This window comes from Sedimenticola hydrogenitrophicus, assembly GCF_029017505.1.
GTDB classification, from domain to species: domain Bacteria; phylum Pseudomonadota; class Gammaproteobacteria; order Chromatiales; family Chromatiaceae; genus Sedimenticola; species Sedimenticola hydrogenitrophicus_A.
In genome coordinates, this window is sequence record NZ_JAQGEI010000003.1 from 1 (window position 1) to 56,068 (window position 56,068).

General features: G+C 60.0%; 57 protein-coding genes (1 of these 57 cut by a window edge). 47 read left to right on the top strand and 10 right to left on the bottom strand.

All coding sequences use genetic code 11. The features are described from left to right. Window positions 1–31: 31 nt before the first annotated feature. Both rnhA and dnaQ read left to right on the top strand, forming a co-directional pair. Window positions 32–472 carry a ribonuclease HI gene (gene rnhA, locus O9K64_RS02325; protein ID WP_275096468.1) on the top strand — a complete coding sequence of 147 codons (441 nt, stop codon included), beginning with the start codon at window positions 32–34 and terminating at the stop codon, window positions 470–472. A 4-nt stretch (window positions 473–476) separates the two neighbouring features. After that, entirely contained in the window at window positions 477–1,208 is a 732-nt protein-coding gene (dnaQ, locus tag O9K64_RS02330; RefSeq protein ID WP_275096469.1) for a DNA polymerase III subunit epsilon, read from the top strand. A 13-nt stretch (window positions 1,209–1,221) separates the two neighbouring features. Here dnaQ and fnr read toward each other — a convergent pair whose 3' ends face one another. Next, entirely contained in the window at window positions 1,222–1,983 is a 762-nt protein-coding gene (fnr, locus tag O9K64_RS02335; protein WP_275096470.1) for a fumarate/nitrate reduction transcriptional regulator Fnr, read from the bottom strand. 362 nt (window positions 1,984–2,345) lie between these two features. Here fnr and O9K64_RS02340 point away from each other — a divergent pair, with 362 nt between their 5' ends. The 5 genes from O9K64_RS02340 (at window position 2,346) to ispD (ending at window position 7,490) form a co-directional block, all read left to right on the top strand. Then, window positions 2,346–3,995: a CTP synthase gene (locus O9K64_RS02340; RefSeq protein ID WP_275096471.1), complete on the top strand. Its 1,650-nt coding sequence runs from the start codon at window positions 2,346–2,348 to the stop codon at window positions 3,993–3,995. Beyond that, the gene (gene kdsA / locus O9K64_RS02345; RefSeq protein WP_275096472.1) at window positions 3,992–4,825 is read left to right on the top strand and encodes a 3-deoxy-8-phosphooctulonate synthase; all 834 of its coding nucleotides are present in this window, start codon (window positions 3,992–3,994) and stop codon (window positions 4,823–4,825) included. Before O9K64_RS02340 ends, kdsA begins: the two co-directional genes overlap by 4 nt. A gap of 238 nt (window positions 4,826–5,063) precedes the next feature. Continuing rightward, the gene (gene eno, locus O9K64_RS02350; protein WP_275096473.1) at window positions 5,064–6,341 is read left to right on the top strand and encodes a phosphopyruvate hydratase; all 1,278 of its coding nucleotides are present in this window, start codon (window positions 5,064–5,066) and stop codon (window positions 6,339–6,341) included. A 148-nt stretch (window positions 6,342–6,489) separates the two neighbouring features. Then, window positions 6,490–6,783 carry a cell division protein FtsB gene (ftsB, locus tag O9K64_RS02355; protein WP_335342217.1) on the top strand — a complete coding sequence of 98 codons (294 nt, stop codon included), beginning with the start codon at window positions 6,490–6,492 and terminating at the stop codon, window positions 6,781–6,783. A 5-nt stretch (window positions 6,784–6,788) separates the two neighbouring features. Next, on the top strand, window positions 6,789–7,490 hold the full coding sequence (gene ispD, locus O9K64_RS02360) for a 2-C-methyl-D-erythritol 4-phosphate cytidylyltransferase (protein WP_275096660.1): 702 nt from the start codon (window positions 6,789–6,791) through the stop codon (window positions 7,488–7,490). Between the two features lie 17 nt (window positions 7,491–7,507). Here the strand turns inward: ispD and O9K64_RS02365 are convergent, their stop codons facing one another. Next, complete coding sequence (locus O9K64_RS02365; RefSeq protein ID WP_275096474.1) at window positions 7,508–7,852, bottom strand: TusE/DsrC/DsvC family sulfur relay protein; 345 nt, start codon at window positions 7,850–7,852, stop codon at window positions 7,508–7,510. 156 nt (window positions 7,853–8,008) lie between these two features. On the opposite strand from O9K64_RS02365, the gene ispF reads away from it, so the two are divergent. From ispF to truD, 3 genes are all read left to right on the top strand, one after another. Next, the gene (ispF, locus tag O9K64_RS02370; RefSeq protein WP_275096475.1) at window positions 8,009–8,500 is read left to right on the top strand and encodes a 2-C-methyl-D-erythritol 2,4-cyclodiphosphate synthase; all 492 of its coding nucleotides are present in this window, start codon (window positions 8,009–8,011) and stop codon (window positions 8,498–8,500) included. A 140-nt stretch (window positions 8,501–8,640) separates the two neighbouring features. Next, the gene (locus O9K64_RS02375; RefSeq protein ID WP_275096476.1) at window positions 8,641–10,539 is read left to right on the top strand and encodes an ATP-binding protein; all 1,899 of its coding nucleotides are present in this window, start codon (window positions 8,641–8,643) and stop codon (window positions 10,537–10,539) included. A 74-nt stretch (window positions 10,540–10,613) separates the two neighbouring features. Further along, window positions 10,614–11,681: a tRNA pseudouridine(13) synthase TruD gene (gene truD, locus O9K64_RS02380; RefSeq protein WP_275096477.1), complete on the top strand. Its 1,068-nt coding sequence runs from the start codon at window positions 10,614–10,616 to the stop codon at window positions 11,679–11,681. On the opposite strand, the gene O9K64_RS02385 is transcribed toward truD, so the two are convergent. Continuing rightward, window positions 11,639–12,193 carry a Smr/MutS family protein gene (locus O9K64_RS02385; protein ID WP_275096478.1) on the bottom strand — a complete coding sequence of 185 codons (555 nt, stop codon included), beginning with the start codon at window positions 12,191–12,193 and terminating at the stop codon, window positions 11,639–11,641. The two genes, truD and O9K64_RS02385, sit on opposite strands and share 43 nt — an antisense overlap. Before the next feature lie 157 nt (window positions 12,194–12,350). Between O9K64_RS02385 and surE the strand changes: the two genes are divergently transcribed. From surE to O9K64_RS02415, 6 genes are all read left to right on the top strand, one after another. Beyond that, window positions 12,351–13,103 carry a 5'/3'-nucleotidase SurE gene (surE, locus tag O9K64_RS02390; protein ID WP_275096479.1) on the top strand — a complete coding sequence of 251 codons (753 nt, stop codon included), beginning with the start codon at window positions 12,351–12,353 and terminating at the stop codon, window positions 13,101–13,103. Further along, a complete protein-coding gene (locus tag O9K64_RS02395) occupies window positions 13,100–13,762 on the top strand; it encodes a protein-L-isoaspartate(D-aspartate) O-methyltransferase (protein WP_275096480.1) in 663 nt (220 codons plus the stop codon). The genes surE and O9K64_RS02395 overlap by 4 nt, the downstream gene beginning before the upstream one ends. Beyond that, on the top strand, window positions 13,762–14,346 hold the full coding sequence (locus O9K64_RS02400; RefSeq protein ID WP_275096481.1) for a YqaA family protein: 585 nt from the start codon (window positions 13,762–13,764) through the stop codon (window positions 14,344–14,346). The genes O9K64_RS02395 and O9K64_RS02400 overlap by 1 nt, the downstream gene beginning before the upstream one ends. A 67-nt stretch (window positions 14,347–14,413) precedes the next feature. After that, the gene (locus O9K64_RS02405) at window positions 14,414–15,289 is read left to right on the top strand and encodes a peptidoglycan DD-metalloendopeptidase family protein (protein ID WP_275096482.1); all 876 of its coding nucleotides are present in this window, start codon (window positions 14,414–14,416) and stop codon (window positions 15,287–15,289) included. Between the two features lie 44 nt (window positions 15,290–15,333). After that, window positions 15,334–16,308 carry an RNA polymerase sigma factor RpoS gene (gene rpoS / locus O9K64_RS02410; protein WP_335342218.1) on the top strand — a complete coding sequence of 325 codons (975 nt, stop codon included), beginning with the start codon at window positions 15,334–15,336 and terminating at the stop codon, window positions 16,306–16,308. A 219-nt stretch (window positions 16,309–16,527) separates the two neighbouring features. Then, a complete protein-coding gene (locus O9K64_RS02415) occupies window positions 16,528–17,286 on the top strand; it encodes a helix-turn-helix domain-containing protein (RefSeq protein WP_275096484.1) in 759 nt (252 codons plus the stop codon). 19 nt (window positions 17,287–17,305) lie between these two features. On the opposite strand, the gene O9K64_RS02420 is transcribed toward O9K64_RS02415, so the two are convergent. Beyond that, entirely contained in the window at window positions 17,306–17,734 is a 429-nt protein-coding gene (locus O9K64_RS02420; RefSeq protein ID WP_275096485.1) for a SirB2 family protein, read from the bottom strand. A gap of 468 nt (window positions 17,735–18,202) precedes the next feature. Between O9K64_RS02420 and ubiU the strand changes: the two genes are divergently transcribed. Next, complete coding sequence (gene ubiU / locus O9K64_RS02425; protein WP_275096486.1) at window positions 18,203–19,198, top strand: ubiquinone anaerobic biosynthesis protein UbiU; 996 nt, start codon at window positions 18,203–18,205, stop codon at window positions 19,196–19,198. A gap of 14 nt (window positions 19,199–19,212) precedes the next feature. Beyond that, the gene (ubiV, locus tag O9K64_RS02430) at window positions 19,213–20,133 is read left to right on the top strand and encodes a ubiquinone anaerobic biosynthesis protein UbiV (RefSeq protein ID WP_275096487.1); all 921 of its coding nucleotides are present in this window, start codon (window positions 19,213–19,215) and stop codon (window positions 20,131–20,133) included. A 194-nt stretch (window positions 20,134–20,327) separates the two neighbouring features. Here ubiV and ubiT read toward each other — a convergent pair whose 3' ends face one another. Next, window positions 20,328–20,876 (bottom strand): ubiquinone anaerobic biosynthesis accessory factor UbiT, encoded by a 549-nt coding sequence (gene ubiT, locus O9K64_RS02435; RefSeq protein WP_275096488.1) that lies wholly within the window; start codon window positions 20,874–20,876, stop codon window positions 20,328–20,330. A 58-nt stretch (window positions 20,877–20,934) separates the two neighbouring features. Continuing rightward, a complete protein-coding gene (cysG, locus tag O9K64_RS02440; protein WP_275096489.1) occupies window positions 20,935–22,368 on the bottom strand; it encodes a siroheme synthase CysG in 1,434 nt (477 codons plus the stop codon). A gap of 175 nt (window positions 22,369–22,543) precedes the next feature. Between cysG and O9K64_RS02445 the strand changes: the two genes are divergently transcribed. The 3 genes from O9K64_RS02445 (at window position 22,544) to dsrE2 (ending at window position 23,780) form a co-directional block, all read left to right on the top strand. After that, window positions 22,544–22,864, top strand: coding sequence for a rhodanese-like domain-containing protein (locus O9K64_RS02445; RefSeq protein ID WP_260293521.1), 321 nt, complete (start codon window positions 22,544–22,546; stop codon window positions 22,862–22,864). Between the two features lie 162 nt (window positions 22,865–23,026). Beyond that, a complete protein-coding gene (locus O9K64_RS02450) occupies window positions 23,027–23,257 on the top strand; it encodes a sulfurtransferase TusA family protein (RefSeq protein WP_260293520.1) in 231 nt (76 codons plus the stop codon). Window positions 23,258–23,300: 43 nt separating this feature from the next. Next, window positions 23,301–23,780 (top strand): sulfur carrier protein DsrE2, encoded by a 480-nt coding sequence (gene dsrE2 / locus O9K64_RS02455; protein WP_275096490.1) that lies wholly within the window; start codon window positions 23,301–23,303, stop codon window positions 23,778–23,780. A 288-nt stretch (window positions 23,781–24,068) separates the two neighbouring features. On the opposite strand, the gene O9K64_RS02460 is transcribed toward dsrE2, so the two are convergent. Further along, window positions 24,069–25,298 carry an OmpP1/FadL family transporter gene (locus O9K64_RS02460; RefSeq protein ID WP_275096491.1) on the bottom strand — a complete coding sequence of 410 codons (1,230 nt, stop codon included), beginning with the start codon at window positions 25,296–25,298 and terminating at the stop codon, window positions 24,069–24,071. A 386-nt stretch (window positions 25,299–25,684) separates the two neighbouring features. Between O9K64_RS02460 and O9K64_RS02465 the strand changes: the two genes are divergently transcribed. The 4 genes from O9K64_RS02465 (at window position 25,685) to O9K64_RS02480 (ending at window position 29,081) form a co-directional block, all read left to right on the top strand. Continuing rightward, window positions 25,685–26,512, top strand: a complete 828-nt coding sequence (locus tag O9K64_RS02465) for a hypothetical protein (protein WP_275096492.1) — start codon at window positions 25,685–25,687, stop codon at window positions 26,510–26,512. 177 nt (window positions 26,513–26,689) lie between these two features. After that, window positions 26,690–27,604 (top strand): selenium metabolism-associated LysR family transcriptional regulator, encoded by a 915-nt coding sequence (locus O9K64_RS02470; RefSeq protein ID WP_275096493.1) that lies wholly within the window; start codon window positions 26,690–26,692, stop codon window positions 27,602–27,604. A 2-nt stretch (window positions 27,605–27,606) separates the two neighbouring features. After that, on the top strand, window positions 27,607–27,996 hold the full coding sequence (locus O9K64_RS02475) for a hypothetical protein (protein WP_275096494.1): 390 nt from the start codon (window positions 27,607–27,609) through the stop codon (window positions 27,994–27,996). Between the two features lie 26 nt (window positions 27,997–28,022). Next, window positions 28,023–29,081 carry an AI-2E family transporter gene (locus tag O9K64_RS02480; protein ID WP_275096495.1) on the top strand — a complete coding sequence of 353 codons (1,059 nt, stop codon included), beginning with the start codon at window positions 28,023–28,025 and terminating at the stop codon, window positions 29,079–29,081. 25 nt (window positions 29,082–29,106) lie between these two features. Here the strand turns inward: O9K64_RS02480 and O9K64_RS02485 are convergent, their stop codons facing one another. From O9K64_RS02485 to O9K64_RS02495, 3 genes are all read right to left on the bottom strand, one after another. Further along, window positions 29,107–29,295, bottom strand: a complete 189-nt coding sequence (locus O9K64_RS02485) for a YgaP family membrane protein (protein WP_275096496.1) — start codon at window positions 29,293–29,295, stop codon at window positions 29,107–29,109. Between the two features lie 290 nt (window positions 29,296–29,585). Next, on the bottom strand, window positions 29,586–30,269 hold the full coding sequence (locus O9K64_RS02490) for a Crp/Fnr family transcriptional regulator (protein ID WP_275096497.1): 684 nt from the start codon (window positions 30,267–30,269) through the stop codon (window positions 29,586–29,588). Between the two features lie 15 nt (window positions 30,270–30,284). Continuing rightward, complete coding sequence (locus O9K64_RS02495; protein WP_275096498.1) at window positions 30,285–32,603, bottom strand: response regulator; 2,319 nt, start codon at window positions 32,601–32,603, stop codon at window positions 30,285–30,287. Between the two features lie 259 nt (window positions 32,604–32,862). Here O9K64_RS02495 and O9K64_RS02500 point away from each other — a divergent pair, with 259 nt between their 5' ends. The 22 genes from O9K64_RS02500 to O9K64_RS02605 all read left to right on the top strand — a co-directional run. Continuing rightward, window positions 32,863–35,670 carry a hybrid sensor histidine kinase/response regulator gene (locus O9K64_RS02500; protein ID WP_275096499.1) on the top strand — a complete coding sequence of 936 codons (2,808 nt, stop codon included), beginning with the start codon at window positions 32,863–32,865 and terminating at the stop codon, window positions 35,668–35,670. Window positions 35,671–35,726: 56 nt separating this feature from the next. Further along, window positions 35,727–37,019 (top strand): MFS transporter, encoded by a 1,293-nt coding sequence (locus tag O9K64_RS02505; RefSeq protein ID WP_275096500.1) that lies wholly within the window; start codon window positions 35,727–35,729, stop codon window positions 37,017–37,019. A 3-nt stretch (window positions 37,020–37,022) separates the two neighbouring features. After that, window positions 37,023–37,709 carry a zinc metallopeptidase gene (locus tag O9K64_RS02510; protein WP_275096501.1) on the top strand — a complete coding sequence of 229 codons (687 nt, stop codon included), beginning with the start codon at window positions 37,023–37,025 and terminating at the stop codon, window positions 37,707–37,709. Window positions 37,710–38,483: 774 nt separating this feature from the next. Then, window positions 38,484–38,993 carry a flagellar basal body-associated FliL family protein gene (locus O9K64_RS23595; RefSeq protein WP_275096502.1) on the top strand — a complete coding sequence of 170 codons (510 nt, stop codon included), beginning with the start codon at window positions 38,484–38,486 and terminating at the stop codon, window positions 38,991–38,993. Window positions 38,994–38,997: 4 nt separating this feature from the next. Continuing rightward, window positions 38,998–40,008, top strand: a complete 1,011-nt coding sequence (gene fliM, locus O9K64_RS02520; RefSeq protein WP_275096503.1) for a flagellar motor switch protein FliM — start codon at window positions 38,998–39,000, stop codon at window positions 40,006–40,008. Window positions 40,009–40,035: 27 nt separating this feature from the next. After that, window positions 40,036–40,458, top strand: a complete 423-nt coding sequence (fliN, locus tag O9K64_RS02525; RefSeq protein WP_275096504.1) for a flagellar motor switch protein FliN — start codon at window positions 40,036–40,038, stop codon at window positions 40,456–40,458. Beyond that, window positions 40,455–40,880, top strand: a complete 426-nt coding sequence (gene fliO / locus O9K64_RS02530; protein WP_275096505.1) for a flagellar biosynthetic protein FliO — start codon at window positions 40,455–40,457, stop codon at window positions 40,878–40,880. The genes fliN and fliO overlap by 4 nt, the downstream gene beginning before the upstream one ends. After that, entirely contained in the window at window positions 40,880–41,623 is a 744-nt protein-coding gene (gene fliP, locus O9K64_RS02535) for a flagellar type III secretion system pore protein FliP (RefSeq protein ID WP_335342222.1), read from the top strand. The genes fliO and fliP overlap by 1 nt, the downstream gene beginning before the upstream one ends. A 12-nt stretch (window positions 41,624–41,635) precedes the next feature. Further along, the gene (gene fliQ, locus O9K64_RS02540) at window positions 41,636–41,905 is read left to right on the top strand and encodes a flagellar biosynthesis protein FliQ (protein WP_275096507.1); all 270 of its coding nucleotides are present in this window, start codon (window positions 41,636–41,638) and stop codon (window positions 41,903–41,905) included. Between the two features lie 14 nt (window positions 41,906–41,919). After that, entirely contained in the window at window positions 41,920–42,699 is a 780-nt protein-coding gene (fliR, locus tag O9K64_RS02545; protein WP_275096508.1) for a flagellar biosynthetic protein FliR, read from the top strand. A gap of 3 nt (window positions 42,700–42,702) precedes the next feature. Next, window positions 42,703–43,839 carry a flagellar biosynthesis protein FlhB gene (flhB, locus tag O9K64_RS02550; protein ID WP_275096509.1) on the top strand — a complete coding sequence of 379 codons (1,137 nt, stop codon included), beginning with the start codon at window positions 42,703–42,705 and terminating at the stop codon, window positions 43,837–43,839. 19 nt (window positions 43,840–43,858) lie between these two features. Next, window positions 43,859–45,961: a flagellar biosynthesis protein FlhA gene (gene flhA / locus O9K64_RS02555; RefSeq protein WP_275096510.1), complete on the top strand. Its 2,103-nt coding sequence runs from the start codon at window positions 43,859–43,861 to the stop codon at window positions 45,959–45,961. A 352-nt stretch (window positions 45,962–46,313) separates the two neighbouring features. After that, window positions 46,314–47,561, top strand: coding sequence for a flagellar biosynthesis protein FlhF (gene flhF / locus O9K64_RS02560; protein ID WP_275096511.1), 1,248 nt, complete (start codon window positions 46,314–46,316; stop codon window positions 47,559–47,561). Between the two features lie 34 nt (window positions 47,562–47,595). Continuing rightward, on the top strand, window positions 47,596–48,435 hold the full coding sequence (locus O9K64_RS02565; RefSeq protein WP_260293496.1) for a MinD/ParA family protein: 840 nt from the start codon (window positions 47,596–47,598) through the stop codon (window positions 48,433–48,435). Continuing rightward, window positions 48,432–49,172 carry an RNA polymerase sigma factor FliA gene (locus O9K64_RS02570; RefSeq protein ID WP_275096512.1) on the top strand — a complete coding sequence of 247 codons (741 nt, stop codon included), beginning with the start codon at window positions 48,432–48,434 and terminating at the stop codon, window positions 49,170–49,172. Before O9K64_RS02565 ends, O9K64_RS02570 begins: the two co-directional genes overlap by 4 nt. Before the next feature lie 44 nt (window positions 49,173–49,216). After that, window positions 49,217–49,603 (top strand): chemotaxis response regulator CheY, encoded by a 387-nt coding sequence (gene cheY / locus O9K64_RS02575; RefSeq protein WP_260293494.1) that lies wholly within the window; start codon window positions 49,217–49,219, stop codon window positions 49,601–49,603. 32 nt (window positions 49,604–49,635) lie between these two features. Continuing rightward, window positions 49,636–50,361: a protein phosphatase CheZ gene (locus O9K64_RS02580; protein WP_275096513.1), complete on the top strand. Its 726-nt coding sequence runs from the start codon at window positions 49,636–49,638 to the stop codon at window positions 50,359–50,361. 12 nt (window positions 50,362–50,373) lie between these two features. After that, the gene (locus O9K64_RS02585) at window positions 50,374–52,569 is read left to right on the top strand and encodes a chemotaxis protein CheA (RefSeq protein WP_275096514.1); all 2,196 of its coding nucleotides are present in this window, start codon (window positions 50,374–50,376) and stop codon (window positions 52,567–52,569) included. A gap of 84 nt (window positions 52,570–52,653) precedes the next feature. Beyond that, window positions 52,654–53,703 carry a protein-glutamate methylesterase/protein-glutamine glutaminase gene (locus O9K64_RS02590; protein WP_275096515.1) on the top strand — a complete coding sequence of 350 codons (1,050 nt, stop codon included), beginning with the start codon at window positions 52,654–52,656 and terminating at the stop codon, window positions 53,701–53,703. Between the two features lies 1 nt (window position 53,704). Further along, the gene (locus tag O9K64_RS02595) at window positions 53,705–54,445 is read left to right on the top strand and encodes a flagellar motor protein (protein WP_275096517.1); all 741 of its coding nucleotides are present in this window, start codon (window positions 53,705–53,707) and stop codon (window positions 54,443–54,445) included. Further along, window positions 54,445–55,275 carry a flagellar motor protein MotD gene (motD, locus tag O9K64_RS02600; protein ID WP_275096518.1) on the top strand — a complete coding sequence of 277 codons (831 nt, stop codon included), beginning with the start codon at window positions 54,445–54,447 and terminating at the stop codon, window positions 55,273–55,275. Before O9K64_RS02595 ends, motD begins: the two co-directional genes overlap by 1 nt. Then, window positions 55,272–56,068, top strand: partial view of a ParA family protein gene (locus tag O9K64_RS02605; protein ID WP_275096519.1) — the 5' portion only. It continues 4 nt past the right edge of the window; only the first 797 of its 801 coding nucleotides appear in the window; its start codon is at window positions 55,272–55,274; its stop codon lies off the right edge, out of view. The genes motD and O9K64_RS02605 overlap by 4 nt, the downstream gene beginning before the upstream one ends.

Here is a 56,068-nt window from a genome sequence, read left to right on the forward strand (position 1 = left end):
TAACATAAGACATACCAGGAGAGGCGATTAAGTGAGTGGACGGGTGGAGATATTTACCGATGGCGCCTGCAAGGGCAATCCCGGTCCGGGCGGCTGGGGCGCGGTGATGCGCTATAACGGCAAGGAGCGGCAGTTATATGGTGGCGAGCAGCAGACCACCAATAACCGGATGGAGCTGATGGCCGTAATCAGTGCCCTGGAGGCGCTGACCCGTCCGGCCAGCGTGCGGGTGACGACCGATTCGAAATATGTGCAAAACGGCATTACCGAATGGATCGGCAACTGGAAGCGGAACGGCTGGAAAACCGCGGCCAGAAAGCCGGTCAAGAACAGTGATCTCTGGCAGCGCCTGGATCAGTTGGTGACGACGCATGATGTGAACTGGGCCTGGGTCAAAGGGCATAGCGGGCATCCGGAAAATGAGCTGGCCGACCAGTTGGCCAACAGGGGAGTAGCGGAGTTGGGGGTATGAGGATATGAGTCCGCGGCAGATTGTACTGGATACGGAAACCACCGGTCTGGAACCGGCGCAGGGGCACCGAATCATCGAGATCGGTTGTGTGGAGATGGTCGACCGGCGCTTGACCGGGAATAACTTCCATCAATATCTGCAGCCCGACCGGGAGATCGACCAGGCGGCGATCGAGGTGCATGGCATCACCAATGAATTTCTCGCCGACAAACCCCGGTTTGCCGATGTGGTGGAGGATTTTATCGCCTATATTCGGGGTGCCGAGCTGATCATTCACAACGCGCCGTTCGATGTGGGGTTCCTCAACCACGAGTTGAGGTTGTTGCCGGGGGAGCAGCCGCCGCTGGACACCGTCTGCCGTGTGCTGGACACCCTGGTGATGGCGAAAAAGATGCACCCGGGGCAGCGCAACAGCCTGGACGCCCTGTGCAAGCGCTATGACATCAACAACAGCCACCGGGAGCTGCACGGCGCGCTGCTCGATGCGGAGATCCTGGCCGACGTCTATCTGATGATGACCGGTGGTCAGGGTGCCCTGTCACTGGACACGGGCGGCGGCGAGGGGGAGTCCGCCGGGGAGCGGATTCAGCGCCTGGATGCGAACCGGCCGCGGTTGCAGGTGGTCCGGGCCAGCGTCGACGAGTTGACCATTCACCAGCAGCGGCTCGATCTGATCGAGAAGGGGGCTGGCGGTGGATGTGTGTGGCGACGTCTGGAGCAGCCGGACCGGGAGTGATCGGGTGGGGGAATCAGGGGATCTGCCGCTCGCGAACACCGCCACCCTGATCGTTGTGCAGAATCTGTTTCAGCCGCTCGATATCCATCAGCTGGATGTGCTTGCGTTCCACCTTCAGCAGCCCCTCGTCCTGGAAGCGGGTGAACAGGCGGCTGACGGTCTCCACCGCCAGGCCCAGGTAGTTGCCGATTTCGTGCCGGGACATGCTGAGGTAGAAGTCGGAGGGTGAGAAGCCGCGTCGCTGGAAGCGACCGGAGAGACTCAGCAGGAAGGAGGCCAGCCGCTCCTCGGCATTGCGCTTGCCCAGCAGGGTCAGCATATCCTCGTCATGACCGATCTCCCGGCTAAGCAGCCGGTACATCTGGTGCTGCAGGCTGGGGATGGTGCTGCTCAGCTCCTCCAGCCGGGTGAAGGGAATCTCGCACACCGCGGTGGTCTCCAGAATCTTGGCGGAGCAGTGGTGATAACCGGTCTCGATCGCATCCAACCCGATCATCTCTCCCGGCAGGTGGAAACCCAGGACCTGCTCGCTGCCGTCCTCGCCCGGGTCGAAGCTCTTGACCGTGCCGGTCTTGACCACATAGATGCACTGGAATTCGTCGCCCTGGCGGAACAGGTGGTCGCCGCGATGCAGCGGCCGGCTGCGCCTGACGATAGTGTCAAGCTGATCCACATCCTCCGGGGTCAGGCCCATGGGCAGGCAGAGGGAAGTAAGGCTACAGTTCCTGCAGGCAACCTTGATATTGTCAAAAGAGATGACCTTGTGTTCGCTCATGGCAATACCTTACTTCTCCATCGGAAAGGATATTTTGCAGATTGCTTTGCCCTGGATCAAGTAACTTTTCCTGTCGCAACCGGCAGAAGGCGCCGGGCGGTGCCGTATGGCGGGTGTTTTTTTACCCCGAATGGCGTGTGTAGGGAGCCATTCTCAGCGCTTCGGCACGGTTTATTCCGCTCCGCCGGCCGGTATAAGGGGGGGGCGGCATCTGTTCACCCGTCTCCGTCCGGGGAGTCTTGTGAGGCGGTTCCCGGAGACAATAAATAAGCGGCCTTTCGATTGAGGCTGCTGCCGCTTTCGCGTACTATTAAACCCCGTCCTGAATGATTTCTTTCCTCCACCACAAGACATTAGAGTCTATGACCAAATTCGTATTTATCACGGGCGGTGTTGTTTCCTCACTGGGCAAGGGTATTGCCTCCGCTTCACTGGCCGCCCTGCTGGAAGCGCGTGGTCTCAAAGTCACCATGATCAAGCTGGATCCCTATATCAACGTGGATCCCGGTACCATGAGTCCGTTCCAGCACGGCGAGGTGTTCGTTACCGAGGACGGCGCGGAAACCGACCTCGATCTGGGTCACTATGAGCGTTTCATCCGCGCCACCATGGGCCGCAACAACAATTTCACCACCGGCCAGATCTATGAAAGCGTTATCCGCAAGGAGCGGCGCGGTGACTACCTGGGCGGCACCGTGCAGGTGATTCCCCATATCACCAATGAGATGAAGGACAGTATCCGGCTGGGCGCCGGCGACGCCGATATCGCCCTGGTGGAGATCGGCGGCACCGTGGGTGATATCGAATCCCTGCCGTTCCTGGAGGCGATTCGCCAAATGGGCGTGGAGCTGGGAAAACATAACGCCCTGTTCCTGCACCTGACCCTGGTGCCCTATATTCGCACTTCGGGTGAGATCAAGACCAAACCGACCCAGCACTCGGTCAAGGAGCTGCGCTCCATCGGCATCCAGCCCGATGTGCTGCTGTGTCGTTGCGAGAGCCCGCTGCCGGAGGGCGAGCGCCAGAAGATCGCCCTGTTCACCAATGTCCCCGAGGAGGCGGTGATCACCGGGGTGGACGCGGATAACATCTACCGGATTCCGCTACTGCTGCACGAACAGAAGATGGATGAGATCGTGGTACGCCAGCTGGGACTCAATGTGCCGGCGGCGGATCTGTCCGAATGGCGGGCGGTGATCGACGGTCTGGAGAACACCGACGGCAGCGTCACGGTGGCCATGGTCGGCAAGTACATGAATCTGACCGAGGCCTACAAGTCCCTCTCCGAGGCGCTGATCCATGCCGGGATTCATACCCACACCAAGATCAATATTAAATACATAGACTCCGAACAGGTGGAGAAAGAGGGCACCGACTGCCTGACGGGCGTGGATGCGATCCTGGTCCCCGGCGGCTTCGGTGAGCGGGGCGTGGAGGGCAAGATCGCGACCGTGCGCTATGCCCGCGAACTGCGCATCCCCTACCTGGGTATCTGCCTGGGCATGCAGGTGGCGGTCATCGAATATGCCCGTCACATGGCGGGCATGGCCGATGCCCACAGTACCGAATTCAATCGCGAGACGCCCTATCCGGTGATCGCGCTGATCACCGAGTGGCTCAACGCAGATGGCGAGCTGGAGGTGCGCAACGAAAACTCCGATCTCGGCGGCAGCATGCGGCTGGGCGGACAGGAGTGCCGGCTGGCCGAGGATAGCCTGACCCGCAAACTGTATGCCAGCGATACCATTATCGAGCGCCATCGGCATCGCTATGAGTTCAATAACCAGTATCTGCCGGTGCTGGAGAAGGCGGGGCTGAAGATCGCCGGCCGCTCGATGGATGGCAAGCTGGTCGAGATTGTCGAGATCAGGGATCATCCCTGGTTTGTCGCCTGCCAGTTCCATCCGGAGTTCACCTCCACCCCGCGGGACGGCCATCCGCTGTTCACCGGTTTTGTCCAGGCGGCACGGAAGCATAAATACGAGATGAGCAGGGAGAGTGTGCAGGCATGAAACTATGTGAATTCGAGGCGGGTCTTGAGCACCCGCTGTTCCTGATCGCCGGTCCCTGTGTGGTGGAGAGCGAGCAGCTGGCGCTGGATACCGCCGGAGCGTTGAAGGCGCTGACCGATCGGCTGGGTATCCCCTTTATCTACAAATCCTCCTTCGACAAGGCCAACCGCTCCTCCGGGGAGAGCTATCGCGGACCCGGAATGGAAGCGGGGCTGAAGATCCTGGAGAAGGTGAAACGGGAGATCGGCGTCCCGCTGCTGACCGATGTGCACGAAGACACCCCGTTGCATGAGGTGGCCGCAGTGGTGGATGTGCTGCAGACACCGGCCTTCCTCTGTCGCCAGACCAACTTTATCAAGGCGGTGGCCAGCCAGGGGCTTCCGGTCAACTTGAAAAAGGGGCAGTTCCTGGCGCCCTGGGACATGAAACACGTGGTGGAGAAGGCACGCAGTACCGGTAACCCGCAGATCATGGTGTGCGAGCGTGGTGCCTCCTTCGGCTACAACAACCTGGTCTCCGATATGCGTTCGCTGGCGGTGATGCGTGAGTCCCGTGTCCCGGTGGTGTTTGACGCCACCCACTCGGTGCAGCTGCCGGGCGGACAGGGCAATGTCTCGGGCGGGCAGCGCGAGTTCGTGCCGGTGCTGGCTCGCGCCGCCGTGGCGGCGGGGGTGGCCGGGCTGTTCATGGAGACCCATCCGAACCCGGAACAGGCCTTGAGCGACGGCCCCAACTCCTGGCCGCTACAGCGGATGGAGGAGCTGCTGGAGACCCTGATGGAGCTGGACCGGGCGGTCAAGCGGCGCGGGTTTATCGAGGACACGCTTTGAGATAACCACGTGTTGAGATAAAAAAAGTGTCCCGGATCGGGGTATTCGGGGATTAAGTTATGTATGGCACCGCGGCGGCATGTAAGCGCCCTGCCATAATAACAGCGTATGGTTTGATCCGGTCGAAAACTGAATTATTTATACTTTTATCTTATCCGCGAGTCTGTCGGGCGGGTCCTTAATAGATAGATCCGCGTTAAATCCGACAGGCTTTTGGAGCCAATAAACTGGAGTGACAATGTCTGAGATTGTTGATGTTCGAGGTCGTGAAATCCTGGACTCCCGTGGCAACCCCACCGTAGAGGCGGATATCATCACCGCCGATGGCGCGATCGGCCGGGCCGTGGCCCCGTCGGGGGCCTCCACCGGATCGCGCGAGGCGCTGGAGCTGCGTGACGGCGACCCGCGGCGCTACCTGGGCAAGGGCGTGCTGAAGGCGGTCGGCAACATCACCGGCGAGCTGAAACAGGCATTACTGGGTTTGGATGTGCAGAATCAGGTCGGGCTGGACCGCAAGATCATCCAACTGGACGGTACCGAGAACAAGGACCGGCTGGGCGCCAACGCCCTGCTGGCCGTCTCCCTGGCGGCGGCCCATGCAGCGGCCCAGGAGCGGGCGCTGCCCCTCTATCGCGCCCTCTCGGAGGGGCCGTTCCGCATGCCGGTGCCGATGATGAACATCATCAACGGCGGCTCCCATGCCGACAACAGCGTGGATATCCAGGAGTTCATGATCCTGCCGGTGGGCGCCGGCTCCATCCGCGAGGCGGTCCGCTACGGCGCCGAGGTGTTCCATGCCCTGAAGGCGGTGCTGAAGGCCCGCGGCCTCAATACCAACGTGGGTGACGAGGGAGGCTTTGCCCCGAATCTGTCCTCCAATGTGGCGGCGATCGAAGTGATTCTGGAGGCGATCGAGAAGAGCGGCTTCAAGGTGGGCAGTGACATCTACCTGGGCCTGGATGTGGCCAGTTCCGAGTTCTACAGGGACGGGGTGTATGACCTCGCCTCGGAAGGCCGCCAATTCAATGCGGCGGAGTTTGTCGACTATCTGGCCGGTATCGTCGACCAGTATCCGATCATCTCTGTCGAGGACGGCATGGACGAGAGCGACTGGGACGGCTGGAAACTGCTGACCGAGCGGCTCGGCAGTCGGGTGCAGCTGGTGGGCGACGATCTGTTCGTCACCAATACCAAGATCCTCGCCCGCGGTATCGAGCAGGGTATCGCCAACTCCATCCTGATCAAGTTCAACCAGATCGGCACCCTGACCGAGACCCTGGAAGCGATCAATATGGCCAGGGATGCCGGCTACACCGCGGTGGTCTCCCACCGCTCCGGCGAGACCGAGGACACCACCATCGCCGACCTGGTGGTGGCGGCCGATACCGGGCAGATCAAGACCGGCTCACTGAGCCGCACCGACCGGGTGGCGAAGTATAACCAGTTGATGCGCATCGAGGACCAGCTGGGCAGCGAGGCGGTTTATGCGGGTAAAGGGGCATTTAACTGCCTCTGAACGGCGAGTATCCATCGCCGAATCGTTAAGGTAGATGATGTGTAACTACTCACCCGGTTTGTAAGTGATTGGCCTGCCTTGTTGGCCTCACACGATGGCTGGACCAAGATCGGCCAACAAGGCAGGCCAATCACCCGTGAGTAGTTAGATGATGCTACGTATCCTGATGCTGCTGCTTTTTGCCATGCTGGTGGTGCTCCAGTACCGCCTCTGGGTGGGCGAGGGGAGCCTGGCGGAGCTGCATCTGCTGAAACAGGAGATCGAACAGCAGAAGGGCGAGTTGCGGCAGATGCGTCGGCGCAATCAGGCGCTTCAGGCCGAGGTGGACGACCTGAAGAAGGGACTGGAGGCGATCGAGGAGCGGGCGCGGAATGATCTCGGCATGATTCGCCAGGGTGAGACCTTTTACCAGATCATCGAACCCCGGGAGGGCAAACGGTGACCCGGCTGGCCAGGCGCCACTGGGCGGTGGTGCCGGCGGCGGGGGTCGGCCGGCGCATGGGGGGGGCGGTACCGAAACAGTATCTGAACCTGCATGGCCGCCCGGTCATCGACCACACCCTGCGGACCCTGGTGGCGCATCCGCGGATTGCCCGGGTGATCGTGGCTGTCTCGGCGACGGACGCCTGGTGGAGCGGGACGGCCTATGCGGAACATCCCCGGATACAGCGGGTAGCGGGCGGCAGGGAACGAGCCGATTCGGTGCTGAACGGCCTGTTGGCGCTGCAGGGCGAGGCCGATGCCATGGACTGGGTACTGGTGCATGATGCGGCGAGACCCTGCCTGCACCGGAGCGACCTGGACAGGCTGCTGCAAGCCCTGGCCGGGCACCCGGTGGGCGGGTTGCTGGCGATACCGTTCAGCGACACCATCAAACGGGCGGACCCCGCGGGCAGGGTGCTGGAGACCGTCCCCCGGGAACAACTCTGGCGGGCGTTCACCCCGCAGATGTTTCGTTATGCCGCCTTGCGTGAGGCACTGGAACGGGCTCGTGAAGACGGACTGCTGGTCACCGATGAGTCGAGCGCCATGGAGCGCTCAGGCGCGGCCCCGCTACTGATTGCGGGGCGCAGCGACAATATCAAGATCACCTCTCCCGAAGACCTGGTGCTGGCCGGTTTCTTTCTCGAACGGCAGGGCGGCGGTTGACCCGCCGGTGGCATGGTTCAATGGACGCTGCCGAAGGAGAGATCCAGGGCGTATTGCGGCAGCGGGATGCCGGAAATCTTGCAGGCCTGCACCACGGGTCCGCGCGGGAACAGGGTGTAGAGATAGCGTTTGCCGCCCTCCTTGCCGAATCGCCGGCTGAGGATCTTGAGCAGCAGTCGCGCGCTGCAGCCGGTTCCATGGGAATCGCAGTGGTCGCGCAGAAAGTGAATGACCTGCCAGTGCTTGTCGGTCAGCTCGATATGCTCCTCCGCCGCCAGTAACTCGGCCAGGGTCGGATTCCATTGGTAGAAGCTGTCGGGTAGCTGGCGCTGTTCGATGGATAACGGGTCCATTTTTGGCATCTTCCTCTCCTCCCGGTTGATTGAGGAACGCTACGGTCACTTTCTTCTTATTAGCTGTTATAAAAGAGTAGTTCATGGTAGCCGAGGCTGCCTGTCGCCCGAAGGCGGTTCGGGGCTTGGGAGCGTTTTTACATACTTAACCCGTGAGGTGATGCGATGCGCATAGGCCAGGGCTATGATGCCCACCGGTTTGCCCCCGGCAGACCCCTGATCCTGGGGGGGGTGAGGATCGATCACCCGTTCGGCCTGGAGGCGCATTCCGATGGCGATGTGCTGATCCATGCGCTCTGTGACGGGCTGCTCGGCGCCGCGGGGTTGCGGGATATCGGTTTTCATTTTCCCGACAGCAGCGCCGAGTACAAGGCTATCGATAGTCGCAAACTGCTCGTCCGGGTGGCCGGGTTGCTGGAAGCGGAAGGGTGGACGCTGGGCAATGCCGATATCACTGTGGTGGCACAGGCGCCAAAACTCAGTCCGCACATCGATGCCATGCGTGCGCTCCTGGGCACTGATCTGCGCTGCGATCCAAAAAATATCAACATCAAGGCGACCACTACCGAAGGGATGGGGTTTGCCGGCCGTGGCGAGGGGATCGCCTGCTATGCCGTGGTACTGCTGGTCCGGGGAGACGCAAGGGCTTCGACCTGATTCTATTTTGTCAGATGCTGGTGCTGTGCGGAGAACTACAGGGTGGAAGGCCCAACGTAGCCAACCTGAATCGATCTAACAAAGTAGCGCTAACGCTATCCATTTGAACGGAACATGACCGTCAGCGATCCGGAGACGTGGTGAGGATAAAACGCAGAAACAGCCTTACCTACAAACAGGCATTGATCACCGTGATGACGGTGTTCGTCATTGGTCTGGCCCTATCGCTCTATCAGATACTGATTGATCTGGAGCAGGAAAAACTGCATGTGGATCAGACGGTCAAGCAGGTACTGCGGCTACTGAACTCGGCGGCGGCCCAGGCCGCCTACAGTCTGGACGACACCCTGGCGCGGCAGGTTGTAAATGGCCTGTTTGAATATCCCCCGGTGTTTAAGGCGGAGCTCAGGGATGACCTCGGTGGCGTGCTGGCCACGGCCGAGCGACCACGGGTGGACTCCCCCCTGCGCCACTTAGCGAACCGGCTGGTGGGCGACAGTGAGAGCTACCAGCTCCCGCTGGAGTGGCCCGGGCGGACACGCCCGGTGGGGATGCTGACGCTGTCGGTCGACCCCTATCTGGTGACGGCGGGCTTCTTTGAGCGGGCGGAACTGATCCTGCTGTTCGGCATCGTCCGGATCCTGGTGCTGGCGCTGTTGCTGAGTGTGATTTTCTACTTCACCCTCACCAAACCGCTGATAAGGACCGCCGCATCGTTTGCCGCAATCAATCCCGAGGATAATTCCAACGCCAGGATCGCCATGCCCCCGGGGCATCGGCAGGATGAGATCGGCCTGCTGGTGGATACGGGGAATCGGGTGCTGGACGCGTACCGCCTGCACATCCGCCAGCAGGAGGAGGCGGAGGCCGAGCTCAACCGGCTGCGCAATCTGTTGGGTAATGTGGTGGACTCCATGCCCTCATCACTGATCTGTGTGGATGTGGATTGTCGGGTGATCCAGTGGAACCGGCAGGCGGAGCGGGTTACCGGGGTCACCGCGACACAGGCGGCAGGGCGCCACCTGATCTCCGTGTTTCCCCTGCTGGCACAAGAGATGACGCATATACGGGACGCTATCCGCAAAGGCCTGTCGTCCCACGACCAGCGTCTGAACTCAGTCGAGGGGGAGGCGCTCCGGCTTTATGACGTGACCATCTATCCGCTAACCACCAACGGCATCGACGGCGCGGTGATCCGGGTGGACGATGTCACCGAGCGGGTACGTATTGAAGAGTTGATGATCCAGTCGGAGAAGATGCTCTCGATCGGCGGGCTGGCGGCCGGCATGGCGCACGAGATCAATAATCCGCTGGCGGGCATACTGCAGAATATCCAGGTGATCCAGAACCGGATCCGGGCGGATCTGCCCGCCAACAGAAAGACCGCGGCAGAGTGCGGAACGACGCTGCAGTCGGTCACACGCTATCTCGATGAACGTAAGGTCTATGAGATGATCGAGCGGATCCGGGAGTCCGGAAAGCGGGCCGCGAAGATCGTCGACAATATGCTGAGTTTCAGCCGTAAAAGCAGTCGCCATCTGCAACCCTGCGATATGGTCGAACTGATGGAACTGTCGCTTGAACTGGCGGCCAACGGCTACCGCCTGGAGGAGGGCTTTGATTTCAGACAGATCGGGATCGTCAGGGAATACGACGATGCTCTGCCGCTGGTCTGTTGTGAGTCCAGCCAGATTCAGCAGGTGCTGCTCAACCTGTTGAAGAATGGAGCCCAGGCAATGGCCGAATCCCGCACCCCGGAGGCGGCGCGCTTCATTCTCAGGATACGCGGCGAATCCACCGCCGTCAGGCTGGAGGTCGAGGATAACGGGACGGGTGTTCCGCAAGATCAGGTCAACCGCATTTTTGAACCCTTCTTTACTACCAAGCCGATCGGGGTGGGCACCGGCCTCGGGCTGTCCGTCGCCTACTTCATTATCAGGGAGAATTATGGCGGGGAGCTGTTTGTGGAGTCCCCGCCGGGTGGTGGTGCGCGATTCGTGCTGCGGTTGCCCTGCGACAGTGTGTACCCGACGGCCTGAGATCGCCGCATCGGTTCGGCGTGCAGTCGCGGATTCGGTTAGAATGGTCATTTTTCACCACCTGAACAGATACCGTGACTGAACCTGAGAACAGACTGCTGCCTTTTGCCTATGGGACGCCCCGTTGTCGCGGGGTGATCCGACACACTCCCGAGGACTTCGTGGTGGATGAGATCCCGTTGCTGGAAGCGGACGGTGAAGGGGAGCATCTGCTGCTGCATGTGGAGAAACGTGACAGCAATACCGCCTGGGTAGCCGGCGTGCTGGCCCGCTTTGCCGGCGTCCCGCGCATGGATGTCAGCTATGCCGGATTGAAGGATCGGCACGCCGTGACCCGGCAGTGGTTTTCAATCCGCCTGACCGGCAAACCGGAGCCGGACTGGGACGCCATCGGATCGGGCGAATTCCGGGTGCTGCAAACCGCCAGACACAGCCGGAAGCTGCGCGTCGGCGCATTGAAGGGGAACCGGTTCAGCATTCGGGTGCGGGCGTTTGAAGGGGATGAGGCGGCGCTGGATGCAACCCTGCAGCGTATCGCACACGAGGGGATACCCAACTATTTCGGCGAGCAGCGCTTCGGCACGGATGATGCAAACCTGGCAGCGGCCCGCGCCCTGTTCAGTGGTGAGCTGAAGCGGGTGAAGCGGGAGCAGCGCGGTTTCTATCTCTCCGCGGCCCGCTCGCTGCTGTTCAACAAGGTGCTGGCGGCCCGGGTCGATGCCGGCAACTGGAACCGGCCGCTGGCCGGGGAACGGATGATGCTGAATGGGACGCGCAGCAGTTTCCCGGCCGCTGCGGTCGATGATGAGATAAGCCGGCGCCATCGGGAGATGGATATCCATCCCTCGGGTCCCCTGTGGGGGCGCGGTGAGGCTATGGTCACGGCCGAGGTGGCCGAGCTGGAGTCGGCGGTACTGCTGCCGGAGCGGTTCTGGTGCGAGGGGCTGGAGGGCTTCGGACTGCAGATGGAGCGGCGCGCCCTGCGGGTACCGGTGAGCGATCTGGTCTGGAGCCGGCAGGGTGATCTGCTGGAGTTGGACTTCAGCCTGCCCAAGGGCTGTTTCGCCACCGCGCTACTCAGGGAGTGTGTCGACTACCGTCAATCGCTATCCCTGGATCCCTTGCGCGAGAGCAGCACATAGGCCGCACCGGTGCCCCCGTCAAACCGGGGGGCGGAACAGAAGGCGAGCACTTCATCGCGTTGTCGCAGCCATTGATTGATTTTCTGTTTCAGGACCGGTTGTCGGTCTTCCGAGCGAGAGCCCTTGCCGTGGATGATCTGCACCACCCGCAGCCGGTGGCGGATGGCATGCGCCAGAAAACCGGCCAGCGCCTGGCGCGCCTCCACCACCCGCAGGCCGTGCAGGTCGAGCATATCCTCGGGCGGGATGCTGCCGCGCCGCAGTTCCTGAAACAGGCGGTGTTGGATCCCCGGGCGGACGAACTCCAGCTCCTCGCCGGTCTCGATATTGAGATCGGTAAACTCGTCACTCAGTCCATCCCCCGTCACCTTGGGATTGGGCGGGAGCGGTAGCGGTTTCAACCTGGGCTTGTAGGGCGTCGCCTTGTCGTGCTCATGGCGCACGGCGCCATCCATCTCCTGTTGGAAAAGGAGGTCGACTTCGCCCGGTTTCTGCTGTTCATCGCCATTCATTACGGCAACCAGTATACCATTCCGGGATCAACTGTTAGGCAATCCTGCCGCTATACCGGTAATCCATGCCGCGAACCGTACGCTGCCAGTCGAGTAGTTGTGGCATTTCCAGTATAGTTTGGCCTTTGAACCAGAGCATTTGGTGCCTTGATTTTGTATGAAGATTTTACTGAGTAACGATGACGGCTACCTGGCCCCGGGGCTGAGGATACTGGCGGCCGAGCTGTCGGCCCTGGCCGAGATTACCGTGGTAGCCCCGGAGCGCAACCGCAGCGGGGCCAGCAATTCGCTGACCCTGGAGTATCCGATACGCGCGGAACTGGCGGATAACGGTTTTATCCGGGTGGATGGAACTCCGACCGACTGTGTCCATCTGGCCATCACCGGCCTGCTGGATGAGGAGCCGGACATGGTGATTGCCGGCATCAATGCGGGTGCCAACCTGGGCGATGACGTGCTCTATTCCGGCACCGTGGCGGCTGCCACCGAGGGACGGTTCCTGGGTCTGCCGGCGATCGCCCTCTCCATGAATGCCCATGAACCGAAGCATTTTGCCACCGGGGCGCAGGTCGCCCGGGAACTGGTTCAGCATCTGCAGGCGGAACCCCTGGCCTCGGATACCATTATCAATGTGAATATACCGGATCTCCCCTATGCGGAGCTGAAGGGTTATCAGGTCACCCGGCTCGGCCATCGTCATCGGGCCGAACCGGTAGTGCGCGACACCGACCCGCGGGGGCGCACAATATACTGGGTGGGACCGGCCGGCCTCGAGCAGGATGCCGGTGCGGGCACGGATTTTCATGCCATCAGGGAGGGCTACGTCTCGGTCACGCCGCTCCAGGTGGACCTGACCCGGCATGCCGATATCGATCGCCTGGGTGACTGGCTGAGCAGGCTGGGGCGATGAGCAGTACCATGCACCGCGGCATCGGCATGACCTCACAGCGCACCCGGGAGCGGTTGATACAGCGCCTGCGGGATGAAGGCATCGGCAACCGCGCCGTCCTCGACGCCATCCGCCATACACCGCGTCATATCTTCGTGGATGAGGCGCTCGCCAGTCGGGCCTATGAGGATACCGCACTGCCCATCGGCCAGGGCCAGACCATCTCCCAGCCGTTTATCGTGGCCCGGATGACCGAACTGCTGCTGGAAGTGGCGTCGATGGAGACGGTGCTGGAGATCGGTACCGGTTCCGGATACCAGACGGCGATCCTGTCGCGGCTGGTAAAACGGGTCTATAGCGTGGAGCGGATCAAATCATTGCACCTGCAGGCGAGAAGACGCTTCCAGGAGCTGCATATCCGGAATATCCGTCTGCAGCATCGCGACGGGGGTATGGGGCTACCTGAATATGCGCCATTCGACGGCATACTGGTCACCGCGGCCCCGGAGGGCATTCCCCTGGCGCTGGTGGAACAGCTGCGTGTCGGAGGCTGTATGATCCTGCCCATCGGCAATCGCTCCGAGCAGGTCCTGGTGCGGGTGATCCGCACCCGGACCGGCTATGAGAAGGAGCTGCTCGAACAGGTGGTTTTCGTCCCGCTGCTGGGGGGCACGCTCTGATGAAACTCTTTTCCCGTCTGTATACGCGTGTGCTCCAGTGGTCGCGCCATCGCCATGCCCCGCACTACCTGGCCGGGCTCAGTTTTGCCGAATCCTCGTTTTTCCCCATCCCCCCCGATGTCATGCTGGCGCCGATGACCCTGGCCAATCCCGACAAGGCGTGGAACTTCGCCGCTTTGACCACGGTGGCATCCGTCCTGGGGGGGCTGCTGGGCTATCTGATCGGCCTGTTCGCCTTTGAGCTGATCGAACCCCTGCTTCGGGGAGCGGGCTATTTTCCCAAATATCTGCAGGTGCGGGAGTGGTTTGGCGAGTGGGGCTTTTGGGCGATCTTCCTGGCCGGATTCTCGCCCATTCCCTACAAACTGTTCACCATCTCTGCCGGGGTCATCTCGATGGCGTTGTTGCCCTTTATCCTGGCGTCTTTTATCGGGCGCGGCGCACGCTTCTTCCTGGTGGCCGGCCTGATGGCCTGGGGCGGTGAACGTATGGAGGGTACACTGCATAAATATATTGATAGGATTGGCTGGACTTCGGTGCTGCTGATCGGCCTGGCCGTCACCTGGGTCAAGCTATCCCAGTAGTCTTTGGCAGGAGCAGCGCGGCAAACCAGGAGCAGGCGTAATATTGACAGGTAAGGCGTATGGCAAAATGATCGGTCTCCGGATCGGCTGCAACGACATCCGGTTTATTGCGCCGGGTCCGCGGGCAAAGGCCGCCAGGAGGGTTCGTGACTGCCTGATCGTATTGCTGTTGACCGGAAGTCTGGGCGGGTGCGGCGCCCCGGTGAGGGCGCCGGTGGTTTCCCGTGACCACCCGCCACCGCAGCACGTCGGCGCCAGACCCGCGGCCTACCGGGTAGCGCAAGGCGACACCCTATACTCCATCGCCTGGCGTTTCGGCATCGATTACACCTCCATTGCCCGCTGGAACGGAATCGGGCACCCTTATACCATCTATCCAGGCCAGCGCTTGAGTCTGGTGCCCGCACCTCGAAAACGGGTGGTCCGTCGGGTTTCGACAAAAACCCCACAATCGACAGGTGCCGCTCGACCGAATAAACCGGTAGTATCTGGTAAGCAGGTATCCAGATTGCCGCCAAAGGGAGTATCATCAAGCCAGACTGAAGCACAAAACGGTGGTAGGGATCTAAAGTTACATTGGCTATGGCCAACAAAAGGTCCAGTGGTAGAGCGTTTTGTCAAAGGCGATCCGGTGAGAAAAGGGGTGAAGATCGAGGGGCAATATGGAGCCTCGGTCAACGCAGCGGAGACAGGCAAGGTGGTCTACGCAGGAAGTGGTTTGATTGGATACGGGCGGCTGGTTATCATCAAACACAACAAAAATTTTCTCAGCGCCTACGGTTACAATAAAAAAATCCATGTTAAAGAAGGTGATACGGTAAAGAAGGGGATACGTATTGCGGAAATGGGCAGTGATGGAAATGGAAAACCCATGCTTCATTTTGAGATCAGACGTAATGGTGCGCCTGTTGATCCACTGAAGCTGTTGCCGCGAGACCGATGATTTACTCATCGGTCGGTCCGCGGAGATTTGACAGGAGGATTTTTATGGTCAAACGGCAGTTGGATAAGGAGAGTGTAGGGAATGCCGGCTTGCCGGCATCCCCGGGAACCACGACAAGGACGAAGCGGCCTGCGGAAAAGGATGTAAAAATTATATCCGAGAGTGAAGATGCGGTCGGTCAATCTGCCCAGATGGACGCAACGCGACTCTATCTGAGTGAAATTGGTGGTTCAAAACTGCTGACCGCGCAAGAGGAGGTGATGCTGGCCCGGCTGGCGCAGAAAGGCGATATCGCCGCCCGACAACGCATGATCGAAAGTAATCTGCGATTAGTGGTAAAGATTGCCCGACGCTACATGAATCGCGGCCTTGCCCTGCTCGATCTGATAGAGGAGGGAAATCTGGGTCTGATTCGGGCGGTGGAAAAATTCGATCCGGAACGGGGATTCCGCTTCTCAACCTACGCCACCTGGTGGATCCGGCAGACCATCGAACGGGCGATCATGAATCAGACGCGCACCATTCGCCTGCCGATTCATGTGGTCAAGGAGATCAATGTCTATCTGCGTGCGGCACGAACCCTGACCCAGCAACTGGACCATGAGCCGACCGCCGATGAGATAGCGGAACTGCTCGACAAGCCGATCGATGAAGTCAAGCACATGCTGGGCTTGAATGAGCGGATCACCTCCGTTGACACGCCGTTCGGCAAGAATGCCGATAAACCGCTGCTCGACACCATCCCGGATGTGCAGTCGGAAGACCCTTCCGACAGCCTGCAGAGCGAGGGGATGACCGCGAATCTGGATGATTGGTTGAACAAGCTGAATGATAAGCAACGTGAGGTGGTGGAGCGGCGGTTTGGGCTGCACGGCTATGAAAACGCCACCCTGGAGCAGGTAGCCAATGAACTGGGGGTCACCCGGGAGCGGGTCCGACAGATTCAGATGGATGCCCTGAAGCGCCTGCGTGGCATCCTGGAAAAGGATGGGTTTTCCGTGGAAGCGTTATTCAAGTAAGCTACGGTCTGACGTTTGTCAGCAAAACGGCACCCTGTTCAGGTGGCACTGGCAGGGTGTCATGCTGTCCTCCGGCGGGAAATTCATGCCGACACCGGGTGAGGGCAATTTACCGCAACCCATGGCGGTGAATAAGAATTACTGCTAGACCTTGTATAATTATTGCCATATTTTTGGCAGGATATGTTGAACCATCAGCGACCGGACAACGATGGACGAATGGAAAAACTGAAGAAACAGATTCCTCATATTGGGCGTAGAAGGGTACCGGAAAAACTGGCGGCCGGTGAAGTGGCCTGCCAGGATTGCGGCATGGACCCGATGTGCTCCATCCTTGAGTATGCCGAGGAGGGGAGTCATGTGCCAGAAGGGGTGCTGCTGCGGCGTCGCCAGGTGGCCCGCGGGGAGACGATCTTTCTCAAAGACGATTCGTTCCGGTCGGTTTTTGCCGTCAAATCTGGGTCTTTCAAGACCTACATTCCCAAAGTCTCCGGTCATGATCAGGTGGTCGGTTTTCACCTGATCGGCGAGCTGATCGGCATGGAGGGTCTCTCCAGCCAGCGATACCCCTATACCGCCCGCGCACTGCAGGACAGCAGCGTCTGTGAGTTGCGAATGGAGTCACTCGCGGACACCGGGTACCTACTGGAGGAGTTGCAGCGGGGCATTATCAGCATGTTGAGTGCCGAGGTGGCGTTCAACCACCAACTGATCACCGCACTGATCCACCAGAGTGCGGATCAGCGTCTTGCCGGATTTCTGCTCAATCTGACCAAGCGTCTGTATTCGCGCGGCATGCGCCAGGCAGAGTTTCAGATCGGCATGTCGAGAAGCGATATCGGCAGTTATCTCGGGCTGGCGAGTGAAACGGTCAGCCGGGTGCTGACGCGGTTTCAGAAAATTGGCCTGATTCAGCTGCGCCACAAACGCCTGCGCCTGTTGGATCCGGACGGTCTGAGAGAGATCGCCGAGCATTGATTCCTCCGCGGATCGGTCGCTAGCCAAACCAATCTCCCCAGGGTTGGGGGTTGCGGGTCAGGGCGACCGAGACGATATAGGCCACGCTAAGCAGGGCCAGCAAGCCGAACAGGGTTCGGCTACGCCGCGAACGGGCCCATCTGAACGCAAACATCCCCAGCACGATATAGAGCAGCAGGGCGGCCAGCTTGGCCGTCAGCCAGGGGGCCGCAAACGGGTATTGCCGGCTCATCACCGCCAGGCCGATCCCGGCCAGCAGCAGCAGGGTGTCATTGACCTGGGATATCCACCTGACCCAGCGGTGGTTGAACAGGCGTGACCGCTGCAACATCCAGGCAAAGCGCAGGGTGAAAAAACCGATGGTGAAAATCACCGTACTGACATGCAGGGTTTTGATCCAGTAGTAGAGCATGGCGTCCGAAGCTGGCCGGTAATGGCTGCGAAGCATACCGGTAACCGTCGCCCAGGCCAAGACGGGCGCCACCACAGACCAGTATGACGTCATCTAACCCTGAGCAGCGGGGCAAGGATCTGCCTGCTTGCTTGCCGGGATGTCGTAAACCCATTGCATCCTCGGCTACGTAAACGGTACATCCCTGTACCACTCCTCCTGGGGGCTTGCCGTGGTCGTTCCGGCCTCGCAGCACATCTGCTTCAGTGTTCGGCTGCGCGCGAAGCTACGCTTGCCTCACCCATGGCCACGGACACCCGTCAATCAAGCAGTCAGATCCACTTTTACAAGCAGTTGCGTGTTTAGATGACATAGCCTGAGTCAAAGACTCTGTCGATGATTAAACCCGTACTAATTAGGGGTTGTCTGTATGGTGTTGGGGAAGGGATAATTAACTTAGAAAAACTGCAGGAAATGCGCAACCGATTGATTTTGGATTAAAGATCGATACCAGGAGTCTGATCGATGGAATTAGTATGCCCTGCCGGAAATCTGCCCTCCCTCAAGGCCGCGGTGGATAATGGTGCCAATGCCGTCTATTTCGGATTTCGTGACGATACCAATGCCCGGCATTTTGCCGGTCTGAACTTTGGCCCGGCCAAGATCGCGGAGGGTATCCGCTATGCCCACCAGCGCGGGGTGAAGGTGTTCCTGGCACTCAATACCTACCCCCAGCCGGATGGCTGGAGCCGCTGGCAGAACGCGGTGGATCAGGCAGCCGAGCTGGGGGTGGATGCCATGATCGCCGCGGATATCGGGGTCATGGACTATGCGGCAAATCGCTATCCGGAGCTTAAACTGCACCTCTCGGTTCAGGGCTCAGCCACCAATTACGAGGCGTTGCAGTTCTACAAGGAGAACTTCGGTATCCGCCGCGCCGTACTGCCCAGGGTACTCTCCCTTAGTCAGGTGGAGCATGTGGTCAACAACAGCCCGGTCGAGATCGAGGTGTTTGGGTTCGGCAGTCTCTGTGTGATGGTGGAGGGGCGCTGCATTCTCTCCTCCTATGCCACCGGCCGCTCGCCCAACACCTATGGCGCCTGTTCGCCGGCCAGTCATGTGGAGTGGCGCGAGACCCCGGAGGGTCTGGAGACCCGCTTGGGCGGGGTCCTGATCGACCGTTTCGCCAAGGGCGAGAATGCCGGTTATCCCACGCTCTGCAAGGGGAGTTTCCGGGTCGGCGGCAATACCTATCACGCTATGGAAGAGCCGACCAGCCTGAACACCCTGGAACTCCTGCCCCAGCTTCAGGCCACCGGTGTCGTGGCGATCAAGATTGAGGGACGCCAGCGCAGCCCGGTCTATGTCCAGCAGGTGGCCAGAGTCTGGCGCGCGGCGCTGGATGCCTGTGAACGGGATCCGCAAAACTACCGCCCTCAGGCCGCGTGGATGGCCGAACTGGGCAAGGTATCGGAAGGGACGCAAACCACTCTTGGCGCCTATAGTCGCCCCTGGCAGTGAAGGTCTCTACCATTATGCATACACAGCCGAAACTCTCGCTCGGACCCGTGCTTTATTATTGGGCAAAGGACCAACTGCTCGACTTCTACGAAGAGATGGCGGCCGCACCGGTGGATATCATCTATCTGGGCGAGACGATCTGTTCCAAACGTAACCTGATGCGCACCGACGACTGGTTTTCTTTGGCCGAACGACTGGCCGCGGCGGGGAAAGAGGTGGTGTTCTCCACCCTGGCGCTGCTGGAGGCGGAGTCTGAGCTGAAGCGGCTGCGGCGCTTGTGCGAGAATGGCGTGCATATGGTTGAAGCCAATGACATGGGGGCGGTGCAGCTGATGCGTGGCAAGCCCTTCGTCGCGGGCCATAGCGTGAATATTTATAACGACCGGACCCTCAGTCTGCTGGCGCGGCAGGGCCTCAGGCGCTGGGTGTTTCCGGTCGAACTCTCCAGCCAGACCCTGCAGACCATGCAGGAGCGGAGGCCGGCGGGGGTGGAGACCGAGCTGTTCGCCTTTGGCCGGCTGCCGCTGGCCTATTCAGCGCGCTGCTTTACCGCCCGTGCCTTCAATCTGCCGAAAGATGACTGTCAGTATCGCTGCCTGGACTTTCCGGATGGGCTGACCCTGGCCGCGCAGGACGATACCCGCTTCCTCGCCCTGAACGGCATCCAGACCCAGTCGGCGCATACCTTCAACCTGCTCCCGGAGCTGGAGCAGGTCCGGGCACTGGGTGTGGATGTGCTGCGCATCAGTCCCCAGGCCAATCACACCGCAAAGGTGGTAGGGCTGTTCAGTGGCTGCATCAAGGGCGAGATCGACCTGATAACCGCCTGCGAGAAGCTGGAACGGCTGGTCCCGGTGGGTTCGTGCAACGGCTACTGGCACGGGGCGGCCGGGATGGAGAACCGGGCCCAGGCGGCGGCCGAAAGTCTGATGTGAAGGCCCCAAAGCCAGTCACAGGGCGTCCCATGGGCGCCGTCGGCTGGCTCCTCCCCGCCATATACTTGCGGCACGAGTCCGGTTCATAGCCTGGATGGAAGTCTCCTCCTCCTGTAACTACTCACGGGGTGATAGGCCTACCTTCCCGGCCTCACATGATGGCTTGTATCCTCCTTTGCTATAGGGGGAGGCGGTTACCGGCTACGGCGTCCCAGACCGGGAAAAGGCAGCCTCGGCTTCGGCAGTCTGGGTCGTGGCAGGGTGGGGATCCGTCCGATCAGGGTGGTGACGCCGTTCATCAGCTTCAGGAACGGGCCGATGCGTTCGTCCAACTCCAGGGCGTCGAGGAAGTTCTTCACGTAGAGCCCCAGTTCGGTGTCGCCGCCGAGCCGCAGACGGCGATTGAAAAACAGGGTGTCGGCATCTTCACGCCGGGTGGCAAGCAGCAGGAAATCGTAAATCGATCCCTCGATGCTCAGGTCATGCGGCCTGTTGTTCTCCGCAGCGGCCAGGACACCGTCCCGCAGGGTGATGCTGAAATGGAGTCGGGCGTCCAGTACATCCACACGCATCACCTTGCCTTCCAGAAAGTCCAGCTCGCCATCCGCCAGCTCCGGGGAAAACAGTCGGTTCAGCAGCTTGACCATCACCTGACTGTAGGTGGTACCCGGTACCAGGCTGAGCGGAAGTGCCAGCGGTGCCGGCAGATAGGGGTTTCCGGGAATGGGGGGCATGTTATTCATGATAATACCAATGGTCTGCTGACTCGTGGGTTGATCCTCAGGGTCCTGGCTGCCGCGTTCAGCCGAGGGCGGGGCCGACCGGGGAGGTGGCGCCGCTTCGGGGAACGTCAGGCGTCTTGTACCAGCTCAGTTTATCCTGAAGCTGCACCACTTCGCCGACAATGATCAGGGTGGGGGGCTTGGGCCGTTCCCGATCGACGATTGCCTGGATGCTGCTCAGGGTGCCGGTGAAGACCTTCTGTTTTTCGGTGGTGCCCTGTTGGATCAGGGCGATGGGCATTTCCGGCGATACCCCATGTTCGATCAGTTTCTGGACGATCACCGGCAGCCCCACCAGCCCCATATAGAACACCACGGTCTGGCGCGGTTGGGCGAGCTGTCCCCAGTTGAGATTGATGGTGCCGTCTTTCAGGTGCCCGGTAACGAAGGTCACGGACTGCGCGTAATCCCGGTGAGTCAGGGGAATGCCGGAATAGGCGGCACAGCCGGAGGCCGCGGTAATGGCGGGTACCACCTGAAACGGCACGCCTTCCGCCGAGAGGGTGTCGATCTCCTCGCCGCCGCGGCCGAAGATGAAGGGGTCGCCCCCCTTGAGGCGGACCACCCGCTTGCCTTTTTTTGCCAGATCCACCAGCAGCTGGTTGATCTCCTCCTGGCGCATGGCGTGATGATCCCGTTCCTTGCCGACGTAGATCCGCTCGGCGTCGCGCCGGGTCAGTTCCAGGACAGGCGCGGCGACCAGCCGGTCATAGACCACCACGTCGGCCTGCTGCATCAGGCGCAGGGCACGGAAGGTGAGCAGGTCCGGATCGCCCGGTCCCCCGCCTACCAGATAGACCTCGCCCATGCCTCCACTGGATTCGGTACTCTCCAGCGCCCGCTCCATGCCGGCATCCGCCTCTTCCATATGACCGGAGAAGACCCGCTCAGCGACCCCGCTCTGTAACACCTTTTCCCAGAACAGACGGCGATCCGTGGGGTCCTGGAAACGGGCCTTGACGCGGTCACGGAAACGATTGGCCAACTCGGCCAGGCGACCGTAACCCGCGGGAATCAGGGTCTCCAGCCGGCTGCGGATGATGCGCGCCAGTACCGGTGAGGCCCCGCCGGTCGAGATGGCGGCAACCACCGGGGAGCGGTCGATGATCGAGGGCGTGATAAAGGTACAGAGCTCCGGCTGATCCACCACATTGACCGGCAGATGGCGGCTGCGGGCCGCTTCGGAGACTTGCCGGTTCACCTGCGGATCGGCGGTGGCGGCAATGACCAGGCAGGTGTCATCCAGGTCCTGACTCTGGAACTCCCGAGCGACGTGCTCAATCAGCCCTTTTTCCACTGTGGCCGTCAAGTCGGAACAGAGTTCGGGTGAAATGACCCGGATCTTACCCTGTGCCTTCAATAGCAGTGCCACTTTTCTGGCGGCCACGTTACCCCCGCCAACCACCAGACTTGTGCCGTTTTTTATATCGAGGAAAATGGGAAAGAAATCCATCGGTTACCTTCGTAAGCGGTGTTTGAGTGCGTGAGCCTGAATGCCCTGTCCAGCGCGATGAGGCGGAACTCTAACATGTGGTCCGGAGTGGAACAATAACCACCCTTGGCTTGTATATATTAGCAAATTTATAATATACTAAATAACTAGGTTAATCATCACAAGAGTGCGACCCGTGGTTAAAGAGATCAATTCCCAGGAGCTCGAAAGCAAACTGGCGGCCAATGAAGATATTTATCTGCTGGATATCCGTAGCGAGGCAGAGGTAGTGGGTGGCATGTTGCCGCGCTCGACCCATCTGCCGATGCATCTGATCCCACTCAAGATCACGGAACTGTCACCGGACAAGGAGATAGTGCTCTACTGCCGCAGTGGTGCCCGCTCTTATCATGCCTGTATGTATCTGAAGCAGCAGGGGTTCGATAACGTGATCAACCTGCGTGGAGGCATCATCGACTGGGCACGCAACGGCTATCGTATAGTTGCCAACGGGTGATTTTATCGTAACAAGGAACGCGATTCCGCGGTTTCAACCAGACATCAGGACGACGCACGGATCAGCTGTCATTCAGGGAGCAGGCTTGCGTTTGGTTGACAATTAGAATATAAGGTACGACTGATTTTCTTACAACGAAACACAATATTCTGGAGGTTTACCATGGCTGATTTTGACGACGAATTGGATGCAAGCGGCCTGAATTGTCCGCTGCCCATTTTGCGCGCGAAGAAGAGTCTGACCGCGATGGAGTCCGGCAAAATTCTGCACATCATTGCAACCGACCCCGGTTCGGTCAAAGATTTCGAGGCGTTTTCCAAGCAGACCGGTAACTCGCTGCTGGAGTCTCGCGAAGAAGGCGGCAAATTCCACTTTCTGATCAAAAAGTCCTGATCCGTTCGACCGGATCAAGCCTCATCCACTGGAGGATTTTCAGATGGAAACGAAAAAATTAGCCATTATCGCCACCAAAGGTTCTTTGGACTGGGCCTATCCGCCCTTTATTCTTTCATCAACGGCCGCCGCGCTTGGCTATGAAGTGGAGATTTTCTTCACCTTTTACGGCCTTCAGCTGTTGCGCAAGAAACTGGACCTGCAGGTGACCCCGCTGGGTAATCCGGGCATGCCGATGCCACTGGGCATGGACAAATGGTTCCCGGTTCTGGGCACGGCGTTGCCGGGCATGCAGTCCGTGATGACCATGATGATGAAAAAGAAGATGGCCGACAAAGGTGTCGCCAGTCTCGAAGAGCTGCGCGAGCTGTGTCAGGAGGCGGAGGTCAAGCTGATCGCCTGCCAGATGACCGTGGATCTGTTTGATTTGGATACTGCCGATTTCATCGACGGACTCGAATATGCGGGCGCCGCCCGTTTCTTCGAATTTGCCGGCGAAAGCGATATCTGTCTCTATATCTAAAGCGTCTGTTGTCAAATGAAAAAGGCCGCGCTCCTCGGAGTGCGGCCTTTTTTGTCCAGGGGTAACTACTCACGGAGTGATTCTCCTGCCTTGCTGGCCTCACGTGATGGCTTGTTTCCTCGAATCCGGCCCCATTTTCAGCGCCTGCCCAAACTCGCTTCGCTCAGACAAGGGCAGGCTTGAATCTGAAAAAGGGGCCGGATTCGAGGCGCCATCAAGATCGGCCAACAAGCCAGGCCAATCACTTGCAGGCCGGGGGAGTAGTTATGTCCAGGGATGGGTGTTTGTCTAGAACTTGTATTCCAGCCCCACGGTAAAGAGATAGGCGCGGGCGTCTTCAAAGGTGGCGCCCCCGAGCAGCGTGTTGCTGGCCTCCGCGTTGACGCCAGGCGGTATGGTCAACTCATCCTTCTGGTCGTACAGCAACGCCGCGCCGACGGTCAGTTTGTCCGAGTAGTTGTATTTGGCGCCGAATGAAAAGATCTTGGCATCCGAGTCCGGCAGCTCATAACCGACGAATTGTTTCGGTACCGGTGTCTCGTCGTAGGCAAATCCGGCCATCACCGTCCACTTCGGATTCACCCGATGGGTCAGGCCGATGCGGTAGGTGTTGCTGTCGCTCCAGTCCTTGATCAACGGGGTTCCGAAAACACCGTTTATTATCGGATTGATGCTGGACGCATAGTTGAAGTCCAGTTGATCATACGCCGACCAATAGTTGCGTTCATAGACGAATTCGAGCGTGGTCCGGTCGTTGATGTCGTAGGCCGCGGCCAGATTCAGGGCGGCCGGCGCGGGAATCTCGACATCCGCCGGTCCGTTATAGCTGAATACGCCACCCACCAGCAGGTTCGCATCCCCCTCAACGGTCAGGTCTATCTTCGAGCGGTAGGTGGCCGCCAGCGCGAGTCGGTCCGTGGCCTTGAAATGCACGGCCAGGTTGTAGCCGAAATCGAATGAATCTCCGGTGAGATCGCGCGATGTGCCGGCGCCGTTATTGCTTCTGACCACGCCGTCACTGTAGATCACCCGCACCCCCGCACCGACCGAAAACCGGTCGTTGACGCGATAGCCGACCGAGGGGTTCAGTTCCAGGGTTTCCAGCGTGAACTCTTCGGCAAATGCCCCGACGCCACCTTTCCAGCGCTTGGTGAGACCGACCGGTACCACGGCGGAAAGACCGAAACGGAAATCGCCCATTGCCGGACTGACATAGTGGAAGGAGGGGACGGGAATATTCTCCACCTTGGTCGAATCCGGCGCCAGTGCACCGCTGGTGAGATTGATGCTGGTGAGGTGCACCAGGGTCAGATCCGCCTCCAGACTGGCGCCTGGGGCGTTGTATACCATCGCCGCGGGATTGTAATAGGCGGCGTCGGCGCCATGGGCATTGGCGACATAGGCGGCGGAAAGCGCCATGCTGTTGATGGAGTTTTCCGGAATTTTATAGCCCGCCGCTATCGCCTGACCGCTAGCAGCCAGGGAGATTGCCGAGACAAGCGCAAGTTTCTTCATCATTTGGGTTCCCCGTAAGTTGGTCCACGGCCCTGTATGGCCTGTAAGTAAAATTCGATCATATCCCTAGATCTGGCGGCCGATATTATTAGGGGGCGGAGTTCGACCGTTTATATTATTATCCGACGAAATTTAGCATCCTGCTTTTAATTACACAACTGTTTGAAACAGCCCTGCATATCATATCCCGGCGGTGGGTTAGCCCGGTATTGATGTGGAGCACAAAAATGGATGCGGCGTTTGTCCGACCGATGGAAAAGTTCGATCTCATCGGATGATGGGTGCATGATGTGGTGAAATTTATCGAAGCGGGTAATGGAATGACTCTCTCGGCACTATGCAGAATTTTCTCCCGGTTAGTAATCGTCTGGGGTCTGACGTCCTCTTCATTGGCCGCTGATGCCCTGCTGCGTCCCTATGTCCTGTCGTCCAATGTGCAGGGTGATATGGTGAAGACGGTTATTGAGTTGAAGGAGGCGTTGACGGCCGCTGGGTTTCAGTTGTTGGGTGAATACTCCCCCGTTGCCGATCGACACGTGCTGGTGGTTACCAATGCGTACCTGAAGCGCTTGGCGCGGCAGGAGGTGGGGGCGCTGTTTGCGCTCCCCCAGCGGATCGGTATCACCCGGGTTGAAGGGAAACTCCAGGTCGCCTACACCAATCCGGCCTATCAGCAGTACGCCTTCAGGATAAGTGGCGATCTTGATCCGGTGAGATCGCAGCTCAAGCGTATCCTGGGTGAACAGGAGACCTTCGGGTCGAAGGGGCTGTCGGCGGCAGCGCTGGCCAGCTATCGTTATGCGTCCGGCATGGAGCAGTTTGATGACTTCCTGCACCTGGGCCGATTCGGCAGTCACGCCCAGGCCCTTGAAGCGGTGGAACGGGGGTTGGCCGCCCGCAAAGGCGGCATAAGCCCGGTTTTCAGGGTTGATATTTCCGGGGCGGCCATCTCCCTGTTTGGTCTCTCCCTGACCGAGGGGGAGGGCGGTGACCGGGCCATCATCTCCGCCGTGGATATCCGGCCGTTAAAACATACGCCGCGTTTCCCCTATACCCTGGTGGTGCGTCAGGGAGAGGTTTTTGTCTTGCACCCGCGATTCCGGCTGCCGCTGGATTTTCCCGATCTGGAACGCACCGGGAGGTACAGTTTCACGGCTATGATCCGGGTGCCCGGGGCCATCGAAAACGCCTTGCGCTCACTACTGGATGGGGGTTGAAAAGCGCGCTAATGTCGTGCAATTGGAGGTGCTGTTCGGAGTATGCAACCGGTCGGGAGAGCGGGATGCCCTTCCGATTACTTTAAAGAATTACCATGTTCTAAAATAATTCGCCTTTTCAAGGATTTGTATGCTATAAAAAGATTTTATTACCAATCGTATCTATGGGGATACCACATGGCCGATCGCAGACTTCAGGTGTTTCATACCGTGGCACGGTTGCTCAGCTTCACCAAGGCGGCTGAATCTCTTCATATGACCCAGCCGGCAGTGACCTTTCAGGTCAGGCAGCTGGAGGATTATTTCAATACCCGCCTGTTTGACCGCACGCATAATCGCATCAGCCTGACCGAGGCGGGGGCGCATGTTTACGAATATGCGGCCAAGATTTTTGAACTCTACGCCGAGATGGAAAATTCCGTCCGTGCTATGACCGGGGAGATCAGTGGCTCCCTCACCATCGGGGCGAGCACCACCATCGCCGAATATATGCTGCCGGCGTTACTGGGTGACTTCAAGGTGAAGTATCCGGATGTCAATATCCACCTGAAGGTCTCCAATACCGAGGGTATTGTCTCCATGGTGGAGAACAACACGATAGACCTGGGTGTGGTTGAAGCCCCCGTGGCCAATAAAAACCTGGTGGTGGATATTTGCAAGGTGGATCAACTGGTGGCCATCGTCCCGCCCGCCCATCCCGAGGCGCAGCGCAGTACGCTGACGTACGAGGATCTGGTCAAATATCCCTTCATCTGCCGGGAAGAGGGCTCGGGAACCCGGGAGGTGATTAATGAATATCTTGCCCAGATCAAGGAGAATGTCGAGGAGTTGAATATCTCCATGGAGTTAGGGAGCCCGGAAGCGGTCAAGGGTGCCGTGGAAGCGGGTATGGGCATCTCCGTGGTCTCCCGGGCGACCATTCAGAAGGAGCTGAAGTTGGGTACGCTGGTGGCCATCAACCTAGAGCCGGGACTGGAGAGACCCTTCTCATTTGTCCACCAGAAGCAAAAATTCCGTGCCCGGGTCATGGAGGAGTTGCTGGAGTTCGCGCAGAAGTACTGCGAAGCGCACAAGAGCGACAGTATAGACTGATTATGTTGCTACCCAGGCAGAAGCTTTCGGATGACAACCGGAAGTTGCTTAAGCTGTATTCGGCGCTGAGTGAACAGGATAAACTGAGCCTGTTGGCATTTGCCGAGTTTCTGCTGCAGCGTTCCGGGCCGGTTCCCGAAACCGCCGGGCAGCCGCCCGCGCTGGAACCGAAGCCGATCCCCCGACCCGAGGTCGAGAGCGTCGTTGCGGCAATCAAACGACTTTCCGAGAGTTATCACATGCTGGACAGGCCCGCCCTGTTGACGGAAACCTCCTCCCTGATGACGGCGCATATCATGCACGGCCGCAGCGCCAATGAAGTGATCGACGATCTGGAGGAGTTGTTTCAGCGCCATCACCGGGAGCTTGTCTCAAAACAGCGCGAGCAATAACAAGAACCCTCGATAGGTCTATCCGGATGCATTTACTGACAGATTGGTTCAAGCGCCACTTTTCCGATCCGGAGGTGATTTTTCTTGCCCTGTTTCTGGTGGCCTGCTTTGCCATCATCATCACCATGGGGGAGATGCTTACCCCGCTCCTGGCGAGTGCGGTGATCGCCTATCTGCTGGAGGGGCTGGTTGGGAAAATCGAGCGCATGGGGGCGCCGCGGTTTAGCGCGGTGCTGGTCGTGTTTATCGCCTTTCTGCTGTTTGTCATTCTGATCCTGTTTGTGCTGTTGCCTGGACTCTCACGTCAGGTGACGCAGCTGTTCCAGCAGATTCCCACGATGATTGGCGAGGGTCAGAAGCTGTTGATGCGGCTACCGGAAAGATACCCGGATATCATCTCGGCCGCGCAGGTGCAGGAGATATTCACCCTACTGCGGGGTGAGATCGCCACCTTTGGTCAACGGGTGGTCTCCCTCTCCCTCTCCTCGGTGGTGGGGATTATCACCCTGCTGGTCTATCTCATCCTAATGCCGCTGCTGGTGTTTTTCTTTCTCAAGGACAAGCGGATCATTCTCGACTGGGCGCTCGGTCTGCTACCACGAAACCGGACATTTGCCGGCTCCGTATGGCGGGATATGGATGAGCAGATTGCCAATTATGTGCGCGGCAAATTCTGGGAGATCATCATCGTCGGTTCGGTCAGCTTCTTCACCTTCACCTTCATGGGGCTGCAGTATGCCATGCTGCTGGCGGTACTGGTGGGGCTTTCGGTCATCATCCCCTATATAGGCGCGGCGGTAGTCACCTTTCCGGTGATCCTGATTGCCTGGTTCCAGTGGGGCTGGGGTAACGACTTTATCTGGCTCAGTGTCGCCTATTTGGTGATCCAGGCGCTGGATGGCAACGTCCTGGTGCCGTTGTTGTTCTCCGAGGTGGTGAATCTCCATCCCGTGGCCATTATCGTGGCGATCCTGGTATTCGGCGGACTCTGGGGGTTCTGGGGGGTGTTTTTTGCGATTCCGCTGGCAACGCTGGTGCAGGCGGTTATCCGATCCTGGCCGAGCAAGGTATTGCCCTCCGGTTGAGCGGCAATACCCCGCTGAGTGGTCTTTAGGGTTTGGTCCTGCAGCTGCTCAGGCCAAACGGCAGATAGGCCGGACACCAGCCGATAGCCGCGGTGAACAAGGGGATGATACCGATGGCGCCCCACCAGTTCTGGGTTGCAATACCCCAGGCTACCAGTCCGATGCCGACCACTGCCCGAAGTCCTCTGTCGATACTACCCACATTCTTTTTCATCTCAATCTCCCGTCAAGTCAGTTTCTATCCGGGGCCGCGCCCCATTCACAGTGGTGCAGGATAGGTCATTGATCTGGCGATGTCTGTGACTAAGTCACACAGGGGTTGCGGCGGTTGGTCCTGTGTAACTACTCACGGGGTGATTGGCCTGCCTTGCCGGCGACGTGAACGGATTCACTAATGCCGCGGGGGCAGGGATGCCCAGGAGCGGCCTCACACGATGGCTGGATCAAGATCGGCCAACAAGTCAGGCCAATCGCTTGCAGGTCGGGTGAGTAGTTACGCTCCTGTTATATTTCGCATCGTCTCTGGTCGAGTTTTTTCGGGTCGAGGAGTTCGATGGCGCCGCGCGTCACTTTGATAATAGCTTCCAGCTCGAACTCCTTCAGGATTCTGCTGACCACTTCCCTCGATGTGCCGAGCTCGGAGGCGATCTCCTGGTGGGTTGCCAGCAGGAGATGGCTGGTACTGTCGGTTCTTTTGTACAGGTGCTCGGCAATGCGTTTGTCCATGCGCCTGAACGCCACGTCCTCGACCACATTGATGATGTTGGTCAGTCGGGTGGCGACCAGCCCGAAGATGTAGTTCCGCCATGTTACCGATTCGGATAACCATTTCTGAACGTCCCCGGCCGGAATCACCACCGCTTCGACAGTGGTTTCACATACGGCAATAGCGGGAAAGGGAACTTCGCTGAGAATGCAGGAGGCGGTGAGAACACAGCTCTCACCCGGACCCACCCGATACAGGGTGATCTCCTTGCCGCTTTCACCCAGTTTGTAGACCCGCGCTGTACCGTCCAGCAGGATCGCCAGATGACTGCAACTACTGCCCTCATGGCAGACATACTGCCCCTTTTTCAGGGTTGTCATGACGGCTTTCTCAAAGAAGTCCCGGCTGAATGGATCATCCGCCTGGTCGAGAAAGCGGAGCTTTTGCGACAGCGTCGCGCGTTTCTGATTATCGATGGTCATAAGTCGTTCCTGGCATCAGGCGTTGGTGATGCCCGAGGTCGGCGGCGCCAGGTCGGCGAGTTCCAGCCAGCAGGGTGAAATCGATTTTGCATCGACCGAGGCAGGCAATGCCACGCCGGCGTTGGCGCCATGGATCTGCTTCACGATTCCGGCTATCTCACGCTGGTCCGCCCGCAACACCGGGCCTGCCGGCCGGACATAGTCGGCTTTCAGATACTGCAGGACTTTGATGGCGGTGCCGTTGGCGCCAAAGCGCGCCAGCGAGATCTTGATGCCCATCTCCTGCAGTTGTGAAAAATGCTCTCGTGCATGCTTCAGATCGACACTCAACTCGGCAATTCGATATTCACATACCAGACCGACGCCCACCATCTGCCGGGCCCGCAACTGATCCCTGAGCCAGCCGCCGATGGTGCCCTGGAAAATCGACTCTGACGATTGCCCCACGAAGAACAGGCCGTTTTTCCCCTTGGCCCGTTTCTCTTCCAGTATGTTCAGGGCGCGCTCGATGAGCCATTGACTGAACTGGGTGCCGAGTCCCTCCTCATCGGCAAGTGACAGCAGCTCCGAGCTGCCCAGCTGCCTTCCATCGGCAAGTTGCAGACGCGGTTTCAGTTCATAGGCTTCAGCCCCGCTCTTCCGCGGATGTTCCAATGTTCTGAAATAGAGCTGGAAGCTATTTTTGTCCAGCGCCTGCCTGAACAGGTGGGGCAGTTGTCCCGCTTCCGCCGGAGCGGCGCTACGCTCGCTCTCCTGATACAGCTTTACGTGCTGTGGGCTGTCCTGTATCTCCTGGCAGGCGGCGACCGCATTCGCCATCAGATCGGCGGCGCTGGTCTGTTGCTCGCCAAGGATGGCGATCCCGATATAGGGGGTTGGCGTTGCCTCCCCCTTTAAGCCGAGAAGTTTATGGGCAAGTTTTTCGGCCAAGGCGATCACATTCTTCTGGTGTGGTCGCATGACCAGAACGGCAAAGCTTTCCGCATCCATGCATGCGGCGATATCCTGGTCTTCCAGCTGCCCACTGACCAGACTCGCCATTTTGGTGAGAAGGCTTTCATGATCGGGGCGGGTGCTGTCCGCCTGCTGCAGCGAGATATGCAAGACGCCACCGGTTGTCCCGCGATCCTGTGCCTCGGCGCTAATGCGATCCAGTTGTGCGTAGAAATAGCGACGGTTATAAAGTCCGGTCAGCCGGTCACGCGAACTGGGGGGGTGATGCCGTTTTTCGAGTATCCGGGCACGCTGCACCCGGTTGGTGATGGTATTGATCAGGTGGCGCGGGCGGATCGGCTTGCTGAGAAAATCATCAGCGCCGACACTCAGGGCGTGCAGCTGCTTGTCGGTGTTCAGTTCGCCGGAGAGGAAGACAATCGGGGTGGTAACGCCATCGGGATGTTCCCTGATGATGGTGGTCAGCTCGATGCCGTTGGCATTGGGCATATAGAGGTCCATCAGAATCAGGTCTGGACGAAATTTATCCAGTGCATCGATCACTTTCAAGGGGTCGGTGAGGACCTGTGTCCTCATTCCGCTCTTGCTGAGCACGGAGGCGGCAAAATCCGCCTGTGACGGGTCATCTTCCACAATCAGGATGCGGTAACGGTCGGCTTTGGGCGAGGCCAGTTCAATCACCCTGTTGCACAGCTCCCGGGTGTTGACCGGTGTCATGTAGTAGGCATCCACGCCGCTGCGCAACGCCAGCAGTCGTTGTTCCAGATCGCGACGCTGGCTCAGGCAGATCAGGCCAACCTGTTTGCGCTGCCGTTCCTGTTGGATGGCCAGTTCGCGATTGAGTTGGGCCATCCGCGACAGAAAACGGTCATCGATGATCAGCACATCCGGCAGTCGCCGTTGTATTTCCCCCTCCACATCATCGGGCTGGTTGAAGCTGAGGAGGGTGCAGCCCTGTTGTTCAAGCATGCCGCGCAGACCAGGTGCCGGCGGGTCGTTGCCGCTCAGCCGATAGACCAGCAGGTTCACCGGGAGCTCGCTACCGGACTTGCTGCGTATCAACTCGGATTCGTGTCTGATCGCAGCGATCAGGGTGTTCACGGTCGACAGCTGTTCGCTGGTGGGGCGATTGTCCGTATCGCCGAATGCGCTGAGGTAGACTTCCAGAGAAAAGCTGCTCTCGCTCAGGTTGATCAGCCCAAAGCTGCCACAGGAACCGGTAAGATTCTGCAGTTTTCGGCACAACTTTTTGCGCAGCTGGTCATCCCATGGGCCGCGGGAGAGACGGTCCCAGTCGTTGGCGAAACTGTTAATCCGTTCAGGAAGATGCTGTATGAACGCGGCCTTGAGTTCACGCTCTTTCTGTTGTTGCTCGGGCATATATTCGGTTCCTTGGGATACAGTGTATGCTGATCGGAATCGGGGCAAGGATCATAACCGCCAGTTTTGCATAAAATGGTCTCCTTGACAGCCTTTGTGAACAATCGCCGGCGTGTCTGCAATGCGGATCTCCGGAATGGCGTGTGTCGGTGTAAGATAGGCGGTCCCCGCCTTACGTGGTACCGGGGATTGAATCGCCGACGATAATTTGGTTGTTTTAATGCGTGCGGACGCCCGCCGGAGGCACCCCGGAGACAGCATGTCAGAGCACACGATAATCAGGACACGAATGATCGCCATGGAGCGGGTCCGCCTGTTCTACGCTGGTCTCGGTTTTGCCGGGGTCGCCACCCTCCTGCCGGGAGGGCTGGTCTATTGGCTGAACGGCAGTGTCGGCAGTGGGCCCATCGGCATTCTCTCGGGAGGATTGCTGCTGGTCGGAGTCGCGCAGCTCGGGCTCTGGTATGCCTGGTACCGGCACAAACCGGAAATCGCCGAAATCAGCCCCTGGGTATATTTTCCGTTGCCCGCCAGCTTGCTGTCAGGTCTTCTCTGGGGCGCCATTACCGCCTGCGTTCTGTCGCTCCAGCAGACTGATGCCGGGCTGCTCATCCTGCTCGTCATCGGTGCCAGCACGCTGCTGTCGATCATGCTGTTGTCGGCGCTGGAGCTGATGGTGCTGCTGTTTATTGCCGGTTTCCTGGCGGCCCTGTTATGGGTGTTCAACGCCAGCCGGTTCTGGCCCTCCGGCGCAAGCATCACGGTGCTGCTGGCGGTTGTGCTGGGCCTGGGCCTGGTGGCCATGGCCTTTTCGGTGCTGTTCGGCATGATTGCCCGGCTGCGGGCGGGCAAGCAGAATGTGAGCGGAAAGCTTAACCAGGCACGGCGGAAGATGGACGGTCTGCACTCCAGGCTCAGCGAGCAGGATGAGCGTCGGCGTGATGTGGAACAGAAACTCTACCTGGCCAAAGAGGCGGCAGAGACCGCCAACATGGTGAAGGGCGAATTCCTGGCCATCATGAGCCATGAAATCCGTACGCCGTTGAACGGTATCGTACCGCTGCTGGAGATTCTGCGCGAAACGACCCTGAACCGGGAGCAGCGGCAGATTGTCAATACCGCGCTGAACTCTTCCCATCACCTGCTGAGCATTATTAACGACATCCTCGACTTCTCGAAAATAGAGGCGGGAAAGCTTGATCTGGAATCGATCGAGCTGAACCTGCGTGAGCTGGTCGAATCGGTGGTGGCGATGATGGCCAAGAGCGCGGAGCGGCGGGGACTGGAGCTGGATTACCGGATCGCGGCGGATCTGCCCATGGTGGTCCGGGGTGATCCCATCAGGTTGCGTCAGGTATTGACCAATCTGGTCAGCAACGCCATCAAGTTCACCCCCCGGGGGAGTGTCGTGGTGGAGGCGGCCTGCCGGGGCCGCGACAGGAAGCACGTCGAGGTGATCTTTACCATCAAGGACAGCGGGGTCGGTATCAGCGAAGAGGTCCAGGCACGACTGTTCCACTCGTTTAATCAGGCCGATGCCTCGACCACCCGGAAACACGGTGGGACTGGGCTTGGGCTGGTGATCTCGCGCCGGCTGGTGGAGCTGATGGATGGCAAGATCGGGGTCAGGTCGGCGGTGGGCAAGGGCTCGGTATTCTGGTTTGTGGTGCCGCTGCGCAAGTCCTTGCGGGACATGCCGGCTGAGCGCCGTTCGCTACAGGGGCTGCGGGTGCTGGTGCTCGACGATAATGACCGGCACGCGGAGAAGATCGGGCAATATTTTGCCGAGTGGGGCATCCTCCATCAGCGTGCGGATGGCAGCATGGACGCGCTGGCGAAACTGGTATCGACCGCGAGCCTGGGTGAGAGTTGGGCCTACGAACTGCTGGTGATCGACAGCAAGGCCCTGGGTGGGCGGCTACAGGGTTTTCTGCAGGAGATCGATGGCGAGGCAGCGCTGGGTGGCCTGAAACGGCTGACCATCGGCCACTCCCCCCATTCCACCACCCGGCTGGGGCTGGACGCGACCCTGGGCCGGCCGGTGAAAAAGAGTGACCTGTACCGCGCCCTCTGTCGCGTGATGGATGTGCAGAGCGAGGCGGGGGCGGGTCGGCAGCAGGGGGAGGAGAAGCTCGCCAACCAGTTTCTGTATGCCGATACCCAGGCGCAGTCGTGGGCGGAGACCGTGCCGGTTGACTCGACCGCGGCAGGGATACCGCCTGCCGATGAGATACAGCTGATGGGCCACGTGCTGATTGTCGAAGACAATCTGGTCAATCTCAATGTGGCGAAAAAGATGCTGCTGCGCCTGGGACTGACGTGCGATGTGGCCGAGGATGGCCTGGCCGCGCTGAGTGCAATCGATCACCAGCAGTATGACCTGGTGCTGATGGATTGCCAGATGCCGCGTATGGACGGCTATGAGGCGACCCGGGCGATACGTCTGCGCGAAGTGACCCAGGGGTTGGCGCACCTGCCGGTCATCGCCATGACCGCCAATGCCATGCAAGGAGATCGCGAGAAATGCCTGGACGCGGGTATGGATGATTATCTTTCCAAGCCGGTGATGCCCGCGACCCTGCGCCTGATGCTCAGCCGCTGGCTGCCCCATGATGGGCCGGCGGTGCGGCAGGCGGAGAGCCGGGTGATGGAGCCGGATCAGCGTATTGGGAAGCGGCCTGCCACGGCATCCATTCATGCCGCCGACGGGAATCAGTCGGCGGTCGAGGTCGACAGAGCCGTTCTCCAAGAGCTGTATGAGATTATGGACGATGATTTCGGCGGCCTGCTGATCGGCTACCTCGATGCGGCACCGGGGCTGATCCGGGAGATTGAGGCAGGTATCCTGGATGGGGATGCCCAACGGGTGATTTTGCCTGCCCATTCACTGAAATCGAGCAGCGCCAATGTCGGTGCGATGAAACTCTCCGCCCTGGCCTGCCGCCTGGAACTGGCCGCCCGGCAGGGGGACCTCGCCGCCATAACCGGTGCATTTGAACAACTGAATCAATCCTTCGATGCGGCCGGCAGTGTCCTGCGCAAGGCGTGCGAGCAGGGTTTGAACTGACGGTGCCAGGAGTCTGTCGGTCATGCCCGACAGACTCCCAGATCAATGGAGCGCGTGTGACGCAGCACAGGAAAGCAGTCTGGAAGAGTCGGCGGGTCGTCTCATGGGGTCTGTATGACTGGGCCAATTCCGCCTTTGCGACGACCGTGATGGCCGGTTTTTTTCCGTTATTCTTCAAGCAGTACTGGGCCGCCGGTTTGGATACCGGCGAGAGCACCTTCATGCTGGGGAGCTTCAATGCCCTCGCCAGCCTGGTGGTCGTGCTGCTGGCGCCGCTGCTGGGTGCCATCGCCGACCGGGGGAGCGCGCGTAAACGGTTCCTGCTCTTTTTCGCCATGATGGGGATCATCATGACCGGCAGCCTCTACCTGGTGGCCGCCGGCGGATGGATGCTGGCACTGGCGCTCTATACCCTGGCGGTGATCGGATTTTCCAGCAGCAATGTGTTCTATGATGCGCTGTTGATCGAGGTGGCCGCGGAGCCGGAAGTGGACATGGTCTCCTCCTTCGGTTTCGCCCTGGGCTATCTGGGGGGCGGTATCCTGTTTGCCATCAATGTCTGGATGACGCTCGATCCACCACTGTTTGGTCTGGCCGATACGACCGCCGCGGTGAAGGCCTCATTCCTGATGGTGGCCATCTGGTGGGCGGTCTTCAGCCTGCCCGTGCTGATGTTTGTGCCCGAGCCGGTTGTCTCCACCACCAGCGGCTGGCTGGCCGGTATCCGGGCCGGGGTGCAGCAGCTGCGCTACACCTTCTCCCGGCTGAGGCTGCTGCGTCAGGCGGGACTGTTCCTGGTCGCCTATTGGCTCTATATCGATGGCGTGGATACCATCATCAGGATGGCGGTGGATTATGGCCTGGCCCTCGGCTTTGATGCCAATGATCTGATTGTGGCGCTGCTGATCACCCAGTTTGTCGGCTTTCCGGCAGCGCTGCTGTTCGGGCGGCTGGGCGAGCGCTTCGGTCCGCGGCAGGGTATTTTTGTCGGCATCGGCGTCTATCTGGTGATCATCCTCTGGGCCTATCAGATGAGTCAGGTGTGGGAGTTTTATCTGCTGGCGGTGGCGGTCGGCCTGGTCCAGGGGGGGATTCAAGCCCTCAGCCGGTCATTCTATGTCCGTCTTATCCCGGTGGATAAGCCGGCCGAATTTTTCGGCTTCTATAATATGTTGGGAAAGTTCGCTGCCGTGTTGGGTCCGCTGCTGATGGGCATGGTCAGTGTGGCAACGGGGAGTCCCAGGCTTTCCATTCTCGCCGTGGCGGTGCTGTTCGTGGCCGGTGCCCTGCTGCTCAGGCAGGTGGACGAAACGGCGGGCAGGGCCCAGGCCCGGCTACTGGAAGAGTGAGTGATGCAGTTCGTCATCCTTTTTATCGTGTTGATACTCCTTATTCTGGGACCGCAGTGGTGGGTCAGGTCGGTTCTTGCCCGGCATAGCCGGGAAGACGGGCGGTTTCCCGGCACCGGGGGTGAGTTGGCGTCCCATCTGCTGGGCAGGCTCTCCCTGGATCAGGTCGGGGTGGAGGCCGCGGCCGCGGGGCAGGGCGATCACTATGACCCGGTGACCCGATGTGTCCGCCTCACCCCGGACAAGCTGGATGGCCGGACCCTGACGGCGGTGGTGACGGCTGCCCACGAAGTGGGGCATGCCATCCAGCACGCCCTGGGGTATGGACCGTTCCGCTGGCGCATGCGTCTGGTGAAGATTGCCCTGGTGACGGAGCGTCTCGGTTCGTTTCTGCTGTTCGCGGTCCCGGTGCTGACGCTGATCACCAAGGCCCCGGCGGCGGGTGCCCTGATGTTGCTGGCGGCAGTGGCAACCCTGGGGGTGGGGCTGTTGGTGCAACTGGTGACCCTGCCGGTTGAATGGGATGCCAGTTTCGGCCGGGCCATGCCGCTGCTGGAATCCGGTTACCTGGACAAGGCACAACTGCCCGCGGCCAGGACCATCCTGCGGGCCTGCTCCCTCACCTATCTGGCGGCCTCCCTGGCCGGCCTGCTCAATTTCTGGCGCTGGATGCGTTTCTTGCGGCATTAAATCTACTTTTTCAGTAACTACTCATAGGGTGATTGGCCTGCCTTGCCGGCGACGTGAAGGGATTCACTAATGCCGTGGGGGCAGGGATGCCCAGGAGCGGCCTCACACGATGGCTGTTTCCTCGAATTCGGCCCCGTTTTCAGCACCTGCCCAAGCCGCTCCCGGCCATTGCATCCTCGGCTCCGTAAACGGTACATCCCTGTACCACTCCTCATGGCCTCCGCGGCATAAGTCCATCCGTGGACAAAACTCGCTTCGCTCAAACAAGGGCAGGCTTGAATCTGAAAACGGAGCCGGATTCGAGGCGCCATCAAGATCGGCCAACAAGGCAGACCAATCACTTAAAAGCGTGCCTTGCCCGCGTAGCCCGGTTACGCCCTCGGTACTGCGAAATTATTCTTGCGCAAGCCCTTAGGGCTCGCGCAAAAATAAGTTCCGGTATTCGGTCGCCCCTGGACCCCGCTGGCGGCGTTACGCTTTTTAGCAAGGGAACAGCCATTGCCTGCAAAGCGTGCCTTGCCAGCGGAGCCCAGGAACGCCCTCGGTACTACGGAATTATTCTTGCGCGAGCCCTAAGTATCATGTGCTGTTGCGGCCGGGTTCCCGGCGGCGCTGCTGCCATTTTTTTGCCTTGTGGCGGGCCTGCCGGCAGTCAATTCTTTGTCGCCTGCCGATTAAAAATAATAACTATTTGAAAATTAAATAAAAAATCAGCCATTAATAAATGGTATGCCTATTGCATAGGTTGGTTCGGGCTTATGCGAGGAACAGTTTGTGGCAAAAAAACAGGAAGATGAAGATCTTGATCTAGGTGCGGAAAACAGCGGATCAAAAAAGAAGCTGATCATCATAATATCCGGTGTGGTACTGCTGCTGGCGGTCGGTCTCGGCGTGGGCTGGTTTTTCATCGGCGGAGACGAAGAGTCGACGGATGAAGCGGCAGCGGAAGTGGTCGAGGAGCGGCGCCCGGCCCTCTATCACCCGTTGAATCCGGTGTTTGTCGTCAATCTGCCCCCGGGTAGCAAGGCGAAAATGCTCCAGATCGGTGTGCAGGTGATGGCCCGTGACCCAGCCCTGATCGAGTTTATCAAACACAATGACCCAATGGTGCGGCATAACCTGTTGTCGCTGTTCGGCAATCAACAGGGTGCGGTGCTGCGCGACCGGAAAGGAAAGGAGAAACTCCAGGCGGACGTATTCAGGACGATCAACCAGATACTGAAGGACCAGAAAGGGCCGGGTGAGATCGAGGCCGTGTTCTTTACCTCCTTTGTGATGCAATAAAATTATGGCCGCCAGCGACCTACTCTCACAAGATGAAATTGATGCGCTGCTGCACGGCGTCGATGATGGCGATATCAATACCGAGGCGGATGACCTGCTGGATGGTGAGGCCCGCTCCTACGATTTCGCCAGCCAGGACAGAATCGTTCGTGGTCGCCTGCCCACGCTGGAGATGGTGAATGAACGGTTCGCCCGCTATTTTCGCACCAGTCTGTTCAATATGCTGCGGCGTTCGGCCGATATCTCCGTGTCGGGCGTACAGATGCTCAAGTTTTCCGAGTTTGTGCATAGCCTGTTCGTTCCGACCAGCCTTAATCTGGTGAAGGTCGCCCCGCTCAAGGGCAAGGGGCTGTTTGTCCTGGACCCCAAGCTGGTGTTCAGCGTGGTGGACAACTTCTTCGGCGGCAGCGGCCGTTTTCATACCAAGATTGAAGGCCGCGATTTCACTCCCACGGAGTTGCGGGTGGTGCAGATGCTGCTGAATCTTGCATTCAGCGATCTGCATGAAGCATGGAAACCGGTATTGCCGCTGAAATTTGAATGTGTCGGCTCGGAAGTCAATCCGCAGTTCGCCAATATCGTGAGCCCGTCCGAGGTAGTGGTGGTCACTTCATTCCATATCGATCTCGAGGCCGGTGGCGGCGATATGCATATCTGCATGCCCTACTCAATGATCGAACCGATCCGGGATCTGCTGGACGCCGGCGTGCAGTCGGACCGCGGTGACAAGGATGAGCGTTGGCTGATTGCCCTGAAGGATGAAATCATGGGCGTTTCAGTCGAGCTTTCCACGGTGTTTTGCGAGACCACCCTGACCATGCAGGAGCTCTCCAGATTGAAGAAGGGTGATGTGATACCGGTGGACATCCCGCGGGTGGTCGAGGTGGCTGCGGCCGATGTGCCGATCTTCTCCGGACGGGTGGGTGTCTCGGATGGGTACTACGGGATCAAGATCGAGAAATGGATCGACCCGCCAAAACATATTGGACTGCAGGATCTGCTGAATGAATCCTGATCAACGGTTTTTAGCCAGGACAAGAGCATGAGCGATTTAGAAAAAGACCCGAACGAAGCGCTGGCCGATGAGTGGGCCGCCGCGCTGGAAGAACAGGATGACGTGATCCCTGCGTCTGGCGGCATGACCGCGGATACGGCGCAGTTCCAGGAGTTGACCGCCGAATCCGCCAAGGGCGGGGGTGGCGAGGTGCAGATGGATGCCATCCTGGATGTGCCGGTCACCATCTCCATGGAGATCGGCCGGACCCAGATCTCGATACGCAATCTGCTGCAGCTGAATCAGGGCTCGGTGGTGGAACTGGATCGTCTCGCCGGTGAGCCGATGGATGTGCTGGTCAACGGCACGCTGATTGCGAAAGGCGAAGTGGTGGTGGTGAACGAGAAGTTCGGTATTCGCCTCACCGATATCATCAGTCCCGCCGACCGGGTGCGGAGACTCGGCAGATGAGATGGCCGCTGGTCCTCACCGGTCTGCAGTTGCTCCTGGTGCCGTTGATCGCATCAGCCGAGGCAGAGCGTCCGGCCTCGCCCGCGCTGGCAGCGTCGCCCCTGGGTGGGGGGGTATTGCTGGAAACGGCCGGTGGCCTGGTGTTGATCCTGGTGCTGATTTTTGCGCTCGGCTGGCTGCTGCGCCGATTTGGCCGGCTGCCCATGTCCTCCAAGGGGGAGATTGCGATATTGAGTGGCGTCTCGCTCGGGCCGCGCGAACGGGCGGTTCTGTTGCGGGTCGGCAACACCCGGCTGTTGGTGGGGGTGGCGCCGGGACGGGTCCAGACACTCCATGTGCTGGATGACGTGGATACACAGCATGAGACCAGCGGGCGCTTTGCCGGCCAACTGGATTCAGTGATGGCAGATCAGGAGAAATGATGCGTCTGTTGCGGTTTTTAATCCTCTTGCTGCTCCCGTTACTGCCGCTTGCCGTCACTGCGGCACCGGGCCTGGACGCGCTGACGGCAACACCCAATGCGGACGGTGGGCAGACCTACAGCCTGAGCATTCAAGTGCTGTTTCTGATGACGGCGCTGACCCTGTTACCGGGTGGCCTGCTGATGATGACCTCATTCGCCCGTATCGTGATCGTACTGGCCATCCTGCGTCAGGCGCTGGGTACCCAGAGCACCCCCTCCAATCAGATCATGATCGGACTGGCGCTGTTTCTGACCCTGTTCATCATGATGCCGGTATTTCAGCAGGTCTATGACCAGGGGGTACGGCCCTATATGGAGGAGCAGGTGACGGCGACCCAGGCGTTGGAGCGCGCGGCCATTCCGATGCGCGGCTTCATGATGGGACAGACCCGTGAGAGTGACCTGGCGCTGTTTGCCCGCATCGGCAATTTTGCTGAATTCGAGACGCCCGAAGCGGTACCGTTTTCCGTGCTGCTGCCGGCCTTTGCCACCTCGGAACTGAAGACCGGTTTTCAAATCGGATTTCTGATCTTCATCCCGTTCCTGATCATCGACCTGGTGGTGGCCAGTGTGCTGATGTCGATGGGTATGATGATGCTCTCTCCACTGATCATCTCGCTCCCGTTCAAGATCATGCTGTTTGTACTCATTGACGGATGGGCGCTGTTGTTCGGCACCCTGGCGTCCAGTTTTCTAGCTTGACGGAGGGGCAGGGTGACACCGGACAGCGTACTCGATATTGGTCAGCGGGCACTGGAAGTCACGGTCGCCCTGGGCGCGGTGTTGCTGATTCCCGCCCTGGCGGTGGGTCTACTGGTGGCGATGTTTCAGGCCGCCACGCAGATCAACGAGATGACCCTCAGTTTCATCCCCAAGCTGATCATCGTGGTGGTGGTGCTGATGATGACCGGCCCCTGGATGCTGCAGGTGATCATGAACTTCACCCTGACGCTCTATGAGAGCGTGCCGGAATTCGTCGGTTAGCCGCCGGCCTCCCGATGCTGTTTAGCGACGTGCAACTGCAGACCTGGCTGGCCGCCTTCTTCTGGCCATTTGTGCGCATCGGGGCGTTAATGATATCCGCGCCGGTGTTCAGTTCGCGCCAGACGCCGGTGCTGTTCCGCATCGGTTTCACACTGGTACTGACTTGGGTGCTGGTGCCGGTCATCCCGCCGCCGCCGGTGGTGGATGCCTTCAGTCACGAGGCCTTCGTCATCCTGTTGCAGCAGATACTGATCGGAGTGTTCATGGGATTCATCCTGCAGATGGTGTTTGCCGCCCTGATCTTCGGCGGCCAGGTGATCGCCTACAGCATGGGGCTCGGCTTTGCCTCCATGGTGGATCCGCAAAACGGCGTGCAGGTGCCGGTGATCTCCCAGTTCTACCTGATCCTGGCCACGCTGCTGTTTTTGATTCTGAACGGGCACCTGGTGCTGATCGAGACCCTGGCCCAGAGTTTTCATACCTTTCCGGTGGCGATGACCGGCCTCAGCCAGAACGGCCTGTCGGAGATCGTCGGCTGGGCCAGCCGGATGTTCACCGCCGGACTGCTTATGGCCCTGCCGGTAGTGGCCGCGCTGCTGCTGGTCAATCTCGGTATGGGCGTCATCGGTCGTGCCGCGCCGCAGCTGAATATCTTCGCCGTCGGCTTCCCCATGTCGATCCTGATCGGGTTCATGCTGATCTGGATCACCCTGCCCGATGTCATGGGCAACTTTTCCCAACTGCTGGATGAGGGACTCTCCTTTACCCAACAGCTGCTGCGCATCGAGAGGTGATGCATGGCCGAGAATGAAGATGGCCAGGAGAAAACAGAAGAGCCGACATCGAAACGGTTGGATGACGCCAAGAAGAAGGGACAGATAGCCCGTTCCAAGGAGTTGAACACCTTGGCCATTACCCTGATCGGCGGCATGGTCCTGGTGGGCATGAGCGGCAGTATGGGGGAGGGTCTCAGCGGCATCATGAGCGCCAACCTGACCATTCCGCGGGTCGATATGTTTGATCCCCTGGCCATGACCCGCCGGCTGATCGCCAGCATTCAGGATGCGCTGCTGATGCTGGCGCCGTTTTTTGTCGTCATGGTGGTGGTGGCGGTGCTCAGCTCGATCGCCCTGGGTGGCGTGTCATTCAGTGGCGAGGCGATGACGCCGAAACTGAGCAAGATGAATCCGCTAAAAGGGCTCAAGCGCCTCTTTTCCATGAAGGGACTGGTCGAGCTGGCCAAGGCGATGGCGAAGTTTTTCCTGGTGGGCGGGGCGACCGCGCTGGTGCTGTGGCTCACCCTGGACTCCTTCATCGGCCTGAGCGGCATGGCACTGGCCCCCGCCATCAGTGAACTGGTCAATCTGATCGGCTGGGCGTTCGTGCTGATCTCGTCGACGCTGTTCCTGGTGGCCGCGGTGGATGTGCCGTTCCAGCTCTGGGATCACAAGCGCCAGTTGAAGATGACCCGGCAGGAGATCAGGGAGGAGATGAAGGATACCGAAGGGCGGCCGGAGGTGCGGGGACGTATCCGTCAGCTGCAGCGGGAAATGGCCACCCGGCGGATGATGGACGAGGTGCCCAAGGCGGATGTGATCGTCACCAACCCGACCCATTACGCGGTTGCGCTGCGTTATAACCAGTTGCGCATGAATGCGCCGGTGGTGGTGGCCAAGGGCTCCGAGCTGATAGCGGCCAATATTCGCCGGGTGGGTGCCGAGCACGCGGTGCCCGTAATCGAATCGCCGGCGCTGGCGCGTGCCATCTATTTCCATACCGAACTGGGCGAGCCGATACCGGCCGGCCTCTACCTCGCGGTGGCCAGGATTCTGGCCTATGTGTTCCAGCTCAGGGCCTATGTGCCGGGGCAGGGCCATCGGCCATCGGTGCCTGATGAATTGCAGATACCCGATGAGTTGAAGGTGCCCGAGTGATCTATCCGGAGTCTAGATAATGGATGCGACAGCGATCCTCAATAATGTGAAGGCCTCCGGCATACGCGGGCTCGGCGCACCGCTGGTACTGGTGATGCTGCTGGTGATGGTGGTGATCCCACTGCCGCCGCTGGCGCTGGATATCTTCTTCACCTTCAATATCGCGTTGTCGCTGATTGTGGTGATGGTGGTGGTGTACACCCTGCGGCCGCTGGAATTCAGCGTGTTTCCCAGTCTCCTGCTGGTGGCGACCCTGCTGCGCCTGGCGCTCAATGTCGCCTCCACCCGGGTGGTGCTGCTGGAAGGGCATCGGGGTGGGGATGCCGCCGGCAAGGTGATCGAGGCGTTCGGCGCCTTCGTCATCGGCGGCAACTACGCGGTGGGCCTGGTGGTGTTCGCCATCCTGGTGATTATCAATTTCGTGGTGGTGACCAAGGGCGCGGGGCGTGTTTCGGAGGTCAGTGCCCGTTTCACCCTGGATGCCATGCCCGGCAAGCAGATGGCGATCGATGCCGATCTCAATGCCGGACTGATCAATCAGGACGAGGCCAGGGCGCGGCGTGATGACGTGGCCCAGGAGGCGGATTTCTACGGGGCGATGGACGGTGCCAGCAAGTTTGTCCGCGGTGATGCGGTCGCCGGCATCCTGATCCTGTTCATCAATATCCTGGGCGGGCTCTCCATCGGCATGCTGCAGCATGATCTGGATCTGTCGACCGCCCTGCGTTTCTATGCCCTGCTGACCATCGGCGACGGCCTGGTGGCGCAGATCCCGTCCCTGCTACTCTCCACCTCGGCCGCCATCATTGTCACCCGGGTGGCCTCGTCGAAGCAGGACATGGGCGGGCAGATCCTCAGCCAGCTGTTTACCAATCCCAAGGCGCTGATCATCACCGCGGTGGTGCTGGGCATGATGGGCATCATCCCCGGCATGCCCAATTTTGCCTTCCTGACCCTGGCGGCACTGGCCGGTGGCGGTGCCTGGTGGATCGTGCAGCGGCAACAGCGCGAGCAGGCGGCCCCACTGGTCGAGCCCATGCCCGAGCCGGCATCCGCGCCGGAACAGAAGGAGCTGACCTGGGATGATGTGCAGCCGGTGGATATCATCGGTCTGGAAGTGGGTTACCGGCTGATCCCGCTGGTGGACAAGAATCAGGGCGGCCAGTTGATGAACCGGATCAAGGGGGTGCGTAAAAAACTCTCCCAGGAGCTGGGTTTCCTGATTCAGCCGGTGCATATCCGCGATAACCTCGACCTCAGTCCCGGCGGCTATCGGATCTCGCTGAATGGTGTCACCATCGGCGAGGCCGAGATCTATCCCGACCGGGAACTGGCGATCAATCCGGGGCGGGTGTTCGGTACCCTTCAGGGCGTGGCGACCACCGACCCGGCGTTTGGCCTGGAGGCGGTGTGGATCGACGCCGCGCAGCGCGACCAGGCCCAGACCCTCGGCTACACCGTGGTGGATGCCAGCACCGTGGTCGCCACCCACCTGAGCGAGATCCTGCAGTCCCATGCCCATGAGTTGATCGGCCACGAAGAGGTGCAGCAGCTGATGGAGGTGCTGAGCCGCAATGCCCCCAAACTGGTGGAGGATCTGGTGCCGGCGGTACTGACCCTGGGACAGCTGCTGAAGATCCTGCAGAACCTGCTTGCCGAGGGGGTGGCGATCCGGGATATCCGCACCATTGCCGAAACATTGGCGGAGTATGCGCCGCAGAGTCAAGACCTCGGCGCCTTGACCGCCAAGACACGGGTCGCCCTGTCCCGCTCCATTGTCCAGCAACTGGTTGGTCCTGTTGAAGAAATTCCCGTTGTTGTGCTGGATCCAGGATTGGAACAGATATTGCAGCAGACTATTCAGCCTGCTCATGAAGGGGGGGTCGGGTTCGAGCCCGGTCTGGCGGAACAGCTGCAGAAAGCGCTGGCCGAGACCGCCAACCAACAGGAGACAGCAGGACAGGAGAGCATTCTTCTGGTCGCCGCGCCAATCCGCATGTGGATGGCACGCTTTGTCAAGCACAGCGTACCGGGTATGAGCGTACTCTCCTACAACGAAATTCCGGACAACCGCAAGATCAAGGTGGTTGCCACGGTGGGCAGGCCCAATGCAGAAACATAAGGCAGCCATCGCTAAACGATCGAGCATTTAAGAATGGCGGATTGAATAAGCCGTTTGATCGGGTAGCTGGCTGCAGGGAAGCTAGTACTCTATCAGGATGATATTGACTAGTTCAGCGCCCCTGTGGTGTTTCGCCGCAAGGCGCGTCGTGCAGGCAATGGCCCGGTCCTTGTCAAGCGACGCAACGCAGCGGCGGGACACCACAGGGACGCCCTACGGGTTGGCCTGTCCGCGCCCCTGGCCGTGTTGCGGCTCTTGCAAAGGACCGGGCCATTAGCTGCGAGCCGCGCCTTGCCAGGAACGCGGACAGGACAACTGAATACGTCAATATCATCCTGACAGAGTACTCGTTATGAAGATTAAACGCTTTTTCGCATCGGATATCCGCCAGGCCTTGCGCCAGGTTCGCGAGACGCTGGGCTCCGACGCGGTCATTCTGTCGAACAAGAAGGTGGATGGCGGCATCGAGCTGGTGGCGGCCATCGACTACGATGCCGCCGCCTTCGCGCCCCCGCCGCCCAGCCCTGCCAAACCGGCCCTCACCACGCTCAGGCCGTCCCGTCCGCAGCGCAGGGACAACCCGGCAGCGGTCGAGACGGCCTCCGGGGTGGCATCGGTGTCGCAGCTGAAGGAGCAGGTGGTCCCCAAGGTGGAGTGGAGTCAGGAACCGGTTCTGGTGGAGATGCGCCAGGAGATGCGGGCGTTGCGCCGCATGATGGAGAATGAGCTCTCCGGATTGAGCTGGCGTGAAATGGGCGATCACAAACCGGAAACCCGGGACCTGTTCCGCAAGCTGATGGGGCTCGCCATCAGCCCCGATATCTGCAGTCAGCTGGTCGATAGCGTCACCGACGCGAGCACGGCAGACCAGGCTTGGCGCAAGGCACTCTACTATCTCGCTACCCAAATCGAGACCGTCGGCGACGATCTGCTGGAGCAGGGTGGCGTATTCGCGCTCATCGGTCCCACCGGGGTCGGCAAGACCACCACGGTGGCGAAGCTGGCGGCCCGTTTCGCCCTGCGCCACGGCACCCGCCAGGTGGCGCTGATCTCCACCGACAACTATCGTATCGGCGCCCAGGAGCAGTTGAATACCTACGCCAGGATACTGGATGTGCCGGTGCGCTCGGCGGGTACCCGTGAAGAGCTGGCGGTGGCCCTGAACGGGCTGACGGGAAAGCGACTGATCCTGATCGACACGGCCGGCATGAGCCAGCGGGATGTACGGCTCAGTGAACAGCTGGCGCTGCTGGATGTGGCCGGACAGGGCGTGCGCAGCTTTCTGACCCTCTCCGCCGCGACCGATTACTCGTCCCTGGAGCAGGCGATCAGCGCCTTCGGGGCGGCAAAACCCGAGGCCTGCATACTCACCAAGGTGGACGAGGCCGGCTCGCTCGGCGGTGCCCTGTCGGCGCTGATACACCAGGCGCTGCCGCTGGCCTTTGTCGCGGACGGTCAGAAGGTCCCGGAGGATCTCCATCTGGCCCGTTCGCATACCCTGGTCAGCAAGGCCGTGGCCTGCAGCACAGGGGGCGGTGAGTATTCCGATGAATACCTGGCACTGGCGCTGGGGGGTGCGAGAGCAAATGCTCATGGCTGATGCAATAACAGATCAAGCAGCAGGATTAAGACGCATGGTGCAACCTACACCCGTACGGGTCATCGCTGTTACCGGCGGAAAAGGCGGAGTCGGCAAGACCAATATCTCGGTGAATCTGGCCGTCGCGCTGGCGGAGATGGGGCGGCGGGTGATGCTGCTGGATGCCGATCTCGGACTTGCCAATATCGATGTGGTGCTGGGACTCCATCCCAAATACGACCTGTCCCATGTGTTGAGTGGTGAGCGTACCCTGGAAGAGGTGGTGGTGCAGGGGCCGGGGGGCATCCGTGTGGTGCCGGGCGCTTCGGGGGTACAGCAGATGGCCGAATTGAGTGCGGCAGAGCATGCCGGGCTGATCCGCGCCTTCAGTGATGTGGGCGGGGATCTGGACGTCCTGATCATCGACACCGCGGCCGGCATCTCGGACACGGTGGTCAGCTTCAGTCGTGCCGCCCAGGAGTTGATCGTGGTGGTCTGCGATGAACCGGCATCGATCACCGATGCCTACGCCATGATCAAGTTGCTCAACCGGGAGTATGGCCTGGACCGCTTCCGCATCCTGGCGAACATGACCCGCACGGCGGAAGAGGGACGCAACCTGTACAACAAGATGTGTCGTGTTACTGATCAGTACCTGGATGTTATGCTTAGCTATATGGGCAGCATTCCTTATGATGAAAATCTCAGAAAGGCGGTGAAATCACAGAAACCTGTGGTTCAAGCCAACCCGCGCAGCCACATCGCAAAAATATTCAAGAATCTGGCACAGAAGGCCGATAACTGGCCTGTACCGGATGGCGCCAGCGGGCACCTCCAGTTCTTCGTGGAACGGCTGATTCAATACACAAGTCAGAGCGGGGAGATGGGCCGGTGAGCGGACTAGCGAGTTATACCGCGATTCAGGAGATGGATGCCGACACCCTGGTGAATCGGCATGCACCCCTGGTCAAGCGCATTGCCTACCACCTGATGAATCGTCTGCCGCCCAACGTGCAGGCGGACGATCTGATACAGGCGGGGATGATTGGTCTGCTCGAGGCGAGCAGAAATTATGATCCCAGTCAGGGCGCCAGCTTCGAGACCTACGCGGGCATTCGCATCCGGGGCGCCATGCTCGACGAGATCCGCCGCAGTGACTGGACGCCCCGGTCGGTACATCGCAAGGCGCGGATGGTCGCCGATGCCATGCGGTCCATCGAGAATGAGCATGGCCGCGATGCCCGGGATGTGGAAGTGGCGGAAGTGCTGGATATGAATCTGGTGCAGTACCACCGTATCCTGCAGGATGCAGCCGGCTGCCGCATCTTCAGTATCGAGGAGCTGCAGGCGGTTGGCGAACTTCCCTGCGACGGTAGCGAAGGTGATTCGGCGGGGCTGTTTGACGGCTTGCAGAAAGATGCCTTCAAAAAGTCCCTGGCAGAGGCGATTGCCGGATTGCCGGAACGGGAGCGGCTGGTGATCGCCCTCTATTATGACGAGGAGATGAACCTGCGGGAGATCGGTCAGGTTCTGGGCGTCAGTGAATCCCGGGTGTGCCAGATCCACAGCCAGGCAACCCTGCGGTTGCGCGCCCGTCTGGCAGATTGGTTATCCGATGCAGATGAGCTCTGATCGGTCTATGAAAATGAGTAACGGCATCGAGTTTGGAGGTTGCCTTGAATAAAAACATGAAGATTCTCATTGTGGATGATTTCTCCACAATGCGACGGATTATTAAGAATCTGCTGCGGGATCTGGGGTTCACCAACACCCAGGAAGCGGATGATGGTAATACCGCATTACCCATGTTGCAGTCAGGTAACTTCGATTTCCTGGTGACGGACTGGAATATGCCAGGGATGACCGGCATCGACCTGCTGAGGGCGGTACGGGCGGACCCCAATCTGGTGAAGTTGCCGGTGCTGATGGTCACCGCCGAATCCAAGCGCGAGCAGATCATCGAGGCGGCCCAAGCGGGCGTCAACGGCTATGTGGTCAAGCCGTTTACCGCCGTTACGCTGGAGGAGAAGATCAGCAAGATTTTTGAGCGTGTAGGCAGCTGACCGGTCGCATGACGACTCCATCGGAGAACTGTATGGATAGTGGCGAGCGTCTGGCGTTGGCCAGGGAGCTGGTACAGCAGCTGGAATCAGGCAACGAAGCGGAAGTGACGCGTATCGCCTCCCTGATGTCGGCCCTGTCGTCGGATGGTGTCGAGAGCAAGCTGTTCCAGGAGGTCGGCCGGCTGACCCGGGAGCTGCACGAAGCGATTAATGAATTTTTACTCGACCCGCGTATCAACGAGCTGGCCCGGGTCGAAATACCGGATGCCAGCGAGCGGCTCAGCTACGTGATCAGCATGACCGAGAAGTCGGCCAATACGACGCTGAGTGCGGTAGAGGCCGGATTGCCCCTGGCGGATGACCTGGGCAGCCAGGCACGCGCCATATCGGTCCAGTGGGGACGCTTCTGTAACCGGGAGCTTTCCGTGGATGAGTTCAGGGAGCTGAGCCGGGACCTGGGCGGCTTTCTGGAATTGACCGCGACACGTTCCAAACAGCTGCACGGCCATCTGACCGACGTGTTGATGGCGCAGGACTTCCAGGATCTGACCGGACAGATTATCCGGCAGGTGATCACCCTGGTACACGATGTGGAAGACAAATTGGTGCAGCTGGTTCGGATATCCGGCTCAAAATTGCCAGAAAAACAAAAAGATGCAAAGAAACTGGAAGGACCCGTCATCCCCGGCATCGATCAGGGTGATACGGTCAACGGGCAGGATGATGTGGATGATCTGCTCTCCAGTCTAGGCTTTTAGAGGTGTCTAAGCATGGCCATTGATATGGATGACGAGATCCTGCAGGACTTCCTGGTTGAGGCCGGGGAGATCCTTGAACAGCTGGGTGAACAGCTGGTGGATCTGGAACAGCGCCCTGACGATTATGATCTGTTAAATGCAGTATTTCGCGGCTTCCATACCATCAAGGGCGGTGCGGGCTTTCTCAGTATCGATCCCCTGGTGACGGTCTGCCACCGGGCGGAGGACGTCTTTAATATCCTGCGTCAGGGACAACGGCGCGCCGATGCGGTATTGATGGATGCGGTACTGCAGGTACTGGATGTGGTGAACGAGATGTTTGCCCGGGTGCAGGCCGGCGAGGAGCCGGAGGCGGCCGATCCCGGCCTGCTGGAGACACTCCACCGGCTGGCCGTTCCTGAAAGTGAGGCAGCCGCCGAACCGGCAGTGCCGGCGGCTGTCGCGCCGGATCCCGAACCGGAACCGGCACTCGAAGCCGCTGCGTATCAGGGGGCGTCGGCGGCCGCCGCACAGCCGGACCCTGCCCTCGGCGGGGGTGACGACATCACCGAAGAGGAGTTTGAAAAACTGCTGGACCAACTCCACGGGACCGGGAAACACGGGGGGGTGCCGGCGCCTGCCAAGGCAGCAAAGTCGGCGGCCGTCGCGCAACCCGCCATGGCCGGTGGTGATGACATCACCGAGGATGAGTTTGAGGACCTGCTGGACCAACTGCATGGCAAGGGGCAGTTTGGCGGCGTGCCCGCGGCGGCTGCACCGGCGACCGGGACCAAATCGACCGCGCCCGCAAGCCCGGCGGCATCGGACGAGATCAGCGAAGAGGAGTTCGACGCGCTGCTGGACGAGCTGCACGGCAAGGGCAAGTTCGGGGTGATCAACGGCGCCGCGCAGGGAGTCGCTCCAGCCGCGACCGCGCCCGGGAAAACCGCGCCGGCCGCGGTCGAGCAACCCAAGCCGACCATCAAACGACCGGCACCGGACGACGCCCCGGCCAAGGCGGAAGGCGCCCAGGCACAGGCGCGCAAAGCCCCGTCGACCACGGCCGAGACCACCATCCGCGTGGATACCGCCCGACTCGACGAGATCATGAACATGGTCGGTGAGCTGGTGTTGGTACGCAACCGGCTGGAAACCCTCAAGGCCAGACTGGGCGATGAAGAGGTGGCCACCGCGGTCGCCAATCTGGATGTGGTGACTTCCGACCTGCAGAATTCGGTGATGAAGACCCGGATGCAGCCGGTGAAAAAGGTCTTTGGCCGTTTCCCCCGGGTGGTACGGGATCTGGCGCGCAGCCTGAACAAGGAGATCGATCTTGAACTGCATGGCGAGGAGACCGATCTGGACAAGAACCTGGTCGAGGCGCTCTCCGATCCGATGGTGCATCTGGTGCGCAATGCGGTCGATCACGGCATCGAGAGTCCGGCGGAGCGCGAGGCCGCCGGTAAACCCCGCCGCGGCAAGGTGGTGCTCTCCGCCGCCCAGGCCGGGGATCATATCCTTCTGACCATCGCCGATGACGGCAAGGGCATGGATCCCAACATACTGCGCCGCAAGGCCGTCGAGAAGGGGATGATGGATGAAGAGGCGGCGGCGCGTCTGGATGACCGGGACTGCTATAACCTGATCTTTGCGGCCGGCTTCTCGACCAAGACCGAGATCTCCGATGTCTCCGGGCGGGGGGTCGGCATGGATGTGGTCAAGACCCGGATTGCCCAGATGAACGGTCAGGTGGAGATCGATTCGGAATATGGCAAAGGCAGCCTGATCACTATCAAGCTGCCGCTGACCCTGGCCATTCTGCCGACCCTGATGGTAGTGCTGGGAACCCAGCCGTTTGCGCTGCCCCTGGCCAGTGTGGTGGAGATTTTCAACCTCGATCTGCGGCGCACCAACGTGGTGGATGGCCAGCTGACCATCATGGTGCGTGAGCGTGCGCTACCGCTGTTCTATCTGCACAAGTGGCTGGTGCCGAACAGCACCCGGGGAAACCGGGAAGCGGTCGGGCATGTGGTGGTAGTCAACGTGGCGAATACCCAGGTCGGCCTGGTGGTGGATCAGCTGATTGGCCAGGAGGAGGTGGTGATCAAGCCGCTGGGCGCCCTGTTGCAGGGGCTGGACGGCATGGCGGGGGCGACGATCACCGGTGATGGTAACATCGCCCTTATCCTGGATATTCCGGGTTTGATGAGAAAATATGCCCGTCGCTGACCTGAAATCCGCAATGGGATTGGAAGCAACCGAGCGTCCGGACTCTCCACGCGCCGTCCCCGGCAACTCACGGGTAGGCCGCTAATGGTCGGCTCCAGGGTGCGGGTACTGGTGGTCGACGATTCGGCGTTCTTCCGCCGGCGAATCGCCGCCATACTGGGTGGCGATCCCATGATCGAGGTGGTCGGTTTCGCCGGCGACGGCCAGAGCGCCATCATCGAGGCCCGGCGCCTGAAACCGGATGTGATCACCATGGACGTGGAGATGCCGGTACTCGACGGCATCAGCGCGGTGAAACGCATTGTCGCGGAAAATCCGATTCCGATCCTGATGTTCTCAGCGCTCACCCACGAGGGCGCCAAGGCAACGCTGGACGCGCTGGAAGCGGGGGCGGTGGATTTTCTGCCAAAACAGTTCGACAGCACTACCGGCCAGGAGGCGTCTACGCTGCTGGTGCGACGGGTGCTGGCGATCGGCACGCGCGGGGTCACCCGGCGTCTCGGTACCCTCATAAAGCCCCGCCCTGCACCGCTGGAACAGCGTCCCGCCTACCCGATCCGGCGGGGCAGTTACCGGCTGGTGGCGATCGGTGCCTCAACGGGGGGGCCGGTCGCCATCCAGACGCTGCTGGCGGCGTTACCGGCGAGCTTTCCCCTGCCGATCATTATCGTCGTGCATATGCCGGCCAGTTTCACCCCCGCCTATGCGGAGCGGCTGGATTCCCAGTGTGCCGTCAGCGTCAAGGAGGCGGCGGATGGGGATCTGCTGCGCCCCGCCCATGCCTACCTGGCCCCGGGTGGAAAACAGATGGTGCTGGAACGCCGTGGCGAGGGGGTGGTGATCCGCATCAAGGAGAGTACACCCGAGCAGACCTATCGGCCCTGTATCGACGTGAGCCTGGGCTCGGCGGCGCGGCTGATGCCGCACGATGTGCTGGCGATCATCCTCACCGGTATGGGCACGAACGGCAAACAGGCGGCACGCGCCCTCAAGGAGGGCGGCTCGACCGTCTGGTCACAGAATGAGGAGAGCTGCGTGGTCTACGGCATGCCGCAGGCGGTGGAAAAGGCGGGCCTGTCCGACCGCGTGCTCGCCTTGGCGGATATCGGACCCAGTCTGATCAAGGCGGTGTGACATGGACTACCTGAGTATTGTCGGTGTCATCATCGCATTGGCCGCGATCCTGGGCGGGAACGCACTGGAGGGCGGTGAGATCGGCGCCCTGGCCAACGGACCCGCCCTGGTGATCGTGTTCGGTGGCACCATCGGCGCCATTATGCTGCAGACTCCGATGACGGTGTTTCTGCATGCCCTGCGTTCCGCCGGGACTGTGTTCAGGCCGCCCGGCCAGCAGCTGAATCCTACTATCCGGAAACTGGTCGACTGGAGCAATGTCGCCAGAAAGGAGGGGTTGCTCGGGCTTGAGGAGATTGCCGAGAAGGAGCCTGATCTGTTTATCCGCAAGGGGATGCAACTGCTGGTGGATGGCAGTGAACCGGAGGTTATCCGCAACATCCTCGAGGTGGAGATAGAGACCCGCGAGCATCATGACCTGCAGGCGGCAAAGGTGTTCGAAGGTATGGGCGGCTACTCACCCACCATCGGTATTATCGGCGCGGTCATGGGGCTGATTCATGTGATGCAGAATCTGGCCGACCCCAGCAAGCTGGGGAGCGGCATCGCCACCGCATTCGTGGCCACCATCTATGGCGTCGGCCTGGCCAACCTGTTCCTGTTGCCGTTCGGCAACAAGCTGAAGGCACTGGCGCTCAGCCGGACCCATTATCGGGAGATGATTGTCGAGGGCATCGTATCCATTGCCGAGGGGGAGAACCCGCGCAATATCGAGTCAAAGCTGCAGGGATATATCATCTGATGGCGCGCAGAAGACGACAGGAGGAGCATGATAACCACGAGCGCTGGCTGGTCTCCTATGCCGACTTCATCACCCTGCTGTTTGCCTTTTTTGTCGTCATGTACTCCATCTCCTCGGTCAATGACGGCAAATATCGAGTCCTCTCCAACACCCTGACAGAGGCCTTCGTCTCCCCGGTCCGCAGTGCCGATCCCATCCAGGTTGGGGATGAGGTGCGTACCCTGGACCCGCAGATGGGGGATCTGGTGGTTCCGGAACGCAATCAACCGCAGACCCTGCCATTGGATCCGCTGTCCGAGAGTGGCCAGGACGGCTCGCTGGTGGAGATCCGCACCCTGGAGGCGGTGGAAAACGAACTCGCCAGGGCGCTGCTTGAATATGCCGATCAGGGGCTGGTCAATGTGCGCCGCACGGACCGGGGCGTCGAGGTGGAGATGAAGAGCAGCATGCTTTTTGAAAGCGGCAGCGCCAGACTCTCCCGGGAGGCCCTGAAGGCGTTGCGCAATGTGATCCTTATCGTCAAGCCGCTGCCGAATATGATCAATGTGGAGGGGCATACGGACAACGTGCCCATCAGCACCATCAGCTTCCCGTCCAACTGGGAGCTTTCTGCCGCCCGCGCCGCCAGCGTGGTGCACTACTTCGCCAAGCTGGGCGTCGCCTCCGAGCGCATGGCCGCCATCGGTTATGGCGAGTTCCGGCCGCTCTCCAGCAACGCCACCGTCGAGGGAAGAAAGAACAATCGGCGGGTCAACCTGCTCATCATGGCGCGGCAGCTGACGGACGGCAGCGAATACCCTCCGGGAACTTCCAGCGGGGATGACAGATGAAGGTCTGGACCATCGCCAATCAGAAGGGCGGGGTGGGGAAAACCACCACCGCCGTGAGCCTGGGCGGTCTGCTCTCGGTATGGGGGTTTCGTACCCTGCTGGTGGATATCGATCCGCACGGCTCGCTTACCAGCTACTTCCGCTACGATCCCGATGCCATCGAGGAGAGCACCTACAGCCTGTTTCAGGCGGCGGCCGATAAAAGACCGATCGACCCCGCCAGCCTGCTGTACCAGACCGGTACGGAGGGACTGCAATTGCTGCCGGCGTCGGTCGCCCTGGCCACGCTGGATCGGCAGGCCGGACGCATGGAAGGGATGGGGCTGGTGCTGAAGCGGGCGTTCGAGCAGCTTTCCGGCCAGTTCGACTATGTGCTGATCGATTGTCCGCCGATGCTGGGTGTGCTGATGGTGAATGCGCTCGCCGCCTGTGAACGGCTGGTTATCCCGGTGCAGACCGAGTTTCTGGCATTGAAAGGGCTGGAACGCATGCTGCATACCCTGAAGATGGTGCTCAAGGCGCGGGCCGCGCCATTGCCGTACACCATTGTCCCCACCATGTTCGACCGCCGGACCCGGGCCTCGGTCGATAGTCTGCGCGTGCTCCGGGAGACCTACCGGGAACATATCTGGAATGGGGTTATCCCGGTGGATACCCGGTTACGGGAGGCGAGCAAGGTCGGGTTGCCGCCCCCGGTCGCGGACCCGCGGGGAAAAGGCGTGGAGGCCTACGCGGCGTTGCTGGAGATGTTGCAGAGCGAGCCGAAATCGATCGCCGTATCCGGGGTGGCCCA

What these genes read in the sequence shown, in the direction of transcription:
- dnaQ (WP_275096469.1), top strand. Translation starts at nt 477, where the DNA reads ATGAGTCCGCGGCAGATTGTACTGGATACGGAAACCACCGGTCTGGAA.
- fnr (WP_275096470.1), bottom strand. Translation starts at nt 1,983, where the DNA reads ATGAGCGAACACAAGGTCATCTCTTTTGACAATATCAAGGTTGCCTGC.
- O9K64_RS02340 (WP_275096471.1), top strand. Translation starts at nt 2,346, where the DNA reads ATGACCAAATTCGTATTTATCACGGGCGGTGTTGTTTCCTCACTGGGC.
- kdsA (WP_275096472.1), top strand. Translation starts at nt 3,992, where the DNA reads ATGAAACTATGTGAATTCGAGGCGGGTCTTGAGCACCCGCTGTTCCTG.
- eno (WP_275096473.1), top strand. Translation starts at nt 5,064, where the DNA reads ATGTCTGAGATTGTTGATGTTCGAGGTCGTGAAATCCTGGACTCCCGT.
- ftsB (WP_335342217.1), top strand. Translation starts at nt 6,490, where the DNA reads ATGATGCTACGTATCCTGATGCTGCTGCTTTTTGCCATGCTGGTGGTG.
- O9K64_RS02365 (WP_275096474.1), bottom strand. Translation starts at nt 7,852, where the DNA reads ATGCCAAAAATGGACCCGTTATCCATCGAACAGCGCCAGCTACCCGAC.
- ispF (WP_275096475.1), top strand. Translation starts at nt 8,009, where the DNA reads ATGCGCATAGGCCAGGGCTATGATGCCCACCGGTTTGCCCCCGGCAGA.
- O9K64_RS02385 (WP_275096478.1), bottom strand. Translation starts at nt 12,193, where the DNA reads ATGAATGGCGATGAACAGCAGAAACCGGGCGAAGTCGACCTCCTTTTC.
- surE (WP_275096479.1), top strand. Translation starts at nt 12,351, where the DNA reads ATGAAGATTTTACTGAGTAACGATGACGGCTACCTGGCCCCGGGGCTG.
- O9K64_RS02395 (WP_275096480.1), top strand. Translation starts at nt 13,100, where the DNA reads ATGAGCAGTACCATGCACCGCGGCATCGGCATGACCTCACAGCGCACC.
- O9K64_RS02400 (WP_275096481.1), top strand. Translation starts at nt 13,762, where the DNA reads ATGAAACTCTTTTCCCGTCTGTATACGCGTGTGCTCCAGTGGTCGCGC.
- O9K64_RS02405 (WP_275096482.1), top strand. Translation starts at nt 14,414, where the DNA reads ATGATCGGTCTCCGGATCGGCTGCAACGACATCCGGTTTATTGCGCCG.
- rpoS (WP_335342218.1), top strand. Translation starts at nt 15,334, where the DNA reads ATGGTCAAACGGCAGTTGGATAAGGAGAGTGTAGGGAATGCCGGCTTG.
- O9K64_RS02415 (WP_275096484.1), top strand. Translation starts at nt 16,528, where the DNA reads ATGGAAAAACTGAAGAAACAGATTCCTCATATTGGGCGTAGAAGGGTA.
- O9K64_RS02420 (WP_275096485.1), bottom strand. Translation starts at nt 17,734, where the DNA reads ATGCTTCGCAGCCATTACCGGCCAGCTTCGGACGCCATGCTCTACTAC.
- ubiU (WP_275096486.1), top strand. Translation starts at nt 18,203, where the DNA reads ATGGAATTAGTATGCCCTGCCGGAAATCTGCCCTCCCTCAAGGCCGCG.
- ubiV (WP_275096487.1), top strand. Translation starts at nt 19,213, where the DNA reads ATGCATACACAGCCGAAACTCTCGCTCGGACCCGTGCTTTATTATTGG.
- ubiT (WP_275096488.1), bottom strand. Translation starts at nt 20,876, where the DNA reads ATGAATAACATGCCCCCCATTCCCGGAAACCCCTATCTGCCGGCACCG.
- cysG (WP_275096489.1), bottom strand. Translation starts at nt 22,368, where the DNA reads ATGGATTTCTTTCCCATTTTCCTCGATATAAAAAACGGCACAAGTCTG.
- O9K64_RS02450 (WP_260293520.1), top strand. Translation starts at nt 23,027, where the DNA reads ATGGCTGATTTTGACGACGAATTGGATGCAAGCGGCCTGAATTGTCCG.
- dsrE2 (WP_275096490.1), top strand. Translation starts at nt 23,301, where the DNA reads ATGGAAACGAAAAAATTAGCCATTATCGCCACCAAAGGTTCTTTGGAC.
- O9K64_RS02460 (WP_275096491.1), bottom strand. Translation starts at nt 25,298, where the DNA reads ATGATGAAGAAACTTGCGCTTGTCTCGGCAATCTCCCTGGCTGCTAGC.
- O9K64_RS02470 (WP_275096493.1), top strand. Translation starts at nt 26,690, where the DNA reads ATGGCCGATCGCAGACTTCAGGTGTTTCATACCGTGGCACGGTTGCTC.
- O9K64_RS02475 (WP_275096494.1), top strand. Translation starts at nt 27,607, where the DNA reads ATGTTGCTACCCAGGCAGAAGCTTTCGGATGACAACCGGAAGTTGCTT.
- O9K64_RS02480 (WP_275096495.1), top strand. Translation starts at nt 28,023, where the DNA reads ATGCATTTACTGACAGATTGGTTCAAGCGCCACTTTTCCGATCCGGAG.
- O9K64_RS02485 (WP_275096496.1), bottom strand. Translation starts at nt 29,295, where the DNA reads ATGAAAAAGAATGTGGGTAGTATCGACAGAGGACTTCGGGCAGTGGTC.
- O9K64_RS02490 (WP_275096497.1), bottom strand. Translation starts at nt 30,269, where the DNA reads ATGACCATCGATAATCAGAAACGCGCGACGCTGTCGCAAAAGCTCCGC.
- O9K64_RS02495 (WP_275096498.1), bottom strand. Translation starts at nt 32,603, where the DNA reads ATGCCCGAGCAACAACAGAAAGAGCGTGAACTCAAGGCCGCGTTCATA.
- O9K64_RS02500 (WP_275096499.1), top strand. Translation starts at nt 32,863, where the DNA reads ATGTCAGAGCACACGATAATCAGGACACGAATGATCGCCATGGAGCGG.
- O9K64_RS02510 (WP_275096501.1), top strand. Translation starts at nt 37,023, where the DNA reads ATGCAGTTCGTCATCCTTTTTATCGTGTTGATACTCCTTATTCTGGGA.
- fliM (WP_275096503.1), top strand. Translation starts at nt 38,998, where the DNA reads ATGGCCGCCAGCGACCTACTCTCACAAGATGAAATTGATGCGCTGCTG.
- fliN (WP_275096504.1), top strand. Translation starts at nt 40,036, where the DNA reads ATGAGCGATTTAGAAAAAGACCCGAACGAAGCGCTGGCCGATGAGTGG.
- fliO (WP_275096505.1), top strand. Translation starts at nt 40,455, where the DNA reads ATGAGATGGCCGCTGGTCCTCACCGGTCTGCAGTTGCTCCTGGTGCCG.
- fliP (WP_335342222.1), top strand. Translation starts at nt 40,880, where the DNA reads ATGCGTCTGTTGCGGTTTTTAATCCTCTTGCTGCTCCCGTTACTGCCG.
- fliR (WP_275096508.1), top strand. Translation starts at nt 41,920, where the DNA reads ATGCTGTTTAGCGACGTGCAACTGCAGACCTGGCTGGCCGCCTTCTTC.
- flhB (WP_275096509.1), top strand. Translation starts at nt 42,703, where the DNA reads ATGGCCGAGAATGAAGATGGCCAGGAGAAAACAGAAGAGCCGACATCG.
- flhA (WP_275096510.1), top strand. Translation starts at nt 43,859, where the DNA reads ATGGATGCGACAGCGATCCTCAATAATGTGAAGGCCTCCGGCATACGC.
- flhF (WP_275096511.1), top strand. Translation starts at nt 46,314, where the DNA reads ATGAAGATTAAACGCTTTTTCGCATCGGATATCCGCCAGGCCTTGCGC.
- O9K64_RS02565 (WP_260293496.1), top strand. Translation starts at nt 47,596, where the DNA reads ATGGTGCAACCTACACCCGTACGGGTCATCGCTGTTACCGGCGGAAAA.
- O9K64_RS02580 (WP_275096513.1), top strand. Translation starts at nt 49,636, where the DNA reads ATGGATAGTGGCGAGCGTCTGGCGTTGGCCAGGGAGCTGGTACAGCAG.
- O9K64_RS02585 (WP_275096514.1), top strand. Translation starts at nt 50,374, where the DNA reads ATGGCCATTGATATGGATGACGAGATCCTGCAGGACTTCCTGGTTGAG.
- O9K64_RS02590 (WP_275096515.1), top strand. Translation starts at nt 52,654, where the DNA reads ATGGTCGGCTCCAGGGTGCGGGTACTGGTGGTCGACGATTCGGCGTTC.
- O9K64_RS02595 (WP_275096517.1), top strand. Translation starts at nt 53,705, where the DNA reads ATGGACTACCTGAGTATTGTCGGTGTCATCATCGCATTGGCCGCGATC.
- motD (WP_275096518.1), top strand. Translation starts at nt 54,445, where the DNA reads ATGGCGCGCAGAAGACGACAGGAGGAGCATGATAACCACGAGCGCTGG.